Annotated in this window: 51 protein-coding genes (1 of these 51 only partly in view); 43 read left to right on the forward strand and 8 right to left on the reverse strand. The window is 69.6% G+C overall.

Annotated elements, in window-relative coordinates; translation table 11 throughout:
• Positions 1 to 512: 512 nt before the first annotated feature.
• The 9 genes from folK to ACOJUJ_RS18045 all read left to right on the forward strand — a co-directional run bounded on the left by folK (position 513) and on the right by ACOJUJ_RS18045 (position 9,431).
• Positions 513 to 1,055: a 2-amino-4-hydroxy-6-hydroxymethyldihydropteridine diphosphokinase gene (gene folK, locus ACOJUJ_RS18005; RefSeq protein ID WP_420128294.1), complete on the forward strand. Its 543-nt coding sequence runs from the start codon at positions 513 to 515 to the stop codon at positions 1,053 to 1,055.
• A gap of 43 nt (positions 1,056 to 1,098) precedes the next feature.
• On the forward strand, positions 1,099 to 2,250 hold the full coding sequence (locus ACOJUJ_RS18010) for a carboxylate-amine ligase (protein WP_420128295.1): 1,152 nt from the start codon (positions 1,099 to 1,101) through the stop codon (positions 2,248 to 2,250).
• Positions 2,247 to 3,371 (forward strand): 3-dehydroquinate synthase, encoded by a 1,125-nt coding sequence (aroB, locus tag ACOJUJ_RS18015; RefSeq protein ID WP_420128296.1) that lies wholly within the window; start codon positions 2,247 to 2,249, stop codon positions 3,369 to 3,371. Before ACOJUJ_RS18010 ends, aroB begins: the two co-directional genes overlap by 4 nt.
• A 295-nt stretch (positions 3,372 to 3,666) precedes the next feature.
• Positions 3,667 to 4,650, forward strand: coding sequence for a lysophospholipid acyltransferase family protein (locus tag ACOJUJ_RS18020; protein ID WP_420128297.1), 984 nt, complete (start codon positions 3,667 to 3,669; stop codon positions 4,648 to 4,650).
• Positions 4,647 to 5,552 carry a glycosyltransferase family 2 protein gene (locus ACOJUJ_RS18025; protein WP_420128298.1) on the forward strand — a complete coding sequence of 302 codons (906 nt, stop codon included), beginning with the start codon at positions 4,647 to 4,649 and terminating at the stop codon, positions 5,550 to 5,552. Before ACOJUJ_RS18020 ends, ACOJUJ_RS18025 begins: the two co-directional genes overlap by 4 nt.
• Complete coding sequence (locus ACOJUJ_RS18030) at positions 5,500 to 6,303, forward strand: DUF3108 domain-containing protein (protein WP_420128299.1); 804 nt, start codon at positions 5,500 to 5,502, stop codon at positions 6,301 to 6,303. Before ACOJUJ_RS18025 ends, ACOJUJ_RS18030 begins: the two co-directional genes overlap by 53 nt.
• Before the next feature lie 163 nt (positions 6,304 to 6,466).
• Positions 6,467 to 7,216 (forward strand): DUF3108 domain-containing protein, encoded by a 750-nt coding sequence (locus ACOJUJ_RS18035; protein WP_420128300.1) that lies wholly within the window; start codon positions 6,467 to 6,469, stop codon positions 7,214 to 7,216.
• A 220-nt stretch (positions 7,217 to 7,436) separates the two neighbouring features.
• Positions 7,437 to 8,456, forward strand: a complete 1,020-nt coding sequence (locus ACOJUJ_RS18040) for a hypothetical protein (RefSeq protein ID WP_420128301.1) — start codon at positions 7,437 to 7,439, stop codon at positions 8,454 to 8,456.
• Between the two features lie 321 nt (positions 8,457 to 8,777).
• A complete protein-coding gene (locus ACOJUJ_RS18045) occupies positions 8,778 to 9,431 on the forward strand; it encodes an NYN domain-containing protein (protein ID WP_420128302.1) in 654 nt (217 codons plus the stop codon).
• 103 nt (positions 9,432 to 9,534) lie between these two features.
• On the opposite strand, the gene treY is transcribed toward ACOJUJ_RS18045, so the two are convergent.
• Entirely contained in the window at positions 9,535 to 12,432 is a 2,898-nt protein-coding gene (treY, locus tag ACOJUJ_RS18050) for a malto-oligosyltrehalose synthase (protein ID WP_420128303.1), read from the reverse strand.
• 493 nt (positions 12,433 to 12,925) lie between these two features.
• Here treY and glgX point away from each other — a divergent pair, with 493 nt between their 5' ends.
• The 4 genes from glgX to ACOJUJ_RS18070 all read left to right on the forward strand — a co-directional run bounded on the left by glgX (position 12,926) and on the right by ACOJUJ_RS18070 (position 20,485).
• Positions 12,926 to 15,418 carry a glycogen debranching protein GlgX gene (gene glgX, locus ACOJUJ_RS18055; RefSeq protein ID WP_420128304.1) on the forward strand — a complete coding sequence of 831 codons (2,493 nt, stop codon included), beginning with the start codon at positions 12,926 to 12,928 and terminating at the stop codon, positions 15,416 to 15,418.
• Positions 15,415 to 17,298, forward strand: a complete 1,884-nt coding sequence (gene treZ, locus ACOJUJ_RS18060) for a malto-oligosyltrehalose trehalohydrolase (RefSeq protein WP_420128305.1) — start codon at positions 15,415 to 15,417, stop codon at positions 17,296 to 17,298. The genes glgX and treZ overlap by 4 nt, the downstream gene beginning before the upstream one ends.
• A 967-nt stretch (positions 17,299 to 18,265) precedes the next feature.
• Positions 18,266 to 18,988, forward strand: a complete 723-nt coding sequence (locus tag ACOJUJ_RS18065; RefSeq protein WP_420128306.1) for a vWA domain-containing protein — start codon at positions 18,266 to 18,268, stop codon at positions 18,986 to 18,988.
• Between the two features lie 33 nt (positions 18,989 to 19,021).
• Positions 19,022 to 20,485 (forward strand): protein kinase domain-containing protein, encoded by a 1,464-nt coding sequence (locus tag ACOJUJ_RS18070; RefSeq protein WP_420128307.1) that lies wholly within the window; start codon positions 19,022 to 19,024, stop codon positions 20,483 to 20,485.
• On the opposite strand, the gene ACOJUJ_RS18075 is transcribed toward ACOJUJ_RS18070, so the two are convergent.
• Positions 20,466 to 21,920, reverse strand: a complete 1,455-nt coding sequence (locus tag ACOJUJ_RS18075; RefSeq protein WP_420128308.1) for a hypothetical protein — start codon at positions 21,918 to 21,920, stop codon at positions 20,466 to 20,468. The genes ACOJUJ_RS18070 and ACOJUJ_RS18075 overlap by 20 nt on opposite strands.
• On the opposite strand from ACOJUJ_RS18075, the gene ACOJUJ_RS18080 reads away from it, so the two are divergent.
• The 21 genes from ACOJUJ_RS18080 (at position 21,859) to ACOJUJ_RS18180 (ending at position 42,251) form a co-directional block, all read left to right on the forward strand.
• The gene (locus ACOJUJ_RS18080) at positions 21,859 to 22,680 is read left to right on the forward strand and encodes an FHA domain-containing protein (RefSeq protein ID WP_420128309.1); all 822 of its coding nucleotides are present in this window, start codon (positions 21,859 to 21,861) and stop codon (positions 22,678 to 22,680) included. The two genes, ACOJUJ_RS18075 and ACOJUJ_RS18080, sit on opposite strands and share 62 nt — an antisense overlap.
• 8 nt (positions 22,681 to 22,688) lie before the next feature.
• Positions 22,689 to 23,081, forward strand: a complete 393-nt coding sequence (locus ACOJUJ_RS18085; protein WP_420128310.1) for a hypothetical protein — start codon at positions 22,689 to 22,691, stop codon at positions 23,079 to 23,081.
• Positions 23,078 to 24,940 (forward strand): metallophosphoesterase, encoded by a 1,863-nt coding sequence (locus ACOJUJ_RS18090; RefSeq protein ID WP_420128311.1) that lies wholly within the window; start codon positions 23,078 to 23,080, stop codon positions 24,938 to 24,940. The genes ACOJUJ_RS18085 and ACOJUJ_RS18090 overlap by 4 nt, the downstream gene beginning before the upstream one ends.
• Positions 24,937 to 25,659 carry a hypothetical protein gene (locus ACOJUJ_RS18095; RefSeq protein WP_420128312.1) on the forward strand — a complete coding sequence of 241 codons (723 nt, stop codon included), beginning with the start codon at positions 24,937 to 24,939 and terminating at the stop codon, positions 25,657 to 25,659. Before ACOJUJ_RS18090 ends, ACOJUJ_RS18095 begins: the two co-directional genes overlap by 4 nt.
• Positions 25,660 to 26,715: 1,056 nt before the next feature.
• Positions 26,716 to 27,420, forward strand: a complete 705-nt coding sequence (locus ACOJUJ_RS18100) for a hypothetical protein (protein WP_420128313.1) — start codon at positions 26,716 to 26,718, stop codon at positions 27,418 to 27,420.
• A gap of 247 nt (positions 27,421 to 27,667) precedes the next feature.
• Entirely contained in the window at positions 27,668 to 29,884 is a 2,217-nt protein-coding gene (locus tag ACOJUJ_RS18105; protein ID WP_420128314.1) for a cyclic nucleotide-binding domain-containing protein, read from the forward strand.
• Positions 29,885 to 29,991: 107 nt separating this feature from the next.
• A complete protein-coding gene (locus ACOJUJ_RS18110; protein WP_420128315.1) occupies positions 29,992 to 31,137 on the forward strand; it encodes a class I SAM-dependent methyltransferase in 1,146 nt (381 codons plus the stop codon).
• Between the two features lie 609 nt (positions 31,138 to 31,746).
• Positions 31,747 to 33,045, forward strand: coding sequence for an amidohydrolase family protein (locus tag ACOJUJ_RS18115; RefSeq protein WP_420128316.1), 1,299 nt, complete (start codon positions 31,747 to 31,749; stop codon positions 33,043 to 33,045).
• Complete coding sequence (locus ACOJUJ_RS18120; protein ID WP_420128317.1) at positions 33,045 to 34,433, forward strand: amidohydrolase family protein; 1,389 nt, start codon at positions 33,045 to 33,047, stop codon at positions 34,431 to 34,433. Before ACOJUJ_RS18115 ends, ACOJUJ_RS18120 begins: the two co-directional genes overlap by 1 nt.
• A gap of 444 nt (positions 34,434 to 34,877) precedes the next feature.
• Positions 34,878 to 35,357: an Hsp20/alpha crystallin family protein gene (locus tag ACOJUJ_RS18125; protein WP_420128318.1), complete on the forward strand. Its 480-nt coding sequence runs from the start codon at positions 34,878 to 34,880 to the stop codon at positions 35,355 to 35,357.
• Positions 35,358 to 35,514: 157 nt separating this feature from the next.
• On the forward strand, positions 35,515 to 36,006 hold the full coding sequence (locus ACOJUJ_RS18130; protein WP_420128319.1) for a hypothetical protein: 492 nt from the start codon (positions 35,515 to 35,517) through the stop codon (positions 36,004 to 36,006).
• A 136-nt stretch (positions 36,007 to 36,142) separates the two neighbouring features.
• Positions 36,143 to 37,312 (forward strand): hypothetical protein, encoded by a 1,170-nt coding sequence (locus tag ACOJUJ_RS18135; protein ID WP_420128320.1) that lies wholly within the window; start codon positions 36,143 to 36,145, stop codon positions 37,310 to 37,312.
• 61 nt (positions 37,313 to 37,373) lie between these two features.
• The gene (locus ACOJUJ_RS18140; RefSeq protein ID WP_420128321.1) at positions 37,374 to 38,054 is read left to right on the forward strand and encodes a hypothetical protein; all 681 of its coding nucleotides are present in this window, start codon (positions 37,374 to 37,376) and stop codon (positions 38,052 to 38,054) included.
• A gap of 735 nt (positions 38,055 to 38,789) precedes the next feature.
• Positions 38,790 to 39,119 (forward strand): hypothetical protein, encoded by a 330-nt coding sequence (locus ACOJUJ_RS18145; RefSeq protein WP_420128322.1) that lies wholly within the window; start codon positions 38,790 to 38,792, stop codon positions 39,117 to 39,119.
• A gap of 126 nt (positions 39,120 to 39,245) precedes the next feature.
• The gene (locus ACOJUJ_RS18150; protein ID WP_420128323.1) at positions 39,246 to 39,578 is read left to right on the forward strand and encodes a hypothetical protein; all 333 of its coding nucleotides are present in this window, start codon (positions 39,246 to 39,248) and stop codon (positions 39,576 to 39,578) included.
• Positions 39,579 to 39,699: 121 nt separating this feature from the next.
• A complete protein-coding gene (locus ACOJUJ_RS18155; protein ID WP_420128324.1) occupies positions 39,700 to 40,023 on the forward strand; it encodes a hypothetical protein in 324 nt (107 codons plus the stop codon).
• 152 nt (positions 40,024 to 40,175) lie between these two features.
• Positions 40,176 to 40,514, forward strand: coding sequence for a hypothetical protein (locus tag ACOJUJ_RS18160; RefSeq protein ID WP_420128325.1), 339 nt, complete (start codon positions 40,176 to 40,178; stop codon positions 40,512 to 40,514).
• A 141-nt stretch (positions 40,515 to 40,655) separates the two neighbouring features.
• On the forward strand, positions 40,656 to 40,985 hold the full coding sequence (locus tag ACOJUJ_RS18165; protein ID WP_420128326.1) for a hypothetical protein: 330 nt from the start codon (positions 40,656 to 40,658) through the stop codon (positions 40,983 to 40,985).
• Between the two features lie 71 nt (positions 40,986 to 41,056).
• Positions 41,057 to 41,395: a hypothetical protein gene (locus ACOJUJ_RS18170; protein ID WP_420128327.1), complete on the forward strand. Its 339-nt coding sequence runs from the start codon at positions 41,057 to 41,059 to the stop codon at positions 41,393 to 41,395.
• A 62-nt stretch (positions 41,396 to 41,457) separates the two neighbouring features.
• Complete coding sequence (locus tag ACOJUJ_RS18175; RefSeq protein WP_420128328.1) at positions 41,458 to 41,820, forward strand: hypothetical protein; 363 nt, start codon at positions 41,458 to 41,460, stop codon at positions 41,818 to 41,820.
• Positions 41,821 to 41,912: 92 nt separating this feature from the next.
• Entirely contained in the window at positions 41,913 to 42,251 is a 339-nt protein-coding gene (locus ACOJUJ_RS18180; protein WP_420128329.1) for a hypothetical protein, read from the forward strand.
• Positions 42,252 to 42,501: 250 nt separating this feature from the next.
• Here the strand turns inward: ACOJUJ_RS18180 and ACOJUJ_RS18185 are convergent, their stop codons facing one another.
• Positions 42,502 to 43,599, reverse strand: coding sequence for an aromatic ring-hydroxylating oxygenase subunit alpha (locus tag ACOJUJ_RS18185; RefSeq protein ID WP_420128330.1), 1,098 nt, complete (start codon positions 43,597 to 43,599; stop codon positions 42,502 to 42,504).
• Between the two features lie 500 nt (positions 43,600 to 44,099).
• Here ACOJUJ_RS18185 and ACOJUJ_RS18190 point away from each other — a divergent pair, with 500 nt between their 5' ends.
• Genes ACOJUJ_RS18190 through ACOJUJ_RS18200 form a run of 3 tightly spaced genes read left to right on the forward strand, consistent with a single transcriptional unit; the run spans position 44,100 to position 47,834 of the window.
• Complete coding sequence (locus ACOJUJ_RS18190) at positions 44,100 to 45,464, forward strand: APC family permease (RefSeq protein ID WP_420128331.1); 1,365 nt, start codon at positions 44,100 to 44,102, stop codon at positions 45,462 to 45,464.
• Entirely contained in the window at positions 45,440 to 46,168 is a 729-nt protein-coding gene (locus tag ACOJUJ_RS18195; RefSeq protein WP_420128332.1) for a PH domain-containing protein, read from the forward strand. Before ACOJUJ_RS18190 ends, ACOJUJ_RS18195 begins: the two co-directional genes overlap by 25 nt.
• Positions 46,155 to 47,834 carry a PH domain-containing protein gene (locus ACOJUJ_RS18200; RefSeq protein ID WP_420128333.1) on the forward strand — a complete coding sequence of 560 codons (1,680 nt, stop codon included), beginning with the start codon at positions 46,155 to 46,157 and terminating at the stop codon, positions 47,832 to 47,834. The genes ACOJUJ_RS18195 and ACOJUJ_RS18200 overlap by 14 nt, the downstream gene beginning before the upstream one ends.
• Before the next feature lie 554 nt (positions 47,835 to 48,388).
• Here the strand turns inward: ACOJUJ_RS18200 and ACOJUJ_RS18205 are convergent.
• Genes ACOJUJ_RS18205 through ACOJUJ_RS18215 form a run of 3 tightly spaced genes read right to left on the reverse strand, consistent with a single transcriptional unit; the run spans position 48,389 to position 50,693 of the window.
• A complete protein-coding gene (locus ACOJUJ_RS18205; RefSeq protein WP_420128334.1) occupies positions 48,389 to 49,576 on the reverse strand; it encodes an AI-2E family transporter in 1,188 nt (395 codons plus the stop codon).
• 29 nt (positions 49,577 to 49,605) lie between these two features.
• Positions 49,606 to 50,073 (reverse strand): hypothetical protein, encoded by a 468-nt coding sequence (locus tag ACOJUJ_RS18210; RefSeq protein WP_420128335.1) that lies wholly within the window; start codon positions 50,071 to 50,073, stop codon positions 49,606 to 49,608.
• Positions 50,070 to 50,693 (reverse strand): nucleotidyltransferase domain-containing protein, encoded by a 624-nt coding sequence (locus ACOJUJ_RS18215; protein ID WP_420128336.1) that lies wholly within the window; start codon positions 50,691 to 50,693, stop codon positions 50,070 to 50,072. The genes ACOJUJ_RS18210 and ACOJUJ_RS18215 overlap by 4 nt, the downstream gene beginning before the upstream one ends.
• A 292-nt stretch (positions 50,694 to 50,985) precedes the next feature.
• Between ACOJUJ_RS18215 and ACOJUJ_RS18220 the strand changes: the two genes are divergently transcribed.
• Positions 50,986 to 51,174, forward strand: a complete 189-nt coding sequence (locus tag ACOJUJ_RS18220; protein WP_420128337.1) for a hypothetical protein — start codon at positions 50,986 to 50,988, stop codon at positions 51,172 to 51,174.
• 9 nt (positions 51,175 to 51,183) lie between these two features.
• Positions 51,184 to 51,651 carry a type II toxin-antitoxin system VapC family toxin gene (locus tag ACOJUJ_RS18225; RefSeq protein WP_420128338.1) on the forward strand — a complete coding sequence of 156 codons (468 nt, stop codon included), beginning with the start codon at positions 51,184 to 51,186 and terminating at the stop codon, positions 51,649 to 51,651.
• Between the two features lie 97 nt (positions 51,652 to 51,748).
• Here the strand turns inward: ACOJUJ_RS18225 and ACOJUJ_RS18230 are convergent, their stop codons facing one another.
• A complete protein-coding gene (locus tag ACOJUJ_RS18230; protein ID WP_420128339.1) occupies positions 51,749 to 52,006 on the reverse strand; it encodes a hypothetical protein in 258 nt (85 codons plus the stop codon).
• The gene (locus ACOJUJ_RS18235) at positions 52,003 to 53,274 is read right to left on the reverse strand and encodes a polysaccharide deacetylase family protein (protein ID WP_420128340.1); all 1,272 of its coding nucleotides are present in this window, start codon (positions 53,272 to 53,274) and stop codon (positions 52,003 to 52,005) included. Before ACOJUJ_RS18235 ends, ACOJUJ_RS18230 begins: the two co-directional genes overlap by 4 nt.
• A 558-nt stretch (positions 53,275 to 53,832) precedes the next feature.
• On the opposite strand from ACOJUJ_RS18235, the gene ACOJUJ_RS18240 reads away from it, so the two are divergent.
• The 4 genes from ACOJUJ_RS18240 to ACOJUJ_RS18255 form a co-directional block, all read left to right on the forward strand.
• Positions 53,833 to 54,906, forward strand: a complete 1,074-nt coding sequence (locus ACOJUJ_RS18240) for an aminopeptidase (RefSeq protein ID WP_420128341.1) — start codon at positions 53,833 to 53,835, stop codon at positions 54,904 to 54,906.
• Between the two features lie 119 nt (positions 54,907 to 55,025).
• Positions 55,026 to 55,418, forward strand: a complete 393-nt coding sequence (locus tag ACOJUJ_RS18245) for a hypothetical protein (protein WP_420128342.1) — start codon at positions 55,026 to 55,028, stop codon at positions 55,416 to 55,418.
• Positions 55,419 to 55,764: 346 nt separating this feature from the next.
• Complete coding sequence (locus ACOJUJ_RS18250; protein ID WP_420128343.1) at positions 55,765 to 56,520, forward strand: hypothetical protein; 756 nt, start codon at positions 55,765 to 55,767, stop codon at positions 56,518 to 56,520.
• A 1-nt stretch (position 56,521) separates the two neighbouring features.
• On the forward strand, positions 56,522 to 56,730 hold the 5' portion of the coding sequence (locus tag ACOJUJ_RS18255) for a hypothetical protein (RefSeq protein ID WP_420128344.1). The gene runs 67 nt beyond the window's last position; the window shows 209 of its 276 coding nt (coding positions 1-209); the start codon lies at positions 56,522 to 56,524; its stop codon lies beyond the right edge, outside the window.

Here is a 56,730-nt window from a genome sequence, read left to right on the forward strand (position 1 = left end):
CCCCCACAACCCCGGGCACTCTCCCCCATCCTCCCGCGGCTACGCTTTCCCGCATGCGGCCCCCCGGGTCCCCGGGGCCCCCGCTTCGTTCTTCGGAGTGGAGTGCGAGAGTACGAAAGTACGAAGGTACGAAGGTACGGAGGATGGAAACGGTGGCGCGCTTCGGCGGGGGGCCCTCACCCGCTCGCTTAGGCTCGCACCCTCTCCCGCAAGCGGGAGAGGGTATAAACGTCGATCTCGCCTGGGAGATGGTGGTGCGGATTCTCCCTGCCCCACGCAGCTCGTAGGGGAGGGACGGGGAGGCTGCCCACCATCCCGCGCCCCAATCCGACGAACCGCCACCGGCCCGTGCCGTGTATCCCCCCTCCCGCGCTGTTTGCGGGAGGGGGTGGCGCGCTCTCAGGCGCCGCCGGGGGAGGGTCCCCGGGGGCCGCGCGGGCGGCGGCGCTGTATGTTGTCGGCGCCGGGGCAGAATCCCGATCATCATCCCATCCTTCCATCGATTGGCCCACATGCGCGACGACGCGGGAAACGAGGTGCTGCTGGGGCTGGGCGCCAACGAGGGCGAACCCGTGGCGCAGCTGGCGGCGGCGGTGCAGGCACTGTCGGCGGTGGTGCGGATCGGCGGCGTGTCGTCGGTGTGGCGCTCGGAGCCGGTGGGGTTCGCGGAGCAGGCGGACTTCTACAACGTGGTCGTCCGCGGATGGACGGGGCTGGAGCCGCCGGCGCTGCTGGCGGCGGCGCAGGGGGTGGAGGCGGCGCTGGGGCGGCGGCGCAGCTTTGCCAACGCCCCGCGGACGATGGACGTGGACCTGCTGGCGTATGGAGAGCGGGTGATGCGGACGGCGGAACTTACCCTGCCGCACCCCCGGCTGCACCTGCGTGGCTTTGTGCTGTATCCGCTGGTGGAAGTGGCTCCGGAGTGGACGCATCCCGTGCTGCTGCGCACGGCGCGGGAGTTGCTTTCTTCGGCGGACGCGCTGGAGCGCGTCGAGCGGGTGGGCGCGCTTCCCGGGTCCGGGGCCCCGCTTGCCCCGGCGCGTCCTCCCGGCTAAGCTCTTCCTCGGGCGGAACGCGCGTTCCCTTTCGCGACGCCGCATGCCCCGTTCCGCAGACTTCACCGTTGGCGTAGAAGAGGAATACCAGCTCGTCGACGCGCGCACGGGCGAGCTGCGCAGCCGCGCCCGCTACGTGATCGCCGGCGACTGGGCCGACGAGCTCAAGCCGGAGATGCAGGAGCACACGGTGGAGGTGGAAACCGGCGTGTGCGAGGGCACCGACTGCGTGCGCGAGGACCTGGCCCGGCTGCGCTTTACGGCGGCCGTGGCGGCGGAGGCGCAGGGGCTGCGCATCGTGGCGGCGGGGACGCACCCGTTCAGCCCGGCCGAGGGGCACGTCTTCAACCCCGCGCCCGTGTACCAGGAGCTGCGCGAGGAGTACCGGCGGCTGGCCGAGTCGCAGGCCATCTTCGGGATGCACGTGCACGTGGGCGTGCCCAAGGGCGTCGACCGCGCGCGGACGTCGAACTGTGTTCGGCTGCACCTGCCGCTGCTGCTGGCGCTCTCCGCCGCGTCGCCGTACTTCGGCGGGCGGGACACGGGGCACGCGTCGTACCGGTCCATCCTCTGGCGCCGCTGGCCGCGCACGGGCGCTCCGCCGCGCTTTGCGGACGACGCGGAGTTCGCGGCGCTGGTCAGGTGGCTGGTGGAATCCGAGCGCATCGACGCGCCGGGGCGGCTGTACTGGGAGATGCGCCCGCACCACGTGTACCCCACCCTGGAGGCGCGCATCTCCGACTGCACTCCGCGGCTGGAGGATGCGGTGGCCATCGCGGCGCTGCTGCGGGCAATCGTGGCGGGGGCGGTGGAGGGGGTGCTGCGCGATTCGCCGCTCCCCGACCCGTTCGTGCAGACGCTGCTGAGCGACAACGGGTGGCGCGCCAGCCGCTACGGCACGCAGGCGGTGTTCGCCGACGTGGAGAGCGCCGAGCCGCGGACGATCAGCGCGGCGGCGTGGGTGGAGCGGCTGGGCGAGCGGCTGGAGGGCGTGGCGGCGGCGCTGGGCGACGGCGCGGAGCTGGCGGCGCTGGGGCGGGTGATGGAGCGCGGGTGCGCGGCGGACGCCATCCGCCTGCACGCGGACGAGATGGACGGCGACCTGGGGCGGGTTGCCTTGTGGCTGGCGGACGAGACGGTGGTGGGCGCGGGAATGGACCGCCGCGCGGCGCAACGATTACAGGAACCGGTATGAGCACGCCCCACAGAGTCAAGGTTTCGCTCCCCGAAGGCAACTCGCGCAGCTACGAGGTGCTGGTTGGCCTGGGGCTGTTCTCCAACATCGCCAGCATCCTGTCGCGCTTCTGTCCCGCGCACCGCTACGCCGTGGTCACCGACGACCACGTGGCCGAGCTGTACGCGGTACGCCTGTCGCGCATGCTGCACGGGGCCGGGTACCGCACGGACGTCTTTGCCTTTACCAGCGGCGAGGAGCAGAAAAACCGCGAAACGTGGGCGCTGGTGAGCGACGCCATGCTCGAGGCCGGCTGCGGGCGCGACACCGCGCTGGTGGCCTTTGGCGGCGGGGTGCCCGGCGACCTGGGCGGCTTTGTGGCCGCCACGTACATGCGCGGCCTGCCCTTCGTGCAGGTGCCCACGTCGCTGCTGGCGATGATCGACGCCTCCGTGGGGGGCAAGACCGGGGTGGATACGCCCGCGGGAAAGAACCTGGTGGGCGCGTTTCACCAGCCGCACTGCGTGGTGATCGATCCGGAGCTGCTGCAGACGCTTCCCGAGGCGCACCTGCGCGCCGGCCTGGCCGAGGCGGTAAAGCACGGCGCCATCGCCGACGCGGAGTACCTGCAGTGGATCGAGCAGAACGCCGAGTCGCTGCTGGCGGGCGATCCGCAGGCCCTGGCGCGGCTCATCGTCCGCTCGGTAGAGATCAAGGCCGAGATCGTGGCGCGCGACGAAAAGGAGAGCGGCCCGCGCAAGCTGCTGAACTTTGGCCACACCATCGCCCACGCGGTGGAGGCGGTGAGCGGGTACGCCATGCTGCACGGCGAGGCGGTGGCGGTGGGGATGGTGGAGGAGGCGCGCATCGGCGAGAAGTCCGGCGTGACCGTCACCGGGACGGCCGCGCGGCTGCGCAAGCTGCTCACCCGCCTGGGCCTGCCCACCTCGCTCCCCCTGGGTTACGCGGCGGACGAGGTGGTCGGCTGGACGCGCACGGACAAAAAGGCGCGCAACGGCCGCGTGGAGTACGCGCTCATCCAGGACATCGGCACGCCGCTGATGGGCAAGGAAGGCCGCTGGGGGCATGCCGTGGCGGACGAGACGGTGGTGGAGGTGCTGGCGGGGGCGGGGCGGTCGTAGGGGTGAACGGGAGGGGGCGCCGCGACCCTCGGGCACTCTCCCCCGACGGGCCTTTTGCTCGTTCCTCGCAACGGCCGTCGACCCCTCCCCCAACTTCGGGGGAGGGGTCGCCGCGAGCCGCGAGGAACGAGCGGCGAAGTCGGCGGGGGAGAGGGGTTCCTGCGGAAACGCCTCACCCCATCACCCGTTCACCCGTTCACCCGTTCACCCCAAGCGGCGCGGGGCGGAACGCGTTATCTTCATCGGCCGGCCAGGGGACACGCCCCGGGCCGGCTTTTCTCGCAATCGTACGCTGGTGGCGGAAGCAGACAAGCGGCGGCACGCGCCGCGGCACCGGGTGGAATACGCGCTGGCCCGCACGCTGGAAGGCGCGGTGGCCTCGCTCCCCGAGGGGATGGCGGACGCGTTCGGGCGCAGGCTGGGCGCGGCGGTCCATCGGCTGGGCATCCGCCGCTCTACGGTGGAGGCGAACCTGCGCCTGGCCTTTCCGGATGCCACCGACGCGTGGCGCGACGACGTCACCCGGCGCGCGTACGAGCACCTGGGGCGCGAGGCGGCGGCCATGCTGCGGCTGGCCACGCTCAATCCACAGGCCGTCATCGACCGAACGGTGACGCGCGGGTGGGACGAGATGGAGGGGGCGCTGGCGGAGGGCAAGGGCTGCATCCTGGTGACCGGCCACTACGGCAACTGGGAGATCGCGGCGGCCGCGGTGGCTTCGCGCGGCGTCCCCATCTCGGCCATCGTGCGCCGCCAGGGAAACCTGCTGGTAGACCAGCGGCTGGACGACACCCGCCGCCGCCTGGGGGTGGAGACCATCACCCAGCGCGACGCACCCCGCGCCGTGCCCCGCGCCCTGCGCAAGAACGGCGTCGTGGGCATCGTGGCCGACCAGGACGCGCGCAAGGCGGGGATCTTCGTCCCCTTCTTTGGCGTGCCGGCGTCCACGCACCGCGGGCCGGCGCTGTTCGCCCTGCGCTTCGACGCGCCGGTGTTCGCCTGCGTGGCGCGGCGGCTGCCAGGGCCGGGGGTGCGCTACGAGGTGTCGGGGACGCGCGTTCCCGTGCCGCGCACGGGCGACCTGGAGGCCGACATCGCCACGCTCACGGCGGAGTTGGCGGCGCGGCTGGAGGCGTCGGTGCGAGAGGCGCCGGAGCAGTACTTCTGGTTCCATCGGCGCTGGAAGAGCAAGCCCCGAGGGGAACCGGACGCGGAGACATCGGGTATCCCCATGGCTGGTGGCGCGGGGGAGGACGACGCGGAACAGGACGATCTGTGATCTACATCTGCATCCCGGCGCTGAACGAGGCGCCGACGGTTGGGGTCCTGCTCTGGCGGATTCGCCAGGTGATGACGGAGTTCCGCCGCGACTTTCACCTCATCGTGCTGGACGACGGCTCCTCGGATGCAACTTCCGAGGTGCTGGCGCCGTACGCCCGCGTGCTGCCGCTCACCCTGCTGCGCAACGAGCGCCCGCACGGGTACGCCGCCGCGCTGGAGCAGGTGCTGCGCGAGGCGGTCGCCCGCTCCACCCATCCCAAGCGCGACACCGTCGTCGTCATGCAGGCCGACTTTACCGAGCCGCCGGACGAGATCCCCGCGCTGGTGAAGAAGCTGGAAGGCGGTGCGGACGTCGTCGGATCGACGATGGCGACGGTGCAGGGCGAGGTGACGCGCGGGATGCGCTGGTCGCGCCGGGGGCTTCCCTGGCTGCTGTCGCGCGCCGCGCTGCCGTCCGAGGGCGGCGATCCCTTTCTGGGCTTTCGCGCGTACCGCGTGCAGGTGATCCGGCGCGCGCTGCAGGACCAGGAAGGGAAGCCTCTGCTCACGCGCCAGGGATGGGCCGCCAACGCCGAACTGCTGCTGCGCGTGGCGCCGCACGCCCGTCGCGCGGACCAGGCGCCGGTAGAGATCCGCTACACCCGGCGCGAGCGCGAAACGCGCTTTGACGCGTGGGCGGCGCTGCGGGAAACGTGGGAGCTGGCCAAGCGGGCCCCCCGGCGCGGCCTGGCGCTGGCGAAGCGGTCCGAAACCGTGGCTCAGCCCTCCCAGCCGCAGGCCCCTGAAGCCGCCGCGGGGCCGTCCGACGAGGGACGCCCGCCGCGGAGAAGACGAAAGCGAGGAAATCGTGAAGGACATATCCAGGATCGTACGGAGGGGCCGGACGGCGCTGGCGATTAGCGCCGCGGCGCTGGTCGCGGGGACCGCGCAGGCGGAGGCGCCGGCGCGCGCGGCCGGGCCAGTGTATACGGAAGCCACGGCGCAGCGGGTGCCGTTTCGCGCAGGCGAGTCGGCCACCTACCAGGTGCGGCTGGCCGGGCTGCCGATCGGCCGGGGAAGCCTGAGCGTGACCGGGCTGCAGACGGTGCGCGGGCAGCAGGTGTTTCACACGGTGATGACGCTGCAGGGCGGCAACGCGCTGGTGCGGGTAAACGACCGGTTCGAGTCGTGGATCGACACGGACGGGCTGTTCTCGCGCCGGTTTCACCAGAACCAGCACGAGGCGCGCTTTCGCCGCAACCGCACGTACGACTTCTTTCCGGAGGAGCGCACGTTCCGGCGCGAGAACGGGACGACCGGCACGCTGCCCACCAACCAGCCGCTGGACGACCTGTCGTTCATCTACTTTGCTCGCACACTGCCGCTGGACCCGGGGGCCACGTACTCGCTGCCGCGCTACTACAAGGCCGACGGCAACCCGGTGGTGCTCCAGGTGCTGCGCCGCGAGACCATCGAGGTGCCGGCGGGGCGCTTTCGCACCATCGTCGTGCGCCCGGTCATCCGCACGGACGGCATGTTCAGCGAGGGTGGCCGCGCGGAAGTGTTCTTTTCCGACGACGAGCACCGCATCCCCGTGCTCATCCGCACGCGCGGCATTCCGCGCATCGGATCGCTGACCATGCAGCTGCGCACCTTTCGCCCCGGCACCTGAGCGCCGCGCGGCGGGTACGACCAATCTGGAGGGCGCGGAGCCACGTCTCCGCGCCCTCCCTTCGTTGCCGTCACGCCGCACCCGGCGGAGACGTCATCATCGCGAGATTTCCGTTGCCGGAGCTTTCCACCGGCGGCGGATCCTGATAAAGCGAGGCAGTCTGATGGGATGGATGAAGATGGGGCGGCGGACGCTCACGCTGGCGGTGGTGGTGGCGGCGTTCGCCTCGCCCGCGGCGGAGGCCCAGCGCCTGCCGTTCGCGCCCGGCGAGCACGCGGAATACCAGGTAAAGCTCGGCCCCGTCACGGCGGGGAGCGCCACGCTTTCCGTCACCGGGGTGGAGACACTGCAGGGGCAGCAGACGCTCCACACGAGGATGACGCTGCGGGGCGGCACGCCGTTCTATCGCATCGACGACCGCTACGAATCGTGGATCGATACGGACGGGCTGTTTTCGCGGCGCTTTCACCAGAACCTTCGCGAGGGCGGCTACCGGCGCAACCGCACGTACGACTTCAATCCCGAGCGGCGCACCTTTCGCCGCGAGAACGGCGAGACGGGGACGCTGCCTACCGGCGAGCCGCTGGACGACCTGTCGTTTCTGTACTTCGCGCGCACGCTGCCGCTGGAGGTGGGCGCCACGTACCGCCTGCCGCGCTACTTCAAGGCGGACGGCAACCCGGTGATTCTCCAGGTGCTGCGGCGCGAGACGATCCGGGTCCCCGCGGGCCAGTTCCGCGCGATCGTGGTGCGTCCCATCATCCGCACGGACGGCCTGTTCAGCGAGCAGGGACGCGCCGAGGTGTACTTTTCCGACGACCAGTACCGCATCCCGGTGTTCATCCGCACGGACGCCAGCAAGCTCCCCGCGACCATCACCATGCGCCTGCGCTCGTTTCGGCCGGGCGCCTGATCTCACGCGTTTTCGTATCGTCCTGCCTCTACAGATTTAGTCTCACGCAGAGTTACCAGAGTTAGCAGAGTTCCTTGATCCACCTACTCTGCTAACTCTGGTAACTCTGCGTGAAACCAATCTTTTGGTGGATGAGGATCGTGGCGGACGTGGCGCGCGGGAGAGAGAAGGCGCATCTTCGGAGGATCGGCATCCACTCTCCTCCGGCGACGACGCGGCGATGGAAGACGGCATCGACAACCAGGGCGGGTCCGCGGCGGGGCAGATCCCCGAGGCGGACCTTTCGCGTGTGCGCACGGTGCCGGTGGGCGGGCGGCCCAACAAGGTGCTGGCGGAGCACTTCGCCGCGCCGCCACCGATGGATGCGGAGGCGCGGACGTTCAACGCGTTCGTGCGCTCGCTGCCGCACGTGCTGCAGGCGGAAAGCTTTCTGGCGGTGGTGGATGCCATCGCCTCCGCCGTCGAGCGGCGGCGGACGGTGCTGTGGATGCTGGGCGGGCACGTCGTCAAGACGGGGCTGGGGCCGGTGCTGATCGACCTGGTGCGGCGCGGCGCCATCACGCACCTGGCATCGAACGGCTCGGCGGGTGTGCACGACTACGAGATGGCGCGCTGGGGCGGAACCAGCGAGGACGTGGAGGCGGGGCTGGCGGACGGCTCGTTCGGCATGGCGGACGAGACGGGGCGCGACATGAACGGCGCCTTTACGCGCGGCATGCGCGAGGGATGGGGGATGGGCGAGTCGCTGGCCCGCGACCTGGACGGGCGCGATGATCTGGCCTATCCCGATCTTTCGCTGCTGCTGCAGTCGTACCGGCTGGGCGTGCAGTACACGCTGCACCCGGCGCTGGGCGCGGAGATCATCCACCAGCACCCCGCCGCCGACGGCGCCGCCATCGGCGACACGGGGCATCGCGACTTTCGCCGCCTCTCCGCCGCGCTGGCGGGGCTGGACGACGGTGGCGTGGTGGTGAACGTGGGATCGGCGGTGGTGATGCCCGAGGTGTTTCTCAAGGCGCTGACGGTCGCGCGCAACCTGCACGGCGGCGCGCCGCGCGGGTTCACGGCGTGTGACCTGGACATGAACCGCCACTACCGCCCGCGCGTGAACGTGGTGGAGCGACCCACCCGCTCCGGCGGCGGACGAGGCTTCTCCCTCACCGGCCACCACGAGATCATGGTGCCGCTGCTGGCCTGGGCCATCGCCGAGCGGTTGGACGGTTCGGTGGGCGCGGAGTGATGATCGCATACGCGCCTTCCGCAAACCACGTTCGACCGGATGTGGCGTCGTATGAACAGGGGTGCTCACCCCGTTCTCTTGTGCTGCCATTCGTGTTGATACGGCGCCATTGACGGGGGAGGCATCTCCGTCTATATTACTTCTGCCCGAACGCTACGAACTGCCCGCCTCCCGCGGGAGGAAGGGGCCTGTAGCGACAGGGTAGGTTCGCTCGGGACGTGTCTGCCACCTTCCTACGGGAAGGAACGGCCCACGCCCTCCCGGGGCTGCGTCGCAGATGACGTAGCCCCGGTTTTTCGTTCCACCTTTTCCCACGTTCCTATGAGCGCGTCGACCGGCGGATTGGTTTCGAGTGGAAGCGAGCGGCTGCCTCGCCTCGACCTGTATGTGGATCTGCCGAACGTCGAACGGGAACTCAAACGCCTCAACCTGCCCCACAAGCTGGATTGGGGAAGGATCGGCAAGAGTGTCGCGGCCCGTGTTGCTGGAGCGCCTTACCATCTTCAGCGCGTGAACTGCTTCGCCTCAACCACCCGCTACGATCCTCGTACCGGCAAAGGCCGGCCTGAAGGCTGGTACAACAAGCTGGTCGAGTTGCCATCCGTGCAGGTGCGGTGGGGCCATCGGCTCCGGTTTCCGGACGTACGAGGCGCCGCGTCAGCCGATCACGGAGTGGAAAAGCTCGGACGCGAGAAGGGTGTCGACGTTGCGCTGGCGTCTACGATGGTCGAACGGGCGTGCACGAGCCGCTTCGATGTCGCTTTGCTCATTTCCAACGATACGGACTTTGCGACGGTCGCCTGGCAGATGCGGCGGCTGGGCAAGCGCGTGCTGTGGGGACATCTGGAGACACAGCGTGACAACCGGTATCTGCCCTACGCCTGCGAGCGTGCATGCCTGCTCAGCGTCCCGTTCTTTCGTGAGCACGAATTGAAGACCAGTCAGGACCGGGAAGCGCGGTCCAGGTCTGAGTGATCCACAGAAGCGGGCTCACGTGCAGCCGCGGAGGAAAGAGAGAAGGACGCGGATGAAGGCCGGCTGTGGCCTCCGTGCCCTCTCCTCATTCCTCCGCGGCTCCTCAGTCCATCCGCTCGAGGAGGGCGACGGGGAAGGTGGCAAAGACGTCCGTCAGGTCCAGGCCGTGCTTGCCGGGGCGCAGCTCTTCGCCCGTCAGGGCGTTGCGGTAGCGGCCGGCGAGGTCGTCGGGGAGCGGGAGGTGGGTGCCCTTCCAGTCCGCGGCTTGGGGGAGCGCGAAATCGCGGTCGCGGGTGAGCGTGGCCACCAGCCGCGGGACCACGACGATCACCGCGGCGCCTTCGCCCGTGCGCGCGAAGGAGACGGCGTGCTCCGCGCGGGCTCCCTCCGCCACCAGCGGGACGTAGGCGCCGCCGGTAAAGGCGGCGGGGAACGCCATCCGCAGCCGCAGCGCCGTCTGCACCACGTGCAGCTTGACGCGCCCGTCCTCCCATCCATCCACCATCTCCCCCGCCGCCTCCGCAAGCCCCACTTCGCCCCGGCGCGTCTCGATCGAGCGCATCAGCTCCCCGCGAAGCGCGTAGTCCACGGGGCGGCGGTTGTCGGGATCCACCAGCGAAAAATCCCAGGCCTCCTGCCCCTGGTAGATGTCGGGCACGCCGGGGGAGGCGATCTTCACCAGCGTCTGGGCGAGCGAGTTGACCATCCCCAGCCGCGAAATCATGCGCTGGAAAGGGAGAAAGTCATCCATGAACGCGCTCTCGCCGTCCGCCAGGATGTCTTTGATGAACCCGCCCAGCCCCTTGTCGTACGCGGGGTTGGGGTTGAGCCAGCTGGTGTGGCGCTTGGCCTCGCGCGTGGCCTTTTCCATGTACGCCTGCACGCGGCCCGTAAAGTCCTGCCGCCCCTGGTCGTCCAGCTCGCCAAAGGGCCAGGCGCCCACCAGCGACTGGTAGAGCAGGTACTCGTCGTTCGCGTCGGGCACGGGGCGCTGGCCGTCCTTGCGCACCTTGGCCGCGTTGAAGCCAGCCCAGGCGTTCACCCGCTCCGACCAGAACTCGGGGATCTCGGACAGGACGTTGATGCGGGCGCGCACGTCCTCGCTGCGCTTGGTGTCGTGCGTGCTGCTGCTGGAAAGGGCGTGCGGCCACTGTTCCGCGCGCTCCAGGTTGAAGGCGTGGAACTCCTCGGGGTCGATGCCAAAGCGGTCCGGCTCGCCGCCCACCTCGTTGAGCGAAACCAGGCGGTTGTAGACGTAGAAGGTGGTATCCTCCACCCCCTTGGCCATCACCGGCCCGGTGAGCTGCTGAAACTTCATCACGAAGCGCGCGTGCTGGCTGCGCGACCGCGCGTCCAGCGAATCGGGCCACTCCAGCAGCAGCGTGTCGCGCACGAAGTCGAAGATGGCGCCGCTGGTGGTGCGGTTGTGCTCCTTGGCCTTTTCGACCGCCTGGTGCACCCAGGCGCGGTCGCGGTCGGTGACCACCCCGGGGACGGCTTCGATGTAGGTGCGGTAGACGGGAAAGCAGGCGATCACCTCGCGCAGGGCGTCGCGCAGGCTGCCCCAGGTGAAGTCGCGGGAGCGGCGGTTGCGCTCGCTGATGCGGTCCAGCAGCGTGGTGAGCACCGTAAGCTCGCTTACCAGCGACGAGCGCAGGATGAGCCGCTTCTTCTCGTAGACCAGGTTCTCGAAGTCGTCGTCGAAGCCGGTGAACGCGCGGTAGATGGCATCCATCTTCCCCTCGTTGGCCGGCGCCACGAACAGGCCGTTGACCCGGTTCAGGAACTCGTATCCCACCGTCCCCGCCACCGGCCACTCGGCGGGGAGCGGCTCGTCGCCGGTGAGGATCTTCTCGACCAGCACGTAAAAGTCCTCGGTGCGCTCCAGTCCCATCGTCATCCGCTGCAGCGTAACCAGGTAGTCGCGCGGGTCGAACAGGCCGTCGGGGTGGTCGATGCGCAGGCCGGTGACCTTGCCCTCGCGGACCAGGCTGAGGATGTGGTCGTGCGTGGCCTGGAACACCTGCGGCCGCTCCACGCGCACGCCGGCCAGGTCGTTCACGTCAAAAAAGCGCCGGTAGTTGATCTCTTCGGCCGCCACGCGCCAGTACGCCAGCCGGTACGCCTGGTCGTTGAGCAGCGCGTCCAGCCGGTCAAACGAGTGCGGCTCGCCCGGGGTGCCGTTGTATTCGGCTACGGCGGCGTTTACGGCGCCGCGCACGGCCTCGGAGCGGTACACCAGGTCGCGCAGCCGCCGGCGCGTGACGATGCGCTCGCGCTGGCGCTCGGCGCGGCTCTGGGCGTCGCGCGCGCGCCGCGGGGGAAGCCGCCGCAGCGCCGCGGCGATGGACGCCAGCTCCATCCGCTCCGGATCGTTGGACCGAAGGGTCAGCTTCTCGATCGCCAGCTCCAGGACGGCGGCGGTGGAGCGGGGGTTGGCGGGAAAGACGTTCTCGTAGTATTCGATGCGGAACTGGCCCGCCTCGTACACCAGGTTCAGCTCGCCGCCTTCCAGCACCCGGCCGTACTGGTCGCCCAGCACGGGAAGCAGCACCTTGCCGCACAGCTCGGGGTTGCGCGGGTTCCAGTCGATGTCGAAGTAGCCAGCGTAGGGCGACGAGGGGCCGTTTTCAAGCACGCTCATCCACCAGCGGTTGCGCCGTCCCCGGGCCCCCATGGCAATGCCCATGTGGTTGGGGACGATGTCCAGCATCTGGCCCAGTCCGTGCTCACGCAGCGCCGCCGACATGCGCGCATGGTCGTGCTCCGTGCCGATCTCCGGGTTCAGGCGCGCGTGGTCCACGATGTCGTAGCCGTGAACGCTTCCGGGCCGCGCCTGCAGGTACGGCGACGCATACAGGTCGCTGATCCCCAGCTGGGCCAGGTAAGGCACCAGCTCGGTGGCGTCCTTGAAGGTAAAGCCGGCGTTGAACTGAAAGCGGTACGTGGCCGAAGGAATGCGGCGCCGGGGCGCCGCGCCGGCCGGGTCCGAAGGATTCACGTTGGTGATTGCCGTCCAGGGTAGTGCGCGCGGCCGGTTCCGCCGCGGGTCGGCGGCGCGGGGGAGCAAGAAGCGGGCACGTGCGGGGATAGGGGACGCGAGCGCGCTCCGGGAGGGCTCGGAGTGGGCCTGCTCTGCTTCGGACGGGGGTGGGCGCGAGGGCAGCGCCCCCTCCGCTCGCTCAGGCTCGCACCTCCCCCAAAAAAGACTGGGGGAGGTTGGGTAAGGCAGGTTTCGGAGTGCTTCGGAGGCGGTGGCGCGAGAGGGTGGGCGCCCCCCTCGCCGGCCCTCCCCCACAAACTGCGTGGGGGGGGGGAGGTGCGACGCCCCTTCCGAAGCCCGGACTAAGTTCTCCCCTAGCCTGGAGTAACGACGGGGGTGGGGCCGGGGGAGGGGCACCGCGGACGCAACTGGATCCCTGCCGCACATCGACATCGTCATCCTTCGCCACGGCGGCGAACCACGGCATAGCCACAGACCGAGACGGAGCAGGATGGACCAGCACGATCCCAACCACCCGGGCGCGGGCGAGCCGCACCCCGGGGACGACCACGCGGCATCCGATCATCACCCTCACGCCGGGGACGATGCGTACGGCGGCGCCGCCACGCTCACGGACGATCCGGAGAACGGCGCATCCGCGGGCGCGGAGGAGGACTTCAGCGACGCGGCGGAGGGCACGCTGGCCGGCGCGCCCGACGGGATCGAGCGGCGCAGGGAGAGGCGGCCGCCGCTGCCGTTCGGGTGGAGCAACCGCGGCCAGGCGGGGCAGCGGCCCACCCCGCCGGAGCAGCACGTTCCCGGATTTCTGGAGACGGCCACCACGGCGTGGCCCGGCAGGCCGTACCCGCTGGGCGCCACCTTCGACGGCAAGGGCACCAACTTCGCCATCTACTCCGAGGTGGCGTGGGAGGTGGAGCTGTGCGTGTTCGACGCCCCCGGTGACGAGCAGCCCTCGCGCACCTACCGCCTGCGCGAGCGCACGGCGTACGTGTGGCACGGCTACGTGGAGGGGCTGGGCCCCGGCACCTTTTACGGCTACCGCATCAACGGCCCGTACGAGCCGGCCCGGGGGCTGCGCTGCAATCCCTTCAAGCTGCTCATCGACCCTTACGCGCGGGCGCTGGCCGGCCCCATCCAGTGGGAATCGCACCCGTTCGCCTACCCGTTCGACCAGCCGGGCGAGGACTGGGTGCTGGACGACACCGACGACGCCTGGGGCGTGCCCAAGGGCGTGGTGGTGGCCGACGACGGCTTTGACTGGCAGGGCGACCAGCCGCCCGACATCCCCTGGCACGAGACGGTGATCTACGAGGCGCACGTCAAGGGGCTGACGATGCTGCACCCGGACGTCCCCGAGGATATCCGCGGCACCTACGCGGCGGTGGCCCACCCCGCCATCCTCGAGCACCTGAAGTCGCTGGGGGTGACGGCCATCGAGCTGCTTCCCGTGCACGAGATCGTGGACGACTACTTTCTGGTGCAGAAGGGGCTGCGCAACTACTGGGGATACAACACCATCGGCTACTTTGCCCCCGCGGGGCGCTACGCGTCGGTGCGCGACTACGGCGCGCAGGTTCGGGAGTTCAAGGAGATGGTGCGGGCGCTGCACGCGGCGGGGATCGAGGTGATCCTGGACGTGGTGTACAACCACACGGCGGAGGGCAACCACATGGGGCCCACGCTGAGCTTCAAGGGGATCGACAACCGCACGTACTACCGCATGGTGCAGGGTGACCCGCGGTTCTACATGGACTACACGGGGACCGGCAACTCGCTCAACATGGTGCATCCCCAGGCGCTGCAGCTGGTAATGGACAGCCTGCGCTACTGGGTTCAGGAGATGCACGTGGACGGATTTCGCTTTGACCTGGCGTCCACGCTGGCCCGCGAGCTTCACGAGGTGGACCAGCTGTCGGCGTTCTTCGACGTCATTCACCAGGACCCCGTCATCAGCAAGGTCAAGCTGATCGCCGAGCCGTGGGACGTGGGCGAGGGCGGCTACCAGGTGGGCAACTTTCCCGTGCTGTGGGCGGAGTGGAACGGCCGCTACCGCGACACGGTGCGCGCCTACTGGCGTGGGGACGCGGGCACGCTGGGCGAGCTGGGCTTTCGCCTGACGGGGAGCAGCGACCTGTACGAGAACGACGGCCGCAAGCCGCACGCGAGCGTGAACTTTGTGGTGGCGCACGACGGCTTTACCCTGCACGACCTGGTGAGCTACAACCACAAGCACAACGAAGCCAACGGCGAGAACAATCAGGACGGCGACAACAACAACCACTCGTACAACTTTGGCGTGGAGGGGCCGACGGACCGGCAGGACATCGTCCGCTCGCGCGAGCGCCAGAAGCGCAACCTGATCACCACGCTGCTCCTTTCCCAGGGCGTGCCCATGATCGCGCACGGCGACGAGATGGGACGCACGCAGCACGGCAACAACAACGCGTACGCGCAGGACAACGAGCTGGCCTGGGTGCACTGGGACCTGGGCGAGCGCGACCGCGAGATGCTGGAGTTCACCCGCCGGGTGGCGCGGCTGCGGCGCGAGCACCCCACCTTTCGCCGCCGCAAGTTCTTTCGCGGGCGCGAGATCCGCGGCAGCGACGTGCGCGACCTGGTGTGGCTTAGCCCGGACGGCACGGAGATGACGGACGAGGAGTGGAACAGCGGCTACGTGCGCTGCTTCGGGATGGCGATGGGCGGCGAGGCCATGGAGGAGTGGAGCGAGCAGGGCCAGCAGATCCGCGACGCCAACTTCCTTCTCCTCTTCAACGCCGACGGCGGCGCTATGGACTTTACGCTGCCGGACTTTGGCCGGTCGTGCGGGTGGTGCGTGATGCTGGACACGGCCAGGCCCGAGCAGCCGGAGCGGCACGTCTGCCTTCCCGATGGGCAGACGGTGACGCTGGAGGGGCGGTCGATGATGGTGCTGATCGAGGACCGCGAGGGCGTGTCCGGGAACCGTGGAGGGGCGGGGGCGTGAGGGGGACGAATGGATGGCGCCTGCCGTTTGGCGCCAACGTCGTGGACGACGGAGTGCGGTTCCGCGTGTGGGCGCCGGCCAGCCGCGCGGTGGACGTGGTGGTGTACGGCCCCGACGCCGAGCGGGTGCACCCGCTGGCGGCGGAGGAGGACGGCTGGTTCTGCGCCACGGTGCCCGGGCTGGGCGCCGGCGCGCGCTACAAGTACCGGCTGGACGAGGGCGACGCCTTTCCCGACCCCGCCTCGCGCAGCCAGCCGGATGGCGTGCACGATCCGTCGGAAGTGGCCGATCCCTCGTTCCCGTGGACGGACGACGGATGGCGCGGCGTTCCGGCGGATGACCTGGTCATCTACGAGCTGCACGTGGGGACGGCGACGGATGAGGGGACGTTCGACGCGCTGATCGGGCGGCTGGACGAGATTGCCGCACTGGGCGCCACGGCGGTGGAGCCGATGCCGATCGCGGAGTTTCCCGGGGCGCGCAACTGGGGCTACGACGGCGTGTTTCTCTACGCCGCGGAATCCTCGTACGGCGGCGCGGATGCGTTCCGGCGCTTTGTGGACGCGGCGCACGCGCGGGGGCTGGCGGTAATCCTGGACGTGGTCTACAACCACCTGGGCCCGGAAGGGAACTACCTGCACGCCATGACCGGCGGCCGGTACTTCACCGACAGGCACTGCACGCCCTGGGGCGACGCAATCGACTACGCGCGCAAGCCGGTGCGCGAGTTCGCCATCCAGAACGCGCTGTACTGGGCGCACGAGTACCACGTGGACGGCCTGCGGATGGACGCCACGCACGCCATCCTGGACGACTCGGAGATCCACCTTCTGCGGGAGCTGGGGAGCCGCGTCCGCGAGTCACTGCCTGCGGACCGGCACTTTGTGCTGATCGCGGAGGACGAGCGCAACGAGCGGCGGGTGCTGCTACCGCCGCCGGAAGGGTGCGGGCTGGACGGCCTGTGGGCGGACGATCTCCATCACCAGCTGCGCCGCCACACGGCGGGGGACCACGAGGCGTACTTCAGCGACTACACCGGGTCGGCGGAAGACATCGTGCGCACGCTGCGGCAGGGGTGGTTCTACGAGGGCCAGGTTTCCGAGAACCACGGCAAGCCGCGCGGCACCCCGGCGGAAGGGCTGCCGCCCCGCGCCTTTGTGCACTGCATCCAGAACCATGACCAGGTGGGCAACCGCGCGTTTGGCGACCGGCTGACGGAGGACATTGGCTTGGACGTCTACCGCGCCGCGAGCGCGCTGCTGCTGCTGTCTCCGTACACGCCGCTGCTGTGGATGGGGCAGGAGTGGGCGGCCACCACACCGTTCCAGTACTTTACCGACCACCCGGAGGAGCTGGGAAGGCTGGTGACGGAGGGGCGGCGCAAGGAGTTCGGCAAGTTCAGCGCGTTCGCCGACCCCGCCGTCCGCGAGCGCATCCCCGATCCGCAGGCCGCGTCGACGTTCGAGCGTTCGCGCATCCGCTGGCACGAGGCGGAGCGGATGCCGCACGCCGGCGTCCTCGCGCTCTACCGCGAGCTGCTGCGCCTGCGCCGCACGCACCCCGCGCTGCGCCGCCGCGACCGCGAGGGGTTTGCCGTGGCGGCGCTGGGCGAGCATGGCATCGCGCTCCGCCGCACCGGTGCTGACGGCGGCGCGATCCTGCTGGTCGTCTCGCTGCGGGGGCCGCTTTCGGTGGATCTGCGCGCGATGGAGGAAACCCGCGCGCCGGCGGACCGCTGGGAGCTGCTGCTCTCCAGCGAGGAGGCACGCTTCGGCGGCGAGGCGAAGGGCGAGCTGGTGCGGCTGTCGCCGGACGGGCGGTTGGAGATGGACGGGGCCGGGGCGGTGGTGCTGGAGGGGGCGGGGCGGGTGCTGGTGTAGGGACGGATCGCGGGCGCCGGAACGTTGGGGCGAGGCGCCGCGGTTGTGTTGTGGGCCGCAGGGCATCCTCCATCGTGCGTCGCGCGCCGCCGGTTCCCCGCGCTAAAGCCCGGGGCTATGAAGTCCATAAGCCCCGCCCTGTGCTCGCGGAGCTCGCCCGGCGGGGCTTCACCTGCTCGTGTCTTCGACGTCCATCGCGCGTGGGGAGTCAGGCGTGGGATTACCATCCATGCGCAGTGAACCTTGCCTGACAACCGACCCCTCCCCCGAAGTTGGGGAGGGGTCGACCGCCGTTGCGAGGAACGAGCAAAAGGCCGGTCGGGGGAGAGGGTCCCCGGGGGTCGCGCTCTACTCCGCACAGGAAACAACCCGCGCCGGCACGGAAGCGCGTCGCGGGTATTCGCGACGTTTATACCCTCTCCCGCTTGCGGGAGAGGGTGCGAGCCTAAGCGAGCGGGTGAGGGTCCCACCCGTCGCGGCTAAACTCCGCTGCGCCGTACAGAATGCAGGCTTGGCCGCCCATGAGCAGCGCCTGCACGCCGTGCACCTGCATCGTAGAAAGGACTTTGGGAATCGGACTCAGGCTCAAGCCGGCCTCCCAGCAGTCGGAAGGTGCTCCAGAGGCGCATGCTTTCCGTCCAGCGCTCCTGCGGGCTCATCCGATACCATTCCAGAACCTCTGGGTCTACGCAGGACTCGATCGCGGGAGACCGCATGGGCCGATCCGCGGAAACGGGCGTGGCTTTCATCCAGACTCCTCCGCTGGTAATCCCCATCAACATAATGCGCGGACACGGCGGATGAAAACCGCGGCTCTGTCGGGCCGCCGTGCAGCCGTGGAATGAGCCTCCTATCCTGAACAAACCTTTGATGCGGGGCTGCCGGTTGCGTGGGACTGGAACCTGCATGGGCGCGGGCCCCGCACAGGGCTGTTCAGGACACGGACTTCAGACGGCAGAGCGATCGCATGGACCAGCAGCAGACCAAGACCCGCGGCGTGGCCGACATCGTCTTTCTGATCGACGTGTCGGGAAGCATGGAACCCGCCATCGACGCCCTCAAGGCCAACATCGGCACCTTTGTGGACTCGCTGAACAAGGGCGAGGGCAACAACATCTCGCCCGTGCGCGACTGGCGCGCCAAGGCGGTGGGCTTTCGCGACTTTGACCACGACGCCGAGCCCTTCATCGACAACCCGTTCGTCAACGACACCGAGGCCCTGCGCGCCCAGCTGGCCGGGCTGCGCGCCGAGGGGGGCGAGGACGAGCCGGAGTCGCTGCTGGACGCGCTGTTCAAGGTGGCCAACATGGGGCAGACGGAGAAGGGCGCGACGGCCCACGATCCCGGCAGGTGGCGCTACCGCAGCGACGCGGCGCGGGTGGTGGTGGTGTTCACCGACGCCTCGTTCAAGCCCGCGATGAGCATTCCCGAGGCCAAGGGCGGCGGCGTGGCCGACGTGACCAACGCCATCATCAACAACCGCATCATCCTCAGCCTGTTCGCGCCCGACATGCCGGGCTACGACGAGCTTAGCCAGATCGACAAGAGCGAGTGGGAGGCCATCTCCTACCCGGGTCTCAACCCGCAGGAGGCGCTGGTCAAGTTCACCGGCGACCAGGCCAACTTCAAGAACACCCTGCGGCAGCTTGCCGCCAGCGTTTCCAAGAGCGCGGAGACGGTGGCGCTGTAGCGCGCGCACCCCACGGACGGCGGATCATCGCGAATGGCGAAAAAGCTCAAGGCGGGCGACGAGATCAACGGCTACACCATCACGGACGTGTTTGGACCGGGCGCCATGGCCATCAGCTACGAGGCCCGGAGCCCGTCCGGACAGCGGGTGTTCTTCAAGCAGTACAAGTCGCCGGCGGTGACGGTGGACTGGTACAGCGGGTTCGTGCGCTACCAGCGGGAGCTGAACCGGCGCATCGCGGACAGCCCCGCGCGCAACTACTGCGTGCGGGCCATCCACGCGTTCGAAGCCATCTGGGGCGGCCGCAGCTACTTCCAGGCGATCGAGCTCGTGGAGAACGGGGCCGACCTGGGCGGCATCTTCGAGGACGAGGCGGCGGCCAACGGCGGACGCGCGCCGCAGCCCCCGTTCGACGCGAAGATGTGGGACCGGCACGTGATCTGGGCCAAAGTGCTGATGTCGGGGATCAACACGCTGCACAACGCAAAGATCGCCCACGCGGACCTCAAGCCCGACAACGCGTTCCTCATCGAGGATCCGTCCATCGCGGCCGGCTACCAGCTCAAGCTGATCGACGTGGACTTTTCGGTGCTCACGGACGAGCAGGCGCCCTGGCACGGGCACATGGGCTACGTGGGCAGCGACAACTACCGCTCGCCGGAGCACTTTACGGCGGGCGCCACGCCGGGTGCGGCGTCGGACGTGTTCACCTGCGGGCTGATGCTGTACCAGCTGCTGGCGGGGCAGCACCCGTACTGGTCCGACGACCAGGGCGAGTACGCCCAAAAGGTGCTGGCGTACAGCGCCACGCCGCCGGTGCTGGGGGGGACGATGCCGGCGCCCGCCAGCAACGAGGCGGTGTCGGCGATCCTGTACGCCTGCCTGAACCCGCGTCCCGAGCTGCGGCCCACGGCGGCGCAGGTGCGCGACGTGCTGACCGGCCGCGGCGCTTCGGCGCCCGCGGTGGTGACGAGCGCCGCTCCGGCGGCACCCGCACCGCCGGCCGCCGCCGCGCCTCCGCGTCCCCCGTCGCCTGCGCCCGCGGCCCCGGCTGCGCCGCCGGTGTCCGAGGCGCCCGCTGCTCCGCCGCCGCCGCCGCCGGCTCCAGTCGAGCCCACGCCGGTGGAGGCCGCGCCGGTTGAAGTAGCCTCGGCTCCGGCCGCGCCGGCGGAGGGTGGGCCGCTGGTTACGGATCGCATCCAGCTGGTGGGCGAGTCGGGCCACGTGCTGACGCTGGGCGTGCGGACGCCGCTGGGCAAAAACCTCGTCCGGCAGTTTGGCGAGGACGCGAACGTGTGGGATTCGGAGCAGCTGGTGATGGAGCGCGGCGCGGACGGGGCGTGGCAGGTGGTGCCGGGCGCGGCCACGACCAACGAGACGCTGCTGAACGGCGCGGCCATCACCACGCCGCAGGTGGTCAGCGCCGGCGACGTGATTGCCGTGGGCCGCGCGGCAAAGGGGATCGCAAAGCTTCCGCTTACCGTGCGTCCTGGCTGACGGCGCGCGGGAGCGGAATTTCGGTTTTGAGGGGCGGTCCGGTGCGGGCCGCCGTTGAAGGAGGGCGCGATGATCCACACCGCGCCGACAGGGCCGGGACCGTGGGTGGAGGATGAACCGTGACGGAAAGCCAGAACGAATCCGGAGCCGGCACGCCGCAAAAGCCGGAGGAAACCGAGGCGGATAGCGCCGGGCTGCCCCCCGGGCCGCCGTCGTCCACGCCGGGCGGCGAGACGGGTACGCCGGGCGCCGTTCCCGCGCCCGAGGCCGCCCCGCTCGCCGACCCGTCCAGCCCCGCGCGCCAGGCCGGCGCCGGTGACGGCGTGCGCACCGGCGGCGGCCCGGACTCCTCGTCCGGCGTAGCAGAGGTGGCGGGAGGCGGTGATGCATCCGGCGCCGGTGGATCGACGGGCACGGCTGACGCTTCGGGCGCCGGTGAATCGAGTGGATCATCCGACGCGTCCAGCACGGGCGGAGCGGCCGATGCGGCCCCGAGCGGCGGGTCGGAAGCCTCCGCGCAGCCGGACGCGGCGGACGGTGGGGCGAGCGGCGCCACCGGCGTGGGCGGATCGGGGGATACGTCCACGGCCTCCGGATACGGCGGATCGACCGGCGGCGCGGACGTTTCCGGTGCGGGCGGATCGACCGGCATATCCGACGCTTCCGGCGCGGGCGGATCCACCGGCACGTCCGACGCTTCCAGCGAGAGCGGAGCGTCAGGTACGACGGCGGCCTCTGGATACGGCGGCTCTACCGGCGACGCGGACGTTTCCGGTGAGGGTGCATCAACCGGCACGTCCGACGCTTCCGGCGCGGTCGGAGCGTCGGATACGACGGCGGCCTCCGGATACGGGGGATCGACGGGCGGCGCGGACGTTTCCGGTGAGGGCGGATCCACCGGCACGTCCGACGCTTCCGGCGCGGGCGGAGCGTCGGATACGACGGCGGCCTCTGGATACGGCGGCTCGACCGGCGGCGCGGACGTTTCCGGTGAGGGCGGATCCACCGGCACGTCCGACGCTTCCGGGACGGGCGGAGCGTCGGATACGACGGCGGCCTCCAGATACGGTGGTTCGACGGGTGGCGGCGACACGTCCGGGGCGGGTGGCGCGTCGGACACGAGCGCGGCCTCCGGATACGGTGGATCGACGGGCGGCGCGGATCCTTCCGCAACCGGCGGCACTTCCAGCACCGACGCGTCCGGCGCTGGCGGTTCGGCCGGCCCGACCGACGGTTCCGGGACGGGCGGATCGACGGGGAGCGACGCCGCGGCTGCTGGAGCCGCCACGCCGGATGCAGGGGCGGCTTCGGGAGGATCGGATCCGTCGATGGCGTCGGATGAGCGGGCGGGCGGATACGGCGGATCGATGCCGGTGAATGAGAGCACCGCGCCGGCGGATACGAGCGCGACGGCCAGCGGGACGGACGCAGCCACGTCGTCCGATGCTGACGCGGCGAGCGGCCCGAGCGGCGCGTCCGCATCCACCGATGCTGGCGCGGCGAGCGGGACGGATGCGTCCGCATCGACCGATGCCGGAGCGACGGCGGATGCGGGCACGGGCACCGGCGAGACGCCCGCGACGGTCGATGCCGACACGGGTGCGGATGCGACGCTCGAATCCCCGCCGTCGGCCGGTGCTGCGCCGGATGCCGGCGCGGCGTCGGCGGATGCTGGCGCGGCTTCGGCGGATGCGGGGGCTTCGGCGGGGGCTGTCGCGGATACGGCGATCGCGATGGACGCCGGCGGCAGCACTCCGCCTGCTGATTCCGCTTCGGTGACGGAGACGGCGTCGGCGGGGACGACGGAGTCCACCGCGGCGGGAGCGGCGGCGGCAGGTCCGGCGGATGCGGGAGCGGCGGCGCCCACGGCGGGCGGGCCGCTGACCTCGGATCGCATTCAGCTGGTGGGCGAATCCGGGCAGACGCTGAGCCTGGGGGTGCGCACGCCGCTGGGCAAGCACATCGTCCGCCAGTTTGGCGACGACGCGAACGTGTGGGACACGGAGCAGCTCGTCATCGAGCGCGGGGCGGACGGCGGCTGGCAGATTGTGCCGGGTGCGGGCACCACGAATGAGACGCTGCTGAACGGCGCACCCGTGACCGGGCCCCAGCCGCTGCACGAGGGCGACGTGATCGCCGTGGGACGCGCCGAAAAGGGGATCTCGCGCCTGCCGCTGACCGTGCGCGGGGCCTGAGCGCGCGCATGGGGTGGAAGTGCCCGCAGTGCGGCGTGGTGCAGCAGAGCGACGCCGTGAACGTGTGCGAGGCGTGCGGCTTCGTTCGCTCGGCGGGCACGCTGGTGCTGGTGGCGGAGCAGACGGCGGGACGGCTGCAGGTGGGGGTGGATACCGCCATCGGCAAGGAGCTGCTGGAGACGTTCGCGGGCACGGACCACGTGTACGCGGCGGATCCGCAGTTTCTGCTGGCCCGCGACCCGGTGCTGGGCGGATGGAGCATCGCCCCGGCGCCGGGCACAAAGAATCCCACATTTCTCAACGGCGCGGCGCTGGCTGATGCACCCGCGCCGCTGCCACCAGGCGCGGTGATCACCATCGGGCCCGACAAGCTGCGCCTGCGTGTGGAGAACGAGCCTTGAAGGACCGCCGTAAGAAATCGAAGTCCGCCCCGTCCAGGCCCGTCGAGCGCCCCGACGAAAAGGCGCCGCCCAGCCTGGACTGGGGCGCGCCCGCCGAAGCCTCGTCCGGCCCCGCTTCGCCGCCCGTGGACTCGGGCGCGCCGCCCGCGGAACCGACTGGCGCCGCCGCGATCATCGACAGTCTGGTGCCGCCTGATCATGTCGGTGCGTCCGCTGACGCACCGTCGTCGGACGCGGACGCATCCGTCGAAGGTCTCCCATCGGCCCAGTCCGCTGCGGTGACTCAGCCGGAGTTTGGCGCGGGTGTCGATCCATCGTCATCGACCCACATCCCCGCCGATGCCGACGGATCCGCATCCACCGAAACCGCTGACGTGGTTGATGGATCGGCATCCACCGAAACCGGTGCCGGAGTCGATGGATCCGCATCCACCGAAGCGGATGCGGGTGTGGATGCATCGGCATCGATCGAAACCGATGAGGGTGTCGATCGATCTGCATCGACCGAAGCGGCTGCAGGGCCGGGCGAGCCGCCGCCGCTGGATGAGCGGGGGGACGATGGATTGACTTCCACGCGATCTGAGGTTCCGCTGGAAGGAGCACCGGAGGCGGGGAAGGCGGCGCGCGACGGGCTTCCGCCGGAGCCGGAGCCTTCGGAGCCGCCGGGAACGGAGGGCGGCGTGCAGGTGGGCGCCGCGGCACCGGAAGGCGAGCCCGCGCCCGAGGAGGCGGCCGCCGCGCCCGCCGAGCCAGCGGCGGAGGTGTCGTCGGGATCGGCGGAGGTGCCGTACCTGAACGTGCTGGAGGTGCGGGGGATGGACTGGCGGGCGGTGCGCGAGGCCGTCGCCAACCCGCCCAGCGGTGACCGCGCGGAGGGGATCATCGCGCGGATGGAGGAGCGGCTGGCCGGCGGCGGGCCGCTGGGGCTGGCGTTCGAGGAGTACGCGGCGGGCCCGGACGACCGCGCCATCGCCATCGGTGACCGCTGGCCGCTGAGCGAAGTGTGGTTCGTGGGCGACCTGCACGGCGACCTGCTGGCGCTGGAGGCGGCGCTGCAGCACATCGACCGCAGCGGCGGCGGGGCGGACGCGCGCATCGTGTTTCTGGGCGACCTGTTTGACGATGGCGTGCACGCGGCGGAGGTGGTGCTGCGCGTGTTCGAGCTGGCCTTGGATGGGCGCATGCGCATCACGGTGGTCACCGGCAACCACGACGAGGCGCTGGCGTTCGCGGACGGGCGCTTTCAATCCACCGTGCTTCCCTCGGACTTTACCGACTGGCTGAACGCCAACCCGGAGCACCCGTGGGCGGCGCGGCTGGGAAAGCTCATCATCCGCTTCTTTCAGCGCGCGCCGCGCGCGCTGTTCTTTCCCGACGGGCTGCTGGTGGCGCACGGCGGCATTCCGCACACGGACCTGCATCCGGACCTGGCGAAGACCGGCAACTTCAACGATCCGCGGGTGCTGCAGGACTTTGTCTGGCTGCGGGCCCACCCGCGCGCACGCAAGCGCATCCCCAACCGCACCACGCGCGGCAGCGAGTTTGGGCGGGAGGATTTCGCCGCGTTCTGCGCGCTGGCCACACAGCTGGGGCGGCCCGTGGAGCGGATGATCCGCGGCCATGACCACGTGGAAGAGCGGTTCGCCATCTATCCCGCGTGGGAGCGGCACCCGGCGCTCACCATCAACACCCTGTCGCACCGGCTGCCGCGCGAGGTGTTTGGCGACTACGAGCGGGTGCCGGTGGTGGCGCGCTGGGTGCGCGGCGAACTGCCCGAGGTGCGGCGGCTGTTCGTCCCCGCGGAGCTCATCCGCGAGGTGTATCCCGAGCCGGTGGCGGCGGAGGAGGGGGCGGGATGAAGCGCGTCATCGAGCGGTGCCCCAACTGCGGCGTGGAGCACGACGATCCCAAGGGTGGCGCGTGCGAGGTGTGCGGCACCACGCTGCGCTTCTGGTGCCGGGTGCACAGCAAGGACATCGGCTGGCTGGATTCGGCCACGTGCCCCCGTTGCGCCGCCGAGGCCGCGCGCCCCACGCCGCCGCCCCGCGCCCCCGCCGCGCCGCCGCCGCCGCGTCCGGCTCCGCCGCCACCGCGGCCCGCACCGGCACCGCCGGCGCGTCCGACGCCCGCGCCGCCGCTGCCGCCACGTCCGCGGCGCCCGGAGCCAGAGCCTCCGCCCGCGCACGCGGAGGATGAGGGGATCGTGTGGATCGAGGTGCCCCCAACGCGTCCGCCGCGCAGGACGCGGGCGCCGCCGCCGTGGGGCGGGCGCGATCCCGGCGCGGTGCTCCGCGAAGGCGCGGAGGACCTGGCGCCGTACGCGGAGGTGGGCGCCACCATGGCGGTGCGCATGGTGAGCGCGGTTTTCGCGCTGGTGAAGTCGGTGATCCTCTGGGGGCTGCTGGGGGCGCTGGCGGGGTTCTTTTTCCCGCAGTTCGCGGGCGAGATCGGCGCAAACCAGGATCCCATCTGGACCGCGATGGCGGGTGCGATGGTGGGCGGCGGGTTGGGCCTGTTCATCGGCACCATCCGCGCGACGCGCATCCTGTTCGCCCAGCGCCGCCCACCCGGCGGCTGATCGCCGGCGCCACGGCACGTCCGGCCGCGGCAAACGCGAGCGGCGTCTTCCCCCGGGAAGGCGCCGCTCGCGCATTTGAACCCCCCGGCGCGCGGCTGCGTAGTGCCGAGCGAGGGTCACTACGGTGCAATCTCCTCAACGGATCGCCAGTCATCCTGAGGGAGCGCCGCGCGAAACCGTAACCCACGACACCGTCTGCGCGCGACCGAAGGACCTTCTCTCCGCCACCGTGAGGCCAGATGCGGGGCATGAAACCAGCCCCACGCTTCTGCCGGCAAGGTCCTTCGGTCGGCGCCATGGATCCTGCAAACGGCAGTGCATCGCGCGGCGGCTCCCTCATAGGTGTTGAGAAACCTCAATTCTTCGTACAAAGCGCACAGTCATCCTGAGGGAGCGCCACGCGGAATCGTCAGGAACACAGAAGCTTGCGCGCGACCGAAGGACTTTCTCTCCGCCACCGTGAGGCCAGATGCGGGGCATGAAACCAGCCCCACGCTTCTGTCGGCAAGATCCTTCGGTCGGCGCCATGGATCCTACAAACGGCAGTGCATAGCGCGGCGGCTCCCTCATAGGTGTGAGAAAGCTCAATTCTTCGCACAACGCGCACAGTCATCCTGAGGGAGCGCCACGCGGAATCGTCAGGAACACAGAAGCTTGCGCGCGACCGAAGGACCTTCTCTCCGCCACCGTGAGGCCAGATGCGGGGCATGAAACCAGCCCCACGCTTCTGCCGGCAAGGTCCTTCGGTCGGCGCCAGAGTATCGTGTACGAGCAGGTTTTGGAGCGGCGCCTTCCCTCAGGATGACTGGCACGATTCGAGGATCCTCTACAACCTCTCAGGCTCAGGATGACTGGCTCGGGGTGGCGGGATCATGCAACATCCCGTGCGGCGACCGCCGAACGCCGCCCGCGAGCCGGTGAACGGACGCCGGCCCCGCGAAACACTGGTTTGGCGCGGCATCATTCCATTAAGATCACGTCCATGGGAGCATCCGAATCGAATAGAGCGCCGGCCGGCCTGACCGTGCGGTCGGTGCGGCGCGGAGAATCGTCCGCATGACCCGCATCGTGGAGCGGTGCCCAAGCTGCGGTGTGGAGCACGACCATCGCGTGGACGAATGCGAGGCGTGCGGCCACGGCGTGCGCCATTGGTGCCGCACGCACAGCCGTGAGATCGGCTGGCTGATGACCGACTGGTGCATCCGCTGCGAGGAAGAGGAAGCCCGCCGCGAGGGGCGGCCGGTCCGTCCGCCACCAGCGCCCCCGCCGCCCCCGCCCCCGCCGCCTCCACCGCCTCCGGAGCCGGAGCCGATTCCTTCGGGTGTGCCCGGACCGTCGGAGGCGGCCCGCGAGCGCGCGGCGGCGCTGCTGCGGGAGCGGCTGCGTGTGGCGGCTGAGAGGGCGCGCGAGACGGCGGACGTGGTGCTCGAACCGGTGGCGGTCGCGCCGGCGGAGGTGGCCCCTGCGCCGTTGGAGATACCGGCCGCGGTTGAGCCGGTGACGGAGCGGAGAGCCGCGGCACCCCGGCCGAAGCTGCTCGTCCGCCTGTTCGACGGGCTGCTGACCGTGATGCAGACCGGCATCGTGGGCGTGCTGATCGGCGTGGTGATCGGCGGCATCCGCGCGTACCGGATCGGCGCGGAGGTGCCGCTGGAGGCGGCGGGGGGCGGAGCGCTGGGCGGCATGGCGGGGCTCGCGCTGGGCGTGCTGATCGCCATCGTGCGCTTCCTGCTTCCGCCTCGTCAAAAGCCGGACGGATGACGAGGCCGGGCGCCGAACTGGTGGCGGATGAGACCCGGAAAAGAGGAAGGGTACAGAGGAGCAGGCAAAAGCCGGAGGAACAGAGGAATCCATCGTCCTCTGTTCCTCTGGCGGTTCTCTGCCCCTCTGTACCCCTCCTCTTTTTGACGCCGCGCATTTCGGGGCAGATGTAGCACATCCTTGCACCTCATCCCGCGTGCCACCTACATTGGGCCGGCCTGCCTCCCGTTCCGCCGTACTCGATCCCATGCCGGACCCCGCGGTGCTCGCTCCCGACTTTCACGCACAGCTCGCCACCCACTTCGGCGCGCTCGAAGCCGACCTGGCGGACGCGCTGGCGGCGGCCATGCGCCCCGTGCGGCTGTCCGCCGGCGAGACGCTGTTCCGTACGGGGAGCGCCGAGCCCGCGCTGTACCTGCTGCTTGCCGGGGCGGTGCACGTGGTCGAGCGCCTGCCGGACGGCGGGGAGACGGTGCTGCGGACGATGGAGCCCGGCGAGGCGGTGGACGAGCTGCAGGTACTGGCCGGCAGCCGCGGAACCGTGGAGGTACGCGCCGCCACGGACGTGGAGCTGGCCCGCGTGGCGGACGCCGACCGCGACGCGCTGGCGGGCCGCTTTCCCCAGCTGCGCCGCGTGTGGGAGCGTATTCACCGCCAGCAGCTGCTCTGCCGGCTGCACGCCGTCTTTGGCGTGATGGACCGCGCGCTGCTGGACGACCTGGGGCGCATGGCGGAGTGGGTGCACCGCCGCCGCGGCGAGCTGCTGTTCGAACAGAACCAAACGGGCGGGGCGCTCTACCTGGTCATCAGCGGCCGCCTGCGCACGGTGCGGGTGGAAAAGGGCGGCGCCCGCGTGCTGGGCGAGTCGGCGCGCGGCGAGATCGTGGGCGAGCTTTCCTTTTTTGGCTGCGAGCCACGCGGCGAGCGGGTAGAGGCGGTGCGCGACTCCGTCCTGGTGGCGCTGGAGGCCGCGGAGTTCGAGGCGCTGGTCGCCCGTCGTCCGCAGACGCTGCGGCACGTCACCCGGCTGGTCATCGACCGAATGAACCGCGGCGACGCGGAAGGCACGGTGGCACGGGTCACCAACGTGGCCGTCGTCGCCGCCAGCCCCGGCGCGCCGGTGGCCGCCTTCTGCGAGCGGCTGACGGCGGCGCTGGCGGAGCACGGCCCCACGCTGCACCTGACGGCGGCGGAAACCGAGCGGCGGATGGCGGAAGCCGGCATCGCCCAGGCCTGGGGCGACGCGCCCGACACGGCGCGGCTGCTCGCCTGGCTGGAGGCGCGCGAGGTGGACCACCGCTTCGTCCTCTACCAGGCGGAAGAGGGCGCCACCGCGTGGACCCGCCGCTGCATGCGCCAGGCAGACCGCGTGATCCTGGTCGCCCGCGCGGACGAAGATCCGGGGCCGGGGCCGGTGGAGACGGCGCTGGCCCAGACGGAGGACCGCGCCACCGAGGCGCACGAGGTGCTGGTCATCGTCCACGCAGACGGTTCGAAGCGGCCCAGCGGGACGCGGCGCTGGCTGGCGGGGCGTCAGGCGCGCGAGCACGTGCACCTGCGCTGGGACGGCGCGGCGGACTTCGCGCGGCTGGGGCGGATGCTGGCCGGGCGCGCCGTCGGCGTGGTGCTGGGCGGCGGCGGGGCGCGCGGCTTCGCGCACATCGGCGTGCTGCGCGCGCTGTCGGAGGCCGGTGTCCCCATCGACTACATCGGCGGCACCAGCATGGGCGCGGGGGTGGCGGCGCAGTACGCGCTGGGCATTGCCCCCGACGACCTGCTTGCGTGGAACCGCCGCATCTACCTGGAATGGCGCCCGCAGAAGCAGCTCACCCTTCCCCTGGTGTCCCTGGTCGACAACCGCCTGGCCGGCGTGTGCGGCGAGCGGGTGTACGGCGACACGGAGATCGAGGACCTGTGGACGCCGTACTTTGCCGTCACCAGCAACCTGACCACGGCGGAGATGATGGTGCATCGCACGGGGCTGCTGCGAAAGTACGTCCTGGCGAGCGCATCCATCCCCGTCTTTGCCCCGCCAGTGCTGGAAGGCAACCACCTGCTGGTGGACGGTGCGCTGCTGAACAACCTGCCCGCGGACGTGATGCGCGAGCAGGGCGTGGGCGTCGTCATCGCGTCGGAGGTGTCGCTGGAGGAGGATGCCAGCTTTACCGCGGAGCACGTGCCCACCGCGTGGGAGGTGCTGCGCGGCCGGTTCAGCCGCCGCCGTTCGGGCGTACGGCCGTTTCCGGGGATCATGGAGATGGCGATGCGCTCGTCGCTGCTGCACAGCAGCTGGCGCGAGCGTGAGGCGCTGGCCAGGGCGGATTTCTGCCTGCGCCCGCCGATTGAGGGGTTCGCGTTGATGGGGTTCGAGGAGATGCAGGAAATTTCAGAGGTGGGATACGCGTACGCGGTCGAGGCGGTGGCTGCGTGGGCAGAGCGGCCGGGCGGGGAGGCGAGGGAATAGGGAATAGGGAATAGGGGGATGGTAACGTGGGAACAGCGGGAGAAGGGAGGCAGTGACTCGTCACAACGGGCGCAGGCGGCCCTGAACGTCAGCGGTGGAGGAGAGCGATGCAGGGGTTTGACCGGCTGGTGCGGATGGTCCAGAAGGGGTACGAGGGGGTGGGCAAGCACGGCGCGCCGTCGTTCGCGCTGCAGCTGCCGGGCGCGGACCCGGCGGTGTTCGGCCGCGGCGACCCGGCGGCCACGGTGGTGGTGAACGACCGGCGCGGCGCGGCCGCCCTGGCCACGATGGACGCGCTCTCCGTCTGCGAGGCGTACCTGAACGGCGCCCTGGACGTGGTGGGCGAGATCAAGCCGCTGCTGGCGCTGCGCGACATGTTCAGCGACCGGCACCCGCTGCGCTCGGCGATGCGCTTCATCCGCCCGCTGCTGGCGGGGCAGGTGTCCAGCGACCGCGCCTTTATCGCCGAGCACTACGACCGCGAGCCCGAGTTCTACCTCCTCTTTCTGGACGCGCGCCACCGCTGCTACTCGCAGGGCGTTTTTGCCCACGCGGACGAGCCGCTGGAAGACGCCATCACCCGCAAGCTGGACTTCGCGCTGGAGTCCATCGGCGCCAAGCCGGGAGACCGCGTGCTGGACGTGGGCGGCGGATGGGGCGCGTTCACGCAGTACGCGGGGCAAAAGGGCGTCCGCGTCACCAGCCTTACCATCTCGCGCGAGTCGGAGTCGTTCATCAACGCCCTCATCCGCGGCGAGCAGCTGCCGTGCGAGGTGCGCCGCGAGCACCTGTGGGAGCACCAGCCGGCGCAGCGCTACGATGGCATCGTCAACCTGGGCGTGACGGAGCACCTGCCGGACTACGCGGAAACGCTCAAGCACTACGCGCGGCTGCTCAAGCCGGGCGGCCGCATTTGCCTGGACGCCAGCGCCACGCGCCAGAAGTACGACGTGAGCACCTTCTTTGAGCGCTACGTCTTTCGCGGCAACGGCACGCCGCTGTGCCTGCACGATTACCTGGGCGCCGTGGCCCGCAGCCCGTTCGAAATCGAAACGGTGCTGAACGACCGTGAGAACTACGGCCTTACCACGCTGCACTGGGCCCGCAACCTGGACCAGCACCGCGAGCAGATCGAGGCGCGCTGGGGCAAGCCGGCGTACCGCGTGTTCCAGCTGTACCTGTGGGGGTGCGTGGACGGCTTCGAGCGCGACCAGATCCAGGCGTACCGCTGGGTGATGCGCCTCAACGGGTAGGCGCTGCGGAAGGCGCGGCGCAGGCCCCCTCCGGGCCGGCACCACCGGCCCACCTCCCCCGAAACTGCCGGGGGAGGTTGATGTGGGCAGGCGATGGTGTGTTTCGAAAGATCGCGAGCGGGATGGTGGGCGCCCCCTCCCCGTCCCTCCCCCGCAAACAGCGCGGGGGAGGGAGGTGCGACGCACCTTCCGGAGTGGGATCAAAGTTCTCCCCTCTCCCCCCTGCAGTTCGTGGGGGAGAGGCCGGGAGAGGGGGGGCGCCGGCGGACGTAGTTCGATGCCGTTCGATCCACCATCGAAGTTCTCCCCTCTCCGTGAGGAACGAACGGGGAGGGGCCGGGGGAGGGGCACCGCGTCCGACGCAGTTCGATGCTGTTCGCAGACGTACAGATCTGGCGGCTCCCGCCGTGTCCCCCCACCTGCTAAAATCTTCCCTGTGATCTCTGGCGACCGGACGGACGCCTGCCTATTGTATCCAATCGACCCATAGCCGCAGTCAGGCACTCGCCGGGAACCCGCTCCCGGGGAGAGCCCGAGGTTTCAGCCCGTGGCGGGTCGTACCTGCCGTTGTTCCCGCTATTCCCTATTCCCTGTTCCCTATTCCCTGACATGAGACGTACCCTGTCCGCGGCGCTCGTGGCCGCGGCGACCGCCCTGCCGCTTACCGCGCAGGAGCAGCCGCACGCGTTCCGGGGCGCCACCATCCTTCCCATCGCTGGGCAGCCGATCACCAACGGCGTGCTGGTGGTGCAGGGAGGCAAGATCACGGCGGTGGGCGGGCCGCAGACGGCCATCCCCGCCGGCGCGGTGGTGCACGACGCCGCGGGCAAGACCATCATGCCCGGGCTGGTAGACACGCACTCGCACATCGGCGGCGGCGACGGCGGCGACCGCAGCAATCCCATGCACCCGTCCGTCCGCATTCTGGACGCCATCGACGCGCGCGACGAGGGGATCCAGAAGGCGCAGGCCGGCGGCATCACCACCGTGAACGTGATGCCCGGCAGCGGCCTGCTGATGAGCGGCCAGACGGCGTACCTCAAGCTGCGCGACGGCACCGACATCTACGACCTGCTCTTTTGCCGCGACGTGCTGCGCGAGGTGTGCGGCGGGATGAAGATGGCCAACGGCACCAACCCCCGCGGTGACGCGCCGCACCCGGGCACGCGCGGCCGCGCCGCCTCCATCGTGCGCGAGCGCTTTGTGCGCGCGCAGGAGTACCGGGAAAAGATCCGCACCGCCGGCGGCGCCGACCGCGTGACGCCGCGCGACCTGGAGCTTGAGGCGCTGGCCGAGGTGCTGGACGGCCGACGCGTGGTGCACTTTCACACCCACCGCGCCGACGACATCCTCACGGCGCTGCGGCTTTCGCGCGAGTTCGGCTTTCGCATCGTCCTGCAGCACGTGAGCGAGGCGTACCGCGTGGCCGACGAGATCGCGGCGTCCGGCGCGCCGGCCAGCATCATCGTCCTGGACTCGCCCGGCGGAAAGCTCGAAGCGCTGAACTTCAGCAACGTCAACGGCGCGGCGCTGGAGCGGGCGGGCGTGCTCACCGCCTTTCACACCGACGACGGCATCACCGACAGCCGCTTCTTCCTTCGCTCCGCCGGCTTTGGCGTGCGGGCGGGGATGTCGCGCGAGCGGGCGCTGGAGGCCATGACCATCGCCGGCGCGCGGATGATGGGGCTGGAGGCGCGCGTGGGTACGCTGGAGCCCGGGAAGGACGCGGACTTCATCGTCCTGTCCGGCGACCCGCTGAGCGTCTACACGCACGTGGAGCAGACCTGGGTGGAGGGGAGCAAGGTGTTCGACCTGGCGGATCCGATCGACCGGATGTTCGCCATCGGCGGGCCGGACGTGTTCAGCGACGGCGCCGCGCACACGCACGACGGCGAGGAGGGCCACTGATGCGGCGGATACACGGATTCGCGCTGGCGTCGGCGGCGCTGGCGCTGGCCGCACCGGCGGACGCGCAGGTGGCCGTGCGCGGCGAGACGGTCTACACCATGTCCGGCGCGCCCATTCGCGACGGCGTGGTGCTGGTGGGCGCGGACGGCAAGATCCAGCGCGTGGGCACCGCGGCGGAAGTGCAGATCCCCGCCGGCTACCGCACGCTGACGGGCCGCGTGGTAACGCCGGGGCTGGTGGATGCGCACAGCGTGGTGGGGCTGGCCGGCGCCATGGGGCAGGCCCACGACCAGGACCAGCTGGACCGCGTGGAGGCGATCGCCCCCGAGCTGCGCGCCATCGACGCCTACAACGCCCGCGAGCAGCTGGTGGAGTGGCTGAGCGGATACGGCGTCACCACGGTGCACACGGGCCACGGCCCCGGCGCGCTGGTGAGCGGGCAGACGATGATCGTCAAGACGCGCGGCGACGACGTGGGCGAGGCGCTGGTGGATACGACGACGATGCTCGCCTTTACGCTGGGGCCGTCCGTGACGCAAACCTTCCGCAACGCGGGAACGCGCTCGCGCGGCATCGCGCTGCTGCGCGCGGAGTTCCAGAAGGCGCGCGAGTACGATCGCCGGCGCGGCGGCACGGGCGGCGGCGGCGGTGGAAACCGCGGCGGCAGCGGCGGAAGCGGTGAGGGCGCGGGGATGCGCGACGGCGATCGCGCCACCGCCGCGGCCAACCCGCGGACGGCGGATCGCGCGACGAACGCTCCTCGCGCAAGCGGCGGCGGCAACGCGAACCGCGGCGGCGGTGGCGGCAGCGAGGGCGGCGCGGGCGCACGTGACCTGGGGCTGGAGATGCTGGCGCGGGTGCTGAACCGCGAGATCCCCGCGCTCATCACCGCGCAGAAGGTCCCCGAGATCCTGGCGGCGCTGCGGCTGCGGGAGGAGTTCGGATTCGACATGGTGCTGGATGGCGCCGCGGAAAGCTACCTGGTGATCGACGAGATCCGCCGCGCGGGGGTCCCCGTCATCATCCACCCCTCCATGGTGCGCCTGGGCGGCGAGACGGCGGGCGCCACGCTGGAGACGGCCAGCAAGCTGCGCCAGGCCGGCATCACCGTGGCCCTGCAGAGCGGCTTTGAGGGCTACGTTCCCAAGACGCGCGTGGTGCTGTTCGAGGCGGCCGTCGCCGCGGCCAACGGGCTGTCGATGGAAGACGCGCTGCGGACCATCACCATCGACGCCGCCCGCGTCATTGGCCAGGAGCGCCGCGTGGGCTCGCTGGAGGCCGGTAAGGACGGCGACTTTGTCGTCTTTGACGGCGACCCGTTCGAGTACACCTCGCACGTCTGCGCGGTGGTCATCGACGGGCGCGTGGTGAGCGAGGAGTGCCGGTAGGGGAGGGAAGTGCGTGAGTGCGGAAGTGCGTCAGTGCGTGAGTAGGAGATGGCGCGCCGCAGCATGATGCAGAAAGGCCGGGACCGCGGGTGCGGTCCCGGCTTTTTCTATCACCCCGAAGCCAGTCATTCTGAGGAAGGCGCCGCGGCGTACCTTACCCTCGCGCGAACCCCTGCGCGCCGACCGAAGAACCTTCTCTCCTCCTGCTCGAACCTGGTCGCGGTAGCTCCACGCTTGCCGTGCCCACTGGCCGTAGATCGCCCTCTGTCACTCATGCAGGGCGGCCTGTCAAACCGGGAAAATCCTTGTCGATTTGACCGATCGGGAGCGGTATGCCGGTTGCTTTTTCCCCGGGCAGCCGGCGCGGGATGAGACGGTGCATCCCCCGCCTTCATCACCCAACACCGTCGAGACTTTCGGAGCACACAACCGGAGGAAGCGACCATGGCACTCTACCCGACCACCACCCGCTACGCCGAGCCGTTCGACCAGCTGTTCGACACGTTCTTCGGCAACGCCGGCCGCGCCGCCAACGGCAACAGCCTGATGCGCGCGCCCGAGACGGACGTCATCGAAACCGAGCGCGAGATCCGCGTGGTGACTGAGATGCCCGGCCTGAAGCGGGAGAACATCGACATCGACATCGAGAACAACGTCCTCACCATCCGTGGCGAAAAGCGCGAGCAGCGCACCGAGGGCGAGCAGGGCCGCTGGCACCTGGCCGAGCGCCGCTACGGCACCTTCACCCGCAGCTTCGTGCTGCCGCGCGACGTGGACGCGGACAACATCCAGGCCGCCTTCCAGGACGGCGTGCTGACCGTGACCGTCCCCAAGAGCGAAAAGGCGCGCCGCCGCCGCATCGAGATCGGCGGCGAGGTGAGCCAGCAGCAGCTGGGCACCGAGTCCGAGCAGACGCAGGGCTGATCGGCGTCTCGGTAGCTGAAAAACGGGCCGGCGGAGCGATCCGCCGGCCCGTTTTTGCGTTGGGTTCATCATGCTTGTGGATGTGCGGTTTCGGGACTAAAGATGATCCGCTGGTTTCATCCATCTCTCTTTCACTTCAGCACCGTGCGAGGGAATCATGAGCGTCGCGGATCTGGCGGGTACGCAGGAGGATGGCCTGTTCGACGCAGTGGTGCAGCATTGGGCCAAGGCGCGTATCGACAATCCCCTGCAGGTGGCAAGTCGGCTGGATGACTCAGCGCGGCAGCTGATCGCGGTGGGTGGAATCCTCGAAGGCCTTCTGATCGCGGTATTTACCTTCGGAAAGGCGATCGACAATCCACCCTCCGACTATGTGATCGCCGCGTTCCTGTCGCTGCTGGTGATGTCTGCGTGCGCCGCCATCACCATCTACACGCAGACAAAGGATCTCGGGGCGTTTCCTATCTACCAGATGCTGCGGCAACCTGGGCCCACGCGACTGAAGTCGCTGGACCGGGAGGTAAAGGATTGGTGCGACACGCTCGGCAAAGTGGTAGCTCTCAAGCGTGGCTGGCTCACAGCCGCATTCACCGCCTTCATCGTCAGCCTTGCGGCGATCTGTGCGTGCACGCTGAGAATGCTGCATTGAGCGGGCAAGGTTCGATTGGATGAGGCTGGCGGAGCGATCCGCCGGCCCTTGCCTGTCGCGCGGTGAGCCGCACAGTATTTGCGACAAAACCTGCGCACTGGGCTACGGCCTTCATCCTCCTCTGGTCGACCGTACCATGCCTCTGTGCCGGCACAAGCGCATCTTCGCCGCGCGGGACATCGGCTTTGCGCTCCTGATCACGCTGGCAGCTACCGGGTGCGCGGGCGCGCAGGACGCCACTGCGCTTCCTGACGCCCGCACGCGTCAGGAAACCGCCTTCGCCGTGCGCGAAGCCGGACGCAGCCGCGTGGATTCCCTGTTCACGCAGGTCACCGGCATCGACGTGGATTCGCGTGGACGAATCTATGCCGGCGACTGGTTCACGGCGCGCGTCGTGGTGCTGGACTCCACGGGCGCCGTGGTGCGCACCGTGGGCCGCAGGGGGTTGGGCCCCGGCGAGTTCCGCAGCGTTCGCGGAGTGCAGGTGCTCCCCGGCGACAGCCTGCTGGTGTACGATCCCGGCGCGGCACGGCTGAGCGTGTTCGCGCCCGATTCCACCCGGGCCGCGTACGTGACCAACCTTGCGGCCACGCTGGCCGGCCCCGAGCCGCATCTGATCCGGCGTACCCCCGCCAACGACGCACACATCGCCCTCATCCGTCCCCCCTTTACGAGTGGGGACACCGCCCGGCACGACCTGTTGCGGCTGCTAAGCCTGGACGGCAGCGTCCGGGGGGAGCCCATGCGGCGCTTCCCGTCGCGCTCATTTCTTCGCGTGCAGCAGCAGGGCGGATTTTCCGTGATGCCCAACCCGTTTGGCCACGAGGGCCTGTTCGCGCTGGGTCCGGACGGTACGCTCCACTACGCGTGGAACGGCACCCTGGGCGTGGAGAGCACGGACCTGGAGGGTACCCGGGTGGGAGGCTTTGCTCTTGCGTACGAGCCTCCGCCCGTGACCTCGGCGGACGCCAAATCCGCGTTCGCGGGGATGCCCGAGCAGGCGGTGTCGATGTTCCGCGACGCCTTGCGGGACTCGCTTCCCGAGCGCTGGCCCGCGCTGCTGGCGCTGCTGGTGGACGAGCGCGGGCGTCTCTGGGTCGGGTTGCACGGCGCCGCGGACGAGCCGCGGGAGTGGGCGCTGTTCGAGCCCGGCGGCCGCTACCTGGGGTCGGCCTTCCTTCCCCGGGAGGCGGAGGTGCACGCCGTGCGCGGGGACCGCTTCTACACCGCCGAAAACGGTGACGACGGAGTCACCGCGGTCGTCGTCTACCACGTCGTACCTCGGCCCGAGGGCGGGAACGGCTGAGGGCCGGAGAGAGCCCCCGGTAATTACTCCCGCTGGTCAATTTTCACAAAAGGCAGGGCACATGAACCGATGGCCTGGCACCCTCGCCCGCTGCATCCTTCCGTCCCTTCTTCTGGCGCTCCCCGCGGCGGCCCAGCGAGTGGATCCCACGCGCGTGGTGGACGTCACGGTGCAGCTGCCCACGCAGGTAATGTCGGCCACCATCCGCGAGGGCGGCACGTTCAAGCTCACCTTTCAGGGCACACGCGACGAGTACGAGCTCATCCCCATCATGCGGAGCGGCGATGCCCGTGCCGTGACGATGACCGTGTACCGAACCACGGCCGGCGAAACCAGCACGCGGCAGGTCGTGGAGCGCGTCAGCCTCTCCACCGGCGTTCCCGCCACGCTGCGCAGCAATTCGCAGATCACTCTGGTGGTGGACCGCATCCGCAATGCGGCCCGGCCGACCCAGGCCGCCGTACAGCCGGCCACCTACTCGCTGACCGCCGCGGCGTCGTGGCGCCGGGCGGTGCAAGACGACCGCTGCTGCGTCTGCTGCTCGGGTGTGTGTGCATGCGCGTGCGCCGTAAAGATGAGCTGCGGCAGCTGCTCGACTCCCGGGTGCCAGATCCAGGAAACCTCGACGCCCGGCCGGCAGGATGACGGCTCCGCGCGCATGGCGGCGTTCCTGGGCGTAAGCGCCTGCGCCCGCCCGTTCCCCGAGAGCGTGGCTCCGGCCCGGCAGATCGCCTCGCGCTGACCGCTGAGCCGAGGACCAGTGCCCGGCGCTGTCCGGTCCGGCACGGCGGATTAAGTGGCAGGCAGGGCCGGCGGAGCGCTCCGCCGGCCCTGCCTGCATCCACCCCACAATGTTTGCTTGCGTGGCGGGACGGGCGGATGCATCGTGCATTCACGGCCCCATCGCGCGTGGCCCGCTCCGCCGGCCCGACCGGACTACCGGTCCCGCGACGTTCATTCCGCGGCGCCCTGGCAAAGCCCACCGGCCCGCGCGGTGGGGCCGCACACCTGCCCCCGTGATCGCATCCAGCGGTCACGGGGGTCTTGTCGTGTGGAGAGATTCGCCCCTGGGACCGGTTCTGTGACAACCCCGGTTACAAATCACGATCCTTTCCGGCCTTCATCTTGCATCATCCTTTCCCGCTGCAAAAAATCGGGGAGCACGGTACCGTCCGGGTATCCTGCCCCGGGCATCCCGTGCGGAAACCGCTCTTCGGCCGAGGCCATCAGGGCCCGACTGGCGTAAGCGTGTGAGACTGCCGCGTTATGCGTGGAATGGAGCCATGAATCCCATCAGCTGTCCCACGACCTGTTTCGGCCTTCGCGTGATCCTGTGCGTGAAGGCTGGTTGTCGTGGGCTGGCCGGGATGATTCATCCATAAAGTACGGACGGCCGCGCTCCCATGGGGGCGCGGCCGTTTGCGTCGGCCCCGCGGACGCGAGGGCCGGAATTCCATCCCTGCACGTGGAGGGAGCCATGCGCACCAAGCTCACGCTCAACCTGGAGCAGCTGACCGTCGACTCGTTCGACACCTCCGCCGCCTCTGGCAAGCGCGGCACCGTGTTCGGCGAGCAGTGCACCTGCTACACGCAGTGCACGTGTCCGGGCTGCCCCACCTGCGCGAACTACAACACCTGCGATGCCACGTGCGGGGCCACCTGCGCCAACACCTGCGACGATTACACCTGTGCGGCCAGCTGCAACGGCACGTGCGGAGCGACCTGCAACTGCAGCGGCTACACGGAGTGCGACTGCCCCGCCAGCTGCATGCAGACGGCCTGCGGCCCGTACTTCTGCTGCGCCTAACGCATGATCAGCACGGGGTGCCGCGCCCGGCGACCCGTCTGTACCGGGCGGCAGCCCTGAAGCCGTGCCGCCCGGCGCCGTCCGCGATTGCGGGCCGGCGAACTACCCCTTCCCCTGGAGGACACCATGCGCGCCAAGCTTTCCCTCAAGCTGGAAGATCTGGCGGTGGACAGCTTTGACACCACCGTGGCGCAGAAGGCAAAGGGGACCGTATTCGGCGAGCAGTGCACGTGCTACACGCAGTGCACGTGTCCCGGCTGCCCCACCTGCGATGCGTCGTGTAACGGCACCTGCGCGGCCTCGTGCAACGGCACCTGCGACGTCAGCTGCAACGGCACCTGCAACTGCCAGAGCCGCAACACCTGCGACTGGTCGTGCGAGGCGACTGCGTGCAACTGGGGCTACACCTGCGGCAACTGCACGGCGCTCCAGACCAACTGCAACGAAATCTGCCTCTGATGCACCACGGGCGGGAGCGCCGCTGCTCCCGCCCGCACAACCCGGCGGCGGTGTTTCCAAACCGCCCTCGCGCCGCTCGCGATCGCGGGCCGGCGAACCCACCCCACCCCTGGAGGACACCATGCGTGGAAAGCTCGCCCTCAAGCTGGAGGACCTGACGGTGGACAGCTTCGACACCACCGCCACGCACAAGGCCAAGGGCACCGTCTTTGGCGAGCAGTGCACGTGCTACACGCAGTGCACGTGTCCCGGCTGCCCCACCTGCGACGCGTCGTGCAACGGCACGTGTGGCGACACCTGTGCGGGCACCTGCTACAACACGTGCGACGACTATACCTGCGCCAACACGTGCGCCGGATGCGGCGCGTACAGCGACATGTGCAACAGCCAGCAGCCCTGCCCCACGGCGCTGTACTCGGCCTGCAACGGCAGGCACTGCCTGTAACGCACGATGGGCGGAGGCGCCGCGCCGGCGCCCCCGCCCGCTACCCCGGAAGGTCGCTTTTGCCCGGGGCGAACCGCCCCTCCTTCACGCATCGCCGGCTTGCAGTCACCGAACGCCGGCGATGTTACCCCTCGCTTCCTGGAGACATTCCCATGCGCAAGCTTTCCCTCAAGCTGGAAGACCTGACGGTAGACAGCTTCGACACCACCGTCACCCACAAAGCCAAGGGCACCGTTTTTGGCGAGCAGTGCACCTGCTACACCCAGTGCACCTGCCCGGGCTGCCCCACCTGCGACCATACGTGCGCGTACACCTGCGACGATCAGACCTGTCCGGCGTGTCCCACCTGCGCGGCCAGCTGCAACGGCACCTGCAACTGCCCCACGGACAACACCTGCGGCTGGACGTGCGACTACAGCTGCGCGTGCGACAGCAACTATCCGTGCCCCTCTGCGCAGTACTCGCATTGCGGCAACCTGATCTGCTATTGACGCACCACCACGAGCCGGCCTCCGCGCGCGCGGGGGCCGGCCGTTCGCGCGAACTGCCGGATGTGCGGCGTCGGGTAGCGGGTCCTGGCGCCCGTCTCCGCCCGCCGGCTCCCATCCCACCCTCTTCCCGGAACGAGCCTCATGCAGACCAAGCTCAAGCTGAACCTGGGTGACTTGGCCGTTGATTCGTTCGATACGATCCGGCCCGCGCCAAAGGAAGGCACCGTATTCGGCGAGCAGTGCACGTGCTACACCCAGTGCACCTGCCCTGGCTGTCCCACCTGCGCGAACTACAACACCTGCGATGGCACCTGTGGCGGCACGTGGGGCGAGAACACCTGCGCGCAGACCTGCGAAGACACCTGCGGTAATGACAATACTTGCAACCTCTGCGCTTACCCGCCTACATGCCAGCAGACCAACTGCGGATACCAGCTCTGCTGTGAGATCACCGGCGGCGGTGGCTGCTGAAGCTGAACGGGATTACCGCTCTGCGTCGGTCCCGTGCGGCCGGCGTTGCACCCCACCCATGGAGGACGTCCATGCAGACCAAGCTCAAGCTGAACCTGGATGACCTGGCCGTCGACTCGTTCGATACGGTTCGGCCTGCGCCCACGGACGGCACCGTCTTTGGCGAGCAGTGCACGTGCTACACGCAGTGCACCTGTCCCGGCTGCCCCACCTGCGCGAACTACGCCAGTTGCGATGCATCGTGCAACGGCACCTGTCGCGGCACGTGCGGCGAGAACACCTGTGCGGCCAGCTGCTACGGTACCTGCGGCGCGACCTGCTACTCGTGCAACTACACCGACTGCGATTGCCTCCCGCCCACATGCCAGCAGACCAACTGCGGCATGGATGTGTGCTGTGGGATCCAGTAACCCGTTCGGCCGGTCCCGCGGACGCGGGGCCGGCGATCCACCTCACATGCCGGGAGGTCGACATGCAAGCCAAGCTGAAGCTGAACCTGGAGGACCTGGCCGTCGATTCGTTCGATACGATGCGGCCCGCGCCAAAGAAAGGCACCGTCTTTGGTGAGCAGTGCACGTGCTACACCCAGTGCACGTGTCCCGGCTGCCCCACCTGCGACGCCAGCTGCAACGGCACGTGCGGGGGCACGTGTGAAGCCAGTTGCAACGGCACCTGCGGCGGCACGTGCGAAGCCAGTTGCAACGGCACCTGCGCCGGCGCCAGTTGCGGCGCAAGCTGCTTCGGCACCTGCGAATACGAGTCCTGCAACTTCAGGGACTGCTACGGGAATACGGATGCGTACTATACCGGCTGCACCCCGTACGCTTGCATCTGATGAAGAGCCAGGGCCGGATCGCCCACGCGGTCCGGCCGCCGCCGAGCCGTGATCAACCGGGCCGGCGTCCCACACCCACGACGGAGGACCCCATGCGAGGCAAGCTTACGCTCAAGCTCGAAGATCTATCGGTGCACAGCTTCGACACCACCACCACGTACAAGGCCAAGGGCACCGTCTTCGGTGAGCAGTGCACGTGCTACACGCAGTGCACCTGCCCGGGCTGCCCCACCTGCGATGCATCGTGCAACGGCACCTGCAGGGGCACCTGCGGGGAGAACACCTGCGCGGCCAGCTGCAACGGAACGTGCAACCAGGCCACCTGCGACTACAGCTGCGGTGGCGACTGCAATTTCAGCATCTACTGCGACACCAACCAGCCCTGCCCCACCAACGCCTACTCGAACTGTGCCGGGAATCCGTGCTGGTAATTACCGAATCGCGCTGTTCGTTGTGCACCCGATCCCGGATCGTGGAAAAGACTCGTCTCACACGGGGTCAACGGCTTTGATCTTTACCGTTGACCCCGTGTGAGATCTCCGGTGCTGAAGGTGCAGTTGGTGTTCGCCCGGATCCGCCGAATGCACAACGAACCGTGAGAAACGGTATAAGCGGGGAAAGATTTCCAGGGACAGGGTGACGAACGCCCGGCGGAATCGGTATCCGCCGGGCGTTGGTCGCCTACGCAGTCGGCGCGTCGCCCGTTTCGCGCGCCAGCAGGGTGTGGAAATGGTGCGTGCCCACTTCGCGGCGCGGGGAGTAGCGGCCGCGGTGGTACAGGCGCGAGCGGACGCCTTTCTGCACGGCTTCCACCACTTCTTCATCCTCCATCTCCACGCGGTGCAGGTCCGCGCCCGCGCCGCCGGACCGCTTTGTCTCATCCCACACGTAGGAGAGAAAGGAGACGCGCGTGCGGTCGTGCGCCAGCGGCTGCACCAGGTTTACCGACAGCCCCCACGGATAGAAGTTCAGCATCAGGTTGGGGAACAGCCACCAGTAGTACGCCGCCACCAGCGTTCCCGCGTCCGGATGCCCGGCGGGTAGGTCGAACGCCTCGTCGCGGTTCTTCGTCGTGCCCAGCTGCAGGTTGCACCAGTCGAAAGTCTCGGTGCGGTAGGTGGCGTAGTCCAGCGTGTCGGCCAGGCCGGCGTGGATGTAGGGGATGTGGAACTCCTCCAGGTAGTTGTCCACGTACAGCGCCCAGTTTGCGCGGATCAGGTAGTCGCGCGAAGTGTGCGGATCGAAGTGGAACTCGTCCAGCGGAAGAAAGCCTACCCGCTCGCGCACCGGGCCGATCCATGAGTCGAAGCCGCACGCGGGATCGATGGAGGTGAACGCCAGCGGCCCCCAGCGCTGCAGCGGCAGCCGGGGCAGGTCGTCCGCCGCGGAGGGAAAGTTCTCCACGCCGTCGAACTCCGGCATGTGCGTCATCGTGCCGTCCAGCGCGAAGCGGCGGCCGTGGTAGCGGCAGCGCAGGTGCTTTGCGTGCGTCTCGCCCTCGCACACCACCGTGCCGCGGTGCGTGCACACGTTGGAGAGGCAGCGCAGCACGCCGTCGTCGCCCGCGGAGAGCACCAGCGGCTCGTCCAGCGTGCCCTCCAGCAGGGTGAACGGCATCAGGTGCCCGGGCGCCTTGACCCGCTCCGCGCCGCGCACCATCTGCCAGCTGCGCGCGAACACCCGCTCCTTGTGCACCGCGAACCACTCCGGCGAGGCGTACACCTCCGCCGGCAGCGTCTGCGCGCGGTGGATGGCGGGATCGATGGTGAAGGGCTGCATCGGCGGACGAAGTGCGTGAGTGCGAAAGTACGAAAGTACGGAGTACGAGAGTACGGAGTACGAGAGTACGGACGCGGCCGCACCGGCGGCAAGGTGGATGGCGCGGCGTCATTCGATTCCGTGGGATCGAGCTGCGAATGGCGGCGTCTGTCTCATCCGCTCGAATGCCTCTGCTGTGGCGGCATCACCGGGTGCGGACGCGCCGGTGCATGGGATGCCCGATGCCGCCGGGCCGCCGAGTCCACGCAGGTGGACTTTGTGTAGTTGTTGCTGCGAATTGATTCGCCCTTCCCGGGGCCCGCGGAATCACACCGCCGTGAGCTCACGGTGTCGATCCACCCACCCGGCTCCAAAGCTGGCGCGGCGAGCGGATGCGCGGCTAGCTTCCGCATCAGCATCCGATCCGCCATCCTGAAGCGCATCCACGGCTGGTCGCGCCTGCCGCGCTCCTCGCGAACATCGCCGCGCCGCATCGCCCGTCCCCCGCATCCCAGCTCCTCATGTCCCTCGCCATCCCCGCCGATCCGGCCGCATCCGCATCGCCCGTCCCCCGGCGCGGGCTGCTGCGCGTGCTGGGCGTCACGTTCGGGCTGGCGGTGATCGTGGGGAACACCATCGGCGCGGGGATCTTGCGGACGCCGGGGCAGGTGGCGGCGCAGCTTCCCACGACGGGGCTGTACCTGGCGGTGTGGATCGCGGGCGGGCTGTACGCGCTGCTGGGCGCGGTGTCGCTGGCGGAGCTGGGAACCATGCTGCCGCGCTCCGGTGGGCTGTACGTGTTCGCGCGGCACGCCCTGGGGCGCTACGCCGGCTTTCTGGTGGGATGGAACGACTGGGCCGCCACCTGCGGCAGCGCCGCCGCCGTCGCCGTGGTGCTGGCGGAGTACGTCGGCGCGCTGGTGCCGGGGCTGGCGGGAAAGACGGTGCCCGTGGCGATGGCGGTGACGCTCGGGTTTGGCGCGCTGCAGTGGCGCGGGGTCAGGGTGGCCGGCGCGGCGCAGACGCTCACCAGCGCGGCCAAGGCGCTGGTGCTGCTGGCGCTGGTCGCCGCCTGCTTTCTGCTTCCATCCACCGCTCCCGCGCCGGTGGCCGCCGCCGCCGTCCCCGTGGGCGGCGCGCTGATCGCCGCGATCATCGTGGCGCTGCAGGGGGTAATCTACACGTACGACGGATGGACGGGCGTCGTCTACTTTTCCGGCGAGCTGGAAGACCCCGGCCGCGACGTGCCGCGCGCCATGATCGGCGGCGTGCTGGCGGTAACCGCCATCTACCTGCTGCTGAACCTGGCCTTTCTTTACGTGGTCCCCGTCGCCGCGCTGGCGGGGGAGCCGCTGGCCGCCGCCGCCGCCGCGCGCACCGTGCTGGGGCCCGCCGCCGACACGGTCATCCGCGTGATCCTGGTCGTCGGCCTGCTGAGCGCGGTGAACGCGCTGGTGCTGATGGGCTCGCGGGTGGCGTACGCCATGAGCGACGACGGGCTGTTTCCCCGCGCTGGCGCCCGCGTGAACACCGGCGGCACGCCGACGGTCGCGCTCGCCGCCAGCGTGGGGGTGGCGCTGGCGTTCATCGCCACGGGGACCATCGACGCCATCATCGCCGTCCTGGCCTTTTTCTTCGTGGCCAACTACATCCTGGCCTTCGCCTCCGTGTTCGTGCTGCGCCGCCGCGAGCCTGAGACTCCGCGGCCCTACCGTGCGTGGGGGTATCCGTGGACCACGGGGCTGGCCATCGCCGGGTCCATCGCCTTTCTGGCCGGCGCCGTGGCCAGCGACACCCGCAACAGCGTCTACGCCCTGGCGCTGCTGGCCGCCAGCTACCCCGCGTATCGAGTCGCATCGCGATGGATCGACCGGAACCCGACCTGACCCCCATCCACGTCCCCGCCGACCGTAACGCGGACGCCGAGTTCGTCGCGGATGTCCCGTCCACCCCGCACGCGGATCCCGCCGGGCGCGCGATGTCGGTGAAATCTACCGAAGTCATCCAGCCCGCCGGGGACGCCGAACCGGTTGCGGAGGTCCCGTCCGCCTCGCTCGCTGAGCCCGCTGGTTCCGTGGAATCTGCCGCGCCCGTCGAACCTTTTGCGCCCGTCGAGTCCGCGACGCCGCGCGAGGCACCCGTGCAGCGGCTGGATCCGCGCGTCATCAACCTGTGGCGGGTGAGCAGCGCGCTGTGGGCGCTGGCCTGGACGGGTGCGGTGGGGGGCGCGGCGGTGCTGCTGGAGTGGCCGCTGCTGCTGATGGTCCCCATGGCCGTGCTGGGGATTGCGTGGACCGTCTGGGTGCCGTCCGCCGCGTACCGCCACTACGCGTACCAGGTGGGCCAGGTGGACGTGCGGGTGATGCACGGCTGGTGGACGCGCAGCGTGGCCGTGGTGCTGCACTCGCGCATTCAGCACGTGGACACACGCCAGGGTCCGGTCGAGCGGATGATGGGGCTGGCGACGGTCGTCGTCTTTACCGCGGGGAGCGTGGGGGCGATGGTCGCGATCCCCGGCATCGCCGCGGGCGAGGCGGAGGCGCTGCGCGACCTGCTGGCGCGGCTGAGCGGGGCGGATGATGCCGTCTGACGCGGCCGCCGCCCGCTCGCTGGACGACGGGCGGCGCCTGCATCCCCTTACGCTGGTCTTTTCCGCCGTCGGCATTGCGCGGGGGATGGTGTGGCCCGCGCTGGCCGGCGGCTTCGGCTTTGGCGACGGGGAGCTGGCGCGCGCCATTCCCATCGTCGTGGCCGTCCTGGCGATCCCCGCGCTGATCGGCGCGGCGGCCAAGTACGCGCTCTACCGCTGGCGGGTACAGCCGGACGAGCTGCTGCTGCGCTCCGGCGTGCTCAATCGACAGAATCGCGTGATCCCGCTGGCCCGCGTGCAGAACGTGGAGGTGCGGCAGAGCCTGGCCCAGCGCGTGTTGGGCGTCGCGGAACTGCGCGTGGAGACGGCGGGGACGGGGCAGCAGGCGGAGGCGGTGCTTTCCGTGCTGGGCGTGGCGGAGGCGCAGTCCGTCCGCACGGAGCTCCTGGCCCGCCGCCGCGCGCAGGCCGTCGTCGGGGTGGATGCGGACGAGGCGGAAGCCGTCGACCGCGCCGCCGCGCCGCCGCTGGCGCGCCTCACCACCTGGGACCTGCTGCTGGCGGGCGCGACGGCCAACGAGGCGGGCGTAATCGCGGCGGCGGCGGCCGGCGCGCTGCAGTTTGCGGACGAGCTGCCGGGCGGCTTTTTCGCCAACGCGGTCGAGGACGCCATCGAGCGGGTGCAGGGCGCCGTGGCGCTGGTGGCGGTCGTGGCGATCGTGCTGCTGTTGCTGGTGGGGTGGATGATCTCCATCGCCGGCGCGGTGGTGCGCTTTCACGGCTTTACGCTTTCCGTGGACGGCGGCGAGATGCGCAAGCGCTACGGCCTGCTCACCGTGCACGAGGCCAGCGTGCCGCTGCAGCGCGTGCAGGCCATCCGCGTGGAGGAAACGTTCCTGCGCCGGTGGCTGGGCCTGGCGTCGCTGATGATCGAGACGGCGGGCGGCTCCCCCGGCGAGCGCGGTGGCGCCGAGGCGTTCGTCCCCATCGCGCGGACCAGGGACGTGGGCCGGCTGGTGCGCGGCATCTTTGGCGACGTGCAGGTGGACGGCGCCGACTACCAGCGCGTGCACCCCAAGGCCGAGCGGCGGATGCGGCGCCGCTACCTGCTGATCTTTCTGGTCTTTGTGTGGGCGCCGTTCTGGGCGATGCGCTGGTTCGACATTCAGCCTGGCGGGGCGCTGGCGCCGTACGTCGCCGTGCTGCTGCCGCTGCCGTGGCTGGTGGCGCGCTGGGAGTACAACAACCGCGGCTGGGCGCTGCCCCCCGGCTACGTGTTCGCGCGCAGCGGCGTGCTGAACCGCATCACCTGGATCGTCCCCGACCGCAAGCTGCAGACGCTGCACGTGCTCGACACTCCGTTCCAGCGGCGCCTGGGCCTCGCCACGCTGGTCGTCGACACCGCCGCCGGTGGAAAGCAGGCGGCCGTCATCGACCTTCCCCACTCCACCGCCCGCCGTCTGCTGGAGGAGCTGGCCGACCGCGCCCGCATCGCCGCGCAACGGCCCGTGGCGGTGGCGGTGGCGGAGGCTTCGCGGGAGGTGGGGACGGATGTCGACGAGGTGGTGACGGTGGATTCGCCGCGGCAGATGGATGCAGAGCCCAACGCGGAGTCGGATCCGGCAGTCGAGAACGAAACGGTCGTGGCGCGGCGCGAGAGCGAGTAAACTCGCCGCAACAAAAGCGGAAAGCCCCGCAAACGGCGCGGGGCTTCAACAGCGTGGAACCAGGAGGCCAGTCATCCTGAAGGAGCGCCGCACCAGGTCCCTCGTATCCACCGAACCTGGCGCGCGACTGAAGGACCTTGCCTCCGACAGCGCGAAGCCGCTCCCGCGCGATGATCTTTCGGCTGCGAGTCCGCGCATGCGGACTTTGCGCCTTTCAACAGCGGATTGTGCCGATTGTGGATCTAATCCGGTGATCTCCCGGTTGCGGACGCGCCGGTGCATGGAACGCCGCACACGGTCGGGCCGCCGAGTCCACGAAGGTGGACTTTGTGCAGTTGTAGCGGCGAATTGATTCGCTCCTGCAGGCGGAGGGCACGTTCCCGGTTCAGATTCTCAATCGGCATCATTCGCTCCCGATCCACAACCTGCATCTGCATGTGGATCATTCGCTCACGCGGCGTACGGCGCGTCACCGGTTCCGATCGCTACGCTCGATCGCGGGGGGCTGAATCATGGGCCGGACCTTCACCGGCGCGACGTAGCGCCGCCCACTCTCAATCGACCGGGTCCGAACGCGGCGGGACGGGCGGTGGCGGCGGCTCCGCGGCGGGCTTCACGAACGGATCGTCCTTCACCATCTCCTCGACGATCGTGTCGTTGATCGCCGCTTCCTCCGCCGCGGGGTGCTGCGCCCTGGCGTGGTCTGGCGGCATGGGAACGGTGGAGTTGGTGACCGGCTGCGGCGTGCCGATGTCGGGCGCATCAGCGGGGCCAAACGCCAGGTCGCGGATCAGCACCGTCAGCGGCACCGCCAGGATCGCCCCCGTGGCCCCCAGCACCCACGCCCAGAAGATCACGGAGAGAAAGCTCAGCAGCGCCGAGATCTTCATCTCCCGCCCCACGAACTTGGGGCCGATCACGTTGTCGATCACGTTGTTGATCACCTGGTACCCAACCAGGACGATCAGTGCTTCGGGCCACCCCTTTTCCACCAGCGCCAGCAGCGTGGGCGGGATGAGCGACAGGGTAAAGCCGATGTTGGGGACAAAGCTCAGCAGGAACGACAGCACGCCCCACAGCAGCGCGTAATCGACCCCCATCGCTTCGAGCAGGATGTAATCGAGCACCGCCGCGATCAGGCCGAGGACCGCGCGCACCCCCATGTAGCCGCGGATGGTTTCCGAGAACGCCAGGAACCGCGCCGCCAGCGGGCTGTGGTCGCGCGAGCGGGTGGATGCGCGGCGCTCCAGCTCCCACATCCCGCCCAGCATGAACGCGAAGATGAAGAACGTCAGCGCCAGGTTGCTCAGCCCGCTGGCGATGGAGCCGGAGGCGTTCAGCACAAAGCGCCCGATCTCCGGCCCCCGCAGCGCGCCTTCCAGGTAGGCCCCCGCGTCGATCCCTTCCTGGGCCAGCCGCGCCGACACCTGCCCCACCAGCCCGCTCAGCCGGTCGCCGTACTGCGGCATCTGCAGCGCCAGCTGCCGCAGCGACACGCCCACGAACGCCACCAGCAGCAGCCCGGCGAGCACGACCGCGAGCACCACCAGCCCCACCGCCACCCCGCCTGCCACCCCCCAGCGCCGCAGCTTGCGGGTGAGCGGCTGAAAGAGTAGCGCCAGGAACCCGGCCATCAGCATCGGGTTCAGGATCCCCGACGCCGCGCGCAGCCCCGACACCACGATCACCACGCACGCCATACCCAGCAGCCAGGGCAGGGGACCGCGCTTCGCGAGACTCATGGATGACGTTCCTGGTCGTGGGTGGGTGTTCACGCCTGATCCGGCGGGAGAGGGGCGAGATTCGGGTACCTGGTCCGCAGCCATGGCTCCGCATGCACGAACAGTCGATCGGCCACGGTGCGGATCTCCACTACGTGCTGCTCTTCCAGCTGGGTTTCCCAGTCGTAGATGGCGCCATGGCGCCTGCGGCGGATCACGTTCAGCTCGCGTGCGGCATCCGAAGCTTCGCCAAGCTCCAGGGCGGCGACCGCAGCGAAGGTGTCGTGGTGATGCGCCTCGCCTCGCGCGCGAAAGCCCGCCGCGCGGACCACGGCTGCGGCGGCCTGCAGCGCAGCTTGGTACGTTAGCGTGAATCGCGAGTTCGGATCGAGCCCATCGACGGTGGAGCTCGCCCGCGTCTGGACTGCCTTCCTCCACAGACCTTCCACCTCGCCCTCGGCGGCAGTGCTCTCCTCAATCTGCCGACTGTCGAGCATGATCTGGATACGGGGGGTCACGCCGCCTCCAGCAGATTGGTGAGATCCAGACTCCCCCGCACCCATTCCTGGGGTTCGGAGAGCACGCGATGGATGAACCCGTTGTTCGAGCGGATTCGCGCGGCGAGCTGCTCGGTGTCGTACCCAACAACATCGACCTCACGGCCAATCAGGAACTCGGCCTCACCAAGCCGGAGGCCGGCTTCCGCCTGCGCCTCGCGACTCCCGATCAAGAAAACGTCGACATCGCTGTTCGGTCCTGTGTCCCCGCGCGCGGTGGAGCCAAAGACGAATGCGCCTTGCAGGCCGCGCGCATCCACCAGCGCCTCGCGCAACACGTCCGTGGGTCGCGCGCTGGCGCGCAGCAGAACCATCCAGGCGTACCACGAACGGTGCGACTCGTCGGCGCGGTAGAGCGCGCGTCCTCGTTCGTCCTCACGCACCAGTGCACCGATCTGGGCCATCCGCTTCAGTTCGTGCTGCAGCGACGCACTGGATAGTCCGGTCAGCCGGCTCAGCTCGCGCACATGATAACGCGCGCCCGGATGAACCGCGAAGAAAATCACCAGCCGCGCCATCGCCATCGACGGAAACAGCGCGGCGAGTGAGGATTTCGTAGCTGGTTTGCGCAGTTCTGCCATCGCTATTCTCCCGCTGTGCCAAAAAATAGTACAGCGCGGTTGGATGAGCAACGATAACGTGTGAGATCCACACCGGCGCACAGTCCAGATGCGCGAGTGGAAAGATGGGTGGCACACATCCGCTCCGTAGACAATGAACGCACGTTGCGCTCGCAATGCGCCACATGGGAATCCAAGTGGTCACGCGAATTTACGCCTTGAAAGTGATCGATGAGAACGGTTGACGGCGGACGCTCCTGACGGTTATGCTTGGCGTGAAGATGACGCTCACAGAGGATGCCGTGGAGGAGCGATGCTGCAGAACGTGGAGGAAGCACGAAAGCTCGGCCCGACCGCCGATTCGCCGGAGAACCTGAACGAGATCCTGATCCGTGCCGGCGTGTCGATCCCGACGCTGCAGAACGTAGCTCCGTTCTGTCCCGTGCGCCTTCGGCCGCGCTGGCTGGCGTTTCTGATTCGTCTCTTCGCGCCGCGCTCGTAACGACGGCGCGTGTACTTCATCGATTCGAGCGCGCTGGTCAAAGCGTACGTTACTGAAGTCGGGACGCCGACCGTTGTGGGCGCACTCGATCGCCTGAGCGGTACCGTCTACGTATCAAGCGTCGTCGTTCTCGAAACGGCTGCCGCGCTCGCGCGGTGGCGGCGAACCTATCAGGTGCGGCAGAAACTATATGCAAAGGCTCGCGATACGTTTTTGGCGCACTGCCAGACCCGCTTTCATGTGGTTCATCCGCCTGCGGGCGTGGTAAGCACGGCACTGCGCATGATCGACAAGTACCACGAACGCGGTGCGGGTGGGCTCGATCTGCTGCACATCGCGACTGCCGAGCACATTCGATCGCTCCTGCCGGGCGGCAAGATCTCCTTCATGTGCAGCGACCAGAGTTTACGGAGCGTGGCCGAAGAGCGGGGATTCACCGTGTTCGATCCTGAGCGCGATTCGCTTACCGCGTTGTGAGCGCGAGCCCTGCGGATCTCAAGATGATGTAGAGACAACGAGTGAGCCCGGCGATCGGTTGCGATCGCCGGGCTCGGTGCATCTTTCGCCGGGTGTGTCAGCCGACCCGTTCTACCTCGCGCGGCGGCCGCGGGATCCATTCAGCCGCATCGGCGACGGGGTGGACGGAAGGCGTGGCCGCGTAGTGCAAGCCGGAGACGAAGCTCGCGATCGAGGCCGCGGACAGGGAATCCGCCGCCCGGTCCCAGGCCGCGCACGATCCCCAGCTCGCCGAAGCCGCCGCCGCCGACCACCGCCCGCCGGGACGCGTGGTGAACCGGGCGGCGGAGGCGGCCGGGTTGTCGGCCGTGCTCATCGCCGGGTTTCCCAGAGGCGGAGGGCGAAGTCCTGAATGGTCATGCTGTCGATGTCGCCCGTCACCGAAAGCGCGCTGCGGGCCCCCGCCGGCCAGCGACTGAGGCGGACGAGCGGACCGGTCGACGCCTCGACGATGGCGAGCACCTGCTTCTCGTTCGCCGCGGCGTCCACGTCTACCCACGCGCCAAACCGCGCCGGATCCTCACCGCGCTCCGCGGGAAAGCCTTCCTCCGCCAGAAACCCGAGCACCGCCGACGGCGTGCGCGCCGAGACGCCCACCACCGGCTTGCGGTTCACGGCCACCTCGAACTCCGCCGCGCGCGCCACGCCGTCGGCGCCGTACCAGGGCTCCGCGTCCACGCCGGGAAGGCCGCGCACCAGCAGCGTGGCCGCGGGATCGCCCTCCATCCGCACCCGGTAGCGCCCATCTTCCAGCGGCATCACCTCCAGCAGGGTGCGCGCGCGCCGGCGCCACCACTCCGCGATGCGCTCCAGCGTGGCGATCCACACCGCCGGCCGCCGCGCCCGGGCCTCGCCCAGCGTGGCGGCCAGGGCGGCGGCGCACTCGTCCATGCGCTCCGGGTGCAGCTGCACGGTGAACAGCTCGCCGCGCCGCCAGGTGGCGTCCAGCGTCGCCAGCCATACGGCCGTCTGCCGCGCCTGGTCCAGCCGCAGCCGGTCCACCATGATCTCGTCGTCCGGCAGCGCGACGGGAATGTGGATGACCCCCGCGCGCAGCGCGGGCCGCACCGCGACCGTGTCCGCGTCCATCGCGCCGCTGTACAGGTGGCGCAGCGTGCGGCGGAACGCTTCTTCCGCGCGCGCCCCCAGCGCCGGCGCGGTGTTGAACACCACCGGCTGGGTGCTGTGGTAAAGCATCCCCAGGTCGCGCACCACCTGGTCGGTGGCCTGGTTGCCGCGCAGAAAGGGACAGCGAAAGCCGCGGTACGGCACCCCCGCCGCGCGAAACACCTCCGCCGCGCGGGCAATGCTGGCGCGCTGCTCGTCCAGCGAGCGCAGGCTGTGGTCGTCGTGCACCAGGCCGTGGATGGCGAAGTCTACTCCGCGCTCGGCAAAGCGCTGCATCGCGCGGCGGTTGCGGTCCAGTATGCAGGCGGTGACGGCCCAGGACGGCCGCACGCCAAACTCCGCCGTAAGCTCGTCAAAGCGCCGCAGCCGCTCTTCCATGGGGCTGGCCGTTACGCCAAATCGGGCGACGATGGACCGCGCGCGCGCGGCCGCTCCGCCGGCTCCGCGATCATGCATGGAGAAGAAAAGGCCCATGGAGCGATGCTCCAGTATTCGAGGGTCGGTTGGGTGGGACGATGCAGCCGGTTGATCTGGCCGCCGCGCCGGGTGAGGATGGGCGCTTGGATGGCGATACCCGGCACCCGCAAGACGCAACGGGTGTTCCAGCGTCTGGCGAATCCGTAACTGACTGGGATCGTTCGGTTTGGATGGACTCCGGCGGTTCGTTGCGTCCGGATTGGCTGCATCGGTCCATTGCACGATGTAACATCGTGTGGTGAGCTCAGGTCACCTTCTTCCTCGCTGTTTTGGTGCTGTCTGGTGAGGAGAGAGAGAGCGGGGGAAGGCGGTGGCGGCGGACCCAGAACGAACTCCGCCGAACCACGCCGGGCTCAGCCCCGTAACCACCCTCCCCCTCCGGCAGTTTCGGGGAAGGTGGGCGGATTGGTGCTCGCCCGGAGAGGGCCTGCGCGGAGCTTGCCGAAGCGCTCCAGGTCGTGACCGGCGCGCCGTCATCCGCTACATTTCCGGCTCGCCGCCGGTGTGCGGCAGACGTCCATCAACCGCACTGGTGTGATGATCCGAATCCGGCATAGACTTGTGCTCCTGCTGGTGGCGGGGCTGGCGGCGTCCGCCTGCTCGCCCACGTACGTGCTGCGCGCGGCGTGGGAAGAGGGCAAGATCCTCAACCGCCGCAAGCCCATCGCGCGCATCGTCCAGGACACCGCGACCGATTGGGAAACGCGCGACAAGCTGCTGCTGGTGCTGCAGGCCCGGCAGTTTGCCGCGGACTCGCTGCGGCTGAGCGCGGGCGACAGCTACACGCTCTTTTCGCGCGTGGAGAGCGACACGCTGGTGATGGTGCTCTCCGCGGCGTACAAGGACCGTTTTCAGCCGTACACGTGGTGGTTCCCCATCGTGGGCCGTGTGCCGTACAAGGGGTTCTTCGAGCTGGATGATGCGCTGGCGGCGCAGCGCAAGCTCGAGGCGCAGGGCTACGACACCTACCTGCGCCCCTCCGCCGCGTTCAGCACGCTGGGCTGGTTCAACGACCCGCTGCTCAGCACCCTGCTGCGGTACGACCACGTGTCGCTGGCCAACACCGTCATCCACGAGATCTTCCACAACACCTTCTACGCCCCCGGACAGGCCGTCTTCAACGAAAGCCTGGCCAACTTTGTGGGCGGCCGCGGCGCCATCGAGTTCTTCTGCCGGCGCGACGGCCCGGCCTCGCGGACGTGCGAGACGGCCAGGGCAGCGTGGCAGGATGACCTGCTGTTCGGCGCGTTTCTGGAGCAGTTGGTGGTGGATCTCAAGGCGCTCTACGCCCGCGCCGAGCTTTCCGCGGACGACAAGGTGCGCGAGCGCGACCGCCTGCTGGCCGATGCCCAGAGGCGCTTTGCCCAAGAGGTGCGGCCGCGGCTGCGCGTGGACACCTTCGGCAGCTTTACGCGTGACCCGCTGAACAATGCCACGCTCATCTCGCGGCACATCTACTACGACCGACTGGGGCTGTTCGAAGAGGTGTATCGCTCCCGCGACGGCGACTTTATCCGGGCGATGGACGACATCGTGGCCGCCGCGCGCGGCAACAAGGCCGATCCGTACGCCGCCGTGCAGGCCCTGGTCACCCCCGCGGGAGGTGGATGATGATACCGCGCACGTGCGTCGTCCTCGCGTTTCTGCTTGCCGCCTGCGCGGACGGCGCGGACCCGGCCGATGCTCCGCGCCCGGCAGATTCAGCGACACCTGCCACACCCGTGCAGACGATGGATTCTGCCGCCGCCGCCATCGTGGCGAGCGCGCCGGACTCTGCTCCTGCGCGCGACACGATGCTTACTGAGTGGACCGCGCTGCAGATGCCCAGCGAGCCGTGGGTTCAGGAGGCGGCCAGCCCCGAGGCGCTGCTGCGGCAGGTGCGCGACGTCGCCGCCGCGCAGATGGAGGAGCCGGACGCCGGCGTGCTGCCCACCCGCATGCTCTCCCAGGATGCGGACAGCGCCGTGGGGCATCTGATGCACCGCGACCTAGCCGACGACTCCATCCAGGACGTGGAGTTCCGCCTGCACATGCGCCGCGACGGCTCCGTGTGGCGCGTCACTGCCGTGGATCGCCGCGAGCGCTGCCGCCGCAGGGTCGCCGACGGCGGCCGGTGCGCGTAACGCGTCGCGACGCCGAGGACGGGATCCGAGGACGGGGTCCGGGGACGGCGTCGAGTAGCAGGCCAGCCAACTTCAGACATCAGATTTCAGGAATTTTCGCGCGGCGTCGGAAAGCATGTGCGCACGGCTGTCTGGTTCGGAGCGCTCCATCTTTGCAGCATTTTTTAGGCTTGCGTAGGAGGTCCGTAGTGTACATCTTGGGGAGAGAATCAGGCGGAATCAGCCGCCTGACGGGGTAGCCGCACGCGGAATGCGGCGTCCCGTACAGCAGAGAGCCGCCGGCGCACCCGCGCCGGCGGCTCTCGCGCGCTCTGGACCCGTCCGCACACGTCGGAGGCACCCTGAGATGGGTAACATTCCAGGCCCCCAAAAGGAGCGGTTCTACGAAAAGAAGTACGTCGTGGAACTGATCGCCATTCTGCCGCCGCTCGTCACCGCCGCCGTCGGTGCACTGGTGAACCTGGGTGATCCGGCCAAACGCACGCTCGGGTGGTGGCTTGTGGGCGCGACGGCGTGGCTGGCGCTGGCGAGCGGCGTCAAAGTGCTTCATGCCGCTACGCAGGACCGTGATCGGAAGCGGATCAAGGAGTACGATGGACTTCGGGGTTCACTTTGGGTACTTTACGAGGCGGTCCGTGGTGCCACAGACCTGGGTATCCTGACGGAGGGAGCGTTGCGGATCACGATCCACCGGGTTGCGGATCCCAATCGGAAGGGTGTGGAACCCGGTCAGCTGGAGCAGTTGTTGCCCTACATTGGAGGTCTGGGTGGACCGCCGCGCCGTGTGTTCTCCATCCGAACCGGCGTCATTGGCCTTGCCGTGCGGGAGAAAGACGCGGTGGCCGTAAACCGCAAGAGTGATGGGCACGCCGGGTTCGTCCGTGAGTTGATCAAGGAGTGGGGGTATGTGGAGGACGAGGCGCGCGCAGTCAGCCCTGATCGGCAGGCGTGGATGGCAATTCCGATGCTGAATGCGAGGAACGTTCCCGTGGCCGTGGTGTCGCTTGACTCCAGCATCCCTGATTTTTTCTCGCCGGAGATCCAGAAGGTCATTCTCGGCTGTTGCCGCGGAGTGGGGGCCTACATCCAGGAGGCGTACTGACATGACGGATCAAGCGACCCATGGTAATGGCACGGAATCGTCGGGCGAGCCCCTGAGGCGCATCGTGCTCTCCCGTCCGGATTCGGCGTTTGAGACGGTGATCATTCCTCTGGAAGGCGAGCTCCGGAAGGCGCTGACCGTGACGCCGTCGCCGCCACGGCCTCGCAGGCCCGACTCGATGTTCAACGAGAACGGCTACCTCAAGGCGCC

It is taken from the genome of Longimicrobium sp. (assembly GCF_048594345.1).
Lineage (GTDB): Bacteria > Gemmatimonadota > Gemmatimonadetes > Longimicrobiales > Longimicrobiaceae > Longimicrobium.

Excerpts from the sequence above, each read along its gene's own strand:
- folK (WP_420128294.1), top strand. The coding sequence starts at position 513 with ATGCGCGACGACGCGGGAAACGAGGTGCTGCTGGGGCTGGGCGCCAAC.
- ACOJUJ_RS18010 (WP_420128295.1), top strand. The coding sequence starts at position 1,099 with ATGCCCCGTTCCGCAGACTTCACCGTTGGCGTAGAAGAGGAATACCAG.
- aroB (WP_420128296.1), top strand. The coding sequence starts at position 2,247 with ATGAGCACGCCCCACAGAGTCAAGGTTTCGCTCCCCGAAGGCAACTCG.
- ACOJUJ_RS18035 (WP_420128300.1), top strand. The coding sequence starts at position 6,467 with ATGGGATGGATGAAGATGGGGCGGCGGACGCTCACGCTGGCGGTGGTG.
- ACOJUJ_RS18040 (WP_420128301.1), top strand. The coding sequence starts at position 7,437 with ATGGAAGACGGCATCGACAACCAGGGCGGGTCCGCGGCGGGGCAGATC.
- ACOJUJ_RS18045 (WP_420128302.1), top strand. The coding sequence starts at position 8,778 with ATGAGCGCGTCGACCGGCGGATTGGTTTCGAGTGGAAGCGAGCGGCTG.
- glgX (WP_420128304.1), top strand. The coding sequence starts at position 12,926 with ATGGACCAGCACGATCCCAACCACCCGGGCGCGGGCGAGCCGCACCCC.
- ACOJUJ_RS18065 (WP_420128306.1), top strand. The coding sequence starts at position 18,266 with ATGGACCAGCAGCAGACCAAGACCCGCGGCGTGGCCGACATCGTCTTT.
- ACOJUJ_RS18070 (WP_420128307.1), top strand. The coding sequence starts at position 19,022 with ATGGCGAAAAAGCTCAAGGCGGGCGACGAGATCAACGGCTACACCATC.
- ACOJUJ_RS18085 (WP_420128310.1), top strand. The coding sequence starts at position 22,689 with ATGGGGTGGAAGTGCCCGCAGTGCGGCGTGGTGCAGCAGAGCGACGCC.
- ACOJUJ_RS18095 (WP_420128312.1), top strand. The coding sequence starts at position 24,937 with ATGAAGCGCGTCATCGAGCGGTGCCCCAACTGCGGCGTGGAGCACGAC.
- ACOJUJ_RS18100 (WP_420128313.1), top strand. The coding sequence starts at position 26,716 with ATGACCCGCATCGTGGAGCGGTGCCCAAGCTGCGGTGTGGAGCACGAC.
- ACOJUJ_RS18105 (WP_420128314.1), top strand. The coding sequence starts at position 27,668 with ATGCCGGACCCCGCGGTGCTCGCTCCCGACTTTCACGCACAGCTCGCC.
- ACOJUJ_RS18110 (WP_420128315.1), top strand. The coding sequence starts at position 29,992 with ATGCAGGGGTTTGACCGGCTGGTGCGGATGGTCCAGAAGGGGTACGAG.
- ACOJUJ_RS18115 (WP_420128316.1), top strand. The coding sequence starts at position 31,747 with ATGAGACGTACCCTGTCCGCGGCGCTCGTGGCCGCGGCGACCGCCCTG.
- ACOJUJ_RS18120 (WP_420128317.1), top strand. The coding sequence starts at position 33,045 with ATGCGGCGGATACACGGATTCGCGCTGGCGTCGGCGGCGCTGGCGCTG.
- ACOJUJ_RS18125 (WP_420128318.1), top strand. The coding sequence starts at position 34,878 with ATGGCACTCTACCCGACCACCACCCGCTACGCCGAGCCGTTCGACCAG.
- ACOJUJ_RS18130 (WP_420128319.1), top strand. The coding sequence starts at position 35,515 with ATGAGCGTCGCGGATCTGGCGGGTACGCAGGAGGATGGCCTGTTCGAC.
- ACOJUJ_RS18135 (WP_420128320.1), top strand. The coding sequence starts at position 36,143 with ATGCCTCTGTGCCGGCACAAGCGCATCTTCGCCGCGCGGGACATCGGC.
- ACOJUJ_RS18140 (WP_420128321.1), top strand. The coding sequence starts at position 37,374 with ATGAACCGATGGCCTGGCACCCTCGCCCGCTGCATCCTTCCGTCCCTT.
- ACOJUJ_RS18145 (WP_420128322.1), top strand. The coding sequence starts at position 38,790 with ATGCGCACCAAGCTCACGCTCAACCTGGAGCAGCTGACCGTCGACTCG.
- ACOJUJ_RS18150 (WP_420128323.1), top strand. The coding sequence starts at position 39,246 with ATGCGCGCCAAGCTTTCCCTCAAGCTGGAAGATCTGGCGGTGGACAGC.
- ACOJUJ_RS18155 (WP_420128324.1), top strand. The coding sequence starts at position 39,700 with ATGCGTGGAAAGCTCGCCCTCAAGCTGGAGGACCTGACGGTGGACAGC.
- ACOJUJ_RS18160 (WP_420128325.1), top strand. The coding sequence starts at position 40,176 with ATGCGCAAGCTTTCCCTCAAGCTGGAAGACCTGACGGTAGACAGCTTC.
- ACOJUJ_RS18165 (WP_420128326.1), top strand. The coding sequence starts at position 40,656 with ATGCAGACCAAGCTCAAGCTGAACCTGGGTGACTTGGCCGTTGATTCG.
- ACOJUJ_RS18170 (WP_420128327.1), top strand. The coding sequence starts at position 41,057 with ATGCAGACCAAGCTCAAGCTGAACCTGGATGACCTGGCCGTCGACTCG.
- ACOJUJ_RS18175 (WP_420128328.1), top strand. The coding sequence starts at position 41,458 with ATGCAAGCCAAGCTGAAGCTGAACCTGGAGGACCTGGCCGTCGATTCG.
- ACOJUJ_RS18180 (WP_420128329.1), top strand. The coding sequence starts at position 41,913 with ATGCGAGGCAAGCTTACGCTCAAGCTCGAAGATCTATCGGTGCACAGC.
- ACOJUJ_RS18185 (WP_420128330.1), bottom strand. The coding sequence starts at position 43,599 with ATGCAGCCCTTCACCATCGATCCCGCCATCCACCGCGCGCAGACGCTG.
- ACOJUJ_RS18190 (WP_420128331.1), top strand. The coding sequence starts at position 44,100 with ATGTCCCTCGCCATCCCCGCCGATCCGGCCGCATCCGCATCGCCCGTC.
- ACOJUJ_RS18195 (WP_420128332.1), top strand. The coding sequence starts at position 45,440 with ATGGATCGACCGGAACCCGACCTGACCCCCATCCACGTCCCCGCCGAC.
- ACOJUJ_RS18200 (WP_420128333.1), top strand. The coding sequence starts at position 46,155 with ATGATGCCGTCTGACGCGGCCGCCGCCCGCTCGCTGGACGACGGGCGG.
- ACOJUJ_RS18205 (WP_420128334.1), bottom strand. The coding sequence starts at position 49,576 with ATGAGTCTCGCGAAGCGCGGTCCCCTGCCCTGGCTGCTGGGTATGGCG.
- ACOJUJ_RS18215 (WP_420128336.1), bottom strand. The coding sequence starts at position 50,693 with ATGGCAGAACTGCGCAAACCAGCTACGAAATCCTCACTCGCCGCGCTG.
- ACOJUJ_RS18220 (WP_420128337.1), top strand. The coding sequence starts at position 50,986 with ATGCTGCAGAACGTGGAGGAAGCACGAAAGCTCGGCCCGACCGCCGAT.
- ACOJUJ_RS18230 (WP_420128339.1), bottom strand. The coding sequence starts at position 52,006 with ATGAGCACGGCCGACAACCCGGCCGCCTCCGCCGCCCGGTTCACCACG.
- ACOJUJ_RS18235 (WP_420128340.1), bottom strand. The coding sequence starts at position 53,274 with ATGCATGATCGCGGAGCCGGCGGAGCGGCCGCGCGCGCGCGGTCCATC.
- ACOJUJ_RS18240 (WP_420128341.1), top strand. The coding sequence starts at position 53,833 with ATGATCCGAATCCGGCATAGACTTGTGCTCCTGCTGGTGGCGGGGCTG.
- ACOJUJ_RS18245 (WP_420128342.1), top strand. The coding sequence starts at position 55,026 with ATGGATTCTGCCGCCGCCGCCATCGTGGCGAGCGCGCCGGACTCTGCT.
- ACOJUJ_RS18250 (WP_420128343.1), top strand. The coding sequence starts at position 55,765 with ATGGGTAACATTCCAGGCCCCCAAAAGGAGCGGTTCTACGAAAAGAAG.